The sequence below is a fragment of the Bacillus sp. IT-79MI2 genome (genome assembly GCF_949768135.1).
GTDB lineage: Bacteria > Bacillota > Bacilli > Bacillales > Bacillaceae_G > Bacillus_A > Bacillus_A pseudomycoides.
On record NZ_CATKPV010000056.1, the window covers coordinates 1 to 57671 of the forward strand.

Annotated in this window: 51 protein-coding genes, 3 pseudogenes and 2 other annotated features (1 of these 56 running past the window's edge); of the genes and pseudogenes, 12 read left to right on the forward strand and 42 right to left on the reverse strand. The window is 36.1% G+C overall.

The features are described 5' to 3' along the window. Positions 1 to 20 precede the first annotated feature (20 nt). The 11 genes from greA to ACM6HU_RS11785 all read right to left on the reverse strand — a co-directional run bounded on the left by greA (position 21) and on the right by ACM6HU_RS11785 (position 10911). A complete protein-coding gene (gene greA / locus ACM6HU_RS11735) occupies positions 21 to 497 on the reverse strand; it encodes a transcription elongation factor GreA (protein WP_016116423.1) in 477 nt (158 codons plus the stop codon). Positions 498 to 777: 280 nt separating this feature from the next. Beyond that, positions 778 to 1416 (reverse strand): uridine kinase, encoded by a 639-nt coding sequence (gene udk / locus ACM6HU_RS11740; RefSeq protein WP_003200515.1) that lies wholly within the window; start codon positions 1414 to 1416, stop codon positions 778 to 780. Between the two features lie 17 nt (positions 1417 to 1433). After that, the gene (locus ACM6HU_RS11745; RefSeq protein ID WP_016116425.1) at positions 1434 to 2714 is read right to left on the reverse strand and encodes a peptidase U32 family protein; all 1281 of its coding nucleotides are present in this window, start codon (positions 2712 to 2714) and stop codon (positions 1434 to 1436) included. A gap of 18 nt (positions 2715 to 2732) precedes the next feature. Then, a complete protein-coding gene (locus tag ACM6HU_RS11750; RefSeq protein ID WP_088094348.1) occupies positions 2733 to 3662 on the reverse strand; it encodes a peptidase U32 family protein in 930 nt (309 codons plus the stop codon). A gap of 7 nt (positions 3663 to 3669) precedes the next feature. Next, a complete protein-coding gene (locus ACM6HU_RS11755; RefSeq protein ID WP_016116427.1) occupies positions 3670 to 4311 on the reverse strand; it encodes an O-methyltransferase in 642 nt (213 codons plus the stop codon). Positions 4312 to 4526: 215 nt separating this feature from the next. Further along, positions 4527 to 5597 carry an endolytic transglycosylase MltG gene (mltG, locus tag ACM6HU_RS11760; RefSeq protein WP_414848196.1) on the reverse strand — a complete coding sequence of 357 codons (1071 nt, stop codon included), beginning with the start codon at positions 5595 to 5597 and terminating at the stop codon, positions 4527 to 4529. Between the two features lie 222 nt (positions 5598 to 5819). Continuing rightward, a complete protein-coding gene (locus tag ACM6HU_RS11765) occupies positions 5820 to 6101 on the reverse strand; it encodes a DUF1292 domain-containing protein (RefSeq protein ID WP_016116429.1) in 282 nt (93 codons plus the stop codon). A gap of 12 nt (positions 6102 to 6113) precedes the next feature. Next, the gene (gene ruvX, locus ACM6HU_RS11770) at positions 6114 to 6527 is read right to left on the reverse strand and encodes a Holliday junction resolvase RuvX (protein ID WP_016116430.1); all 414 of its coding nucleotides are present in this window, start codon (positions 6525 to 6527) and stop codon (positions 6114 to 6116) included. Between the two features lie 3 nt (positions 6528 to 6530). Next, positions 6531 to 6797, reverse strand: a complete 267-nt coding sequence (locus tag ACM6HU_RS11775; RefSeq protein WP_000348590.1) for an IreB family regulatory phosphoprotein — start codon at positions 6795 to 6797, stop codon at positions 6531 to 6533. A 78-nt stretch (positions 6798 to 6875) separates the two neighbouring features. Continuing rightward, on the reverse strand, positions 6876 to 9518 hold the full coding sequence (gene alaS / locus ACM6HU_RS11780) for an alanine--tRNA ligase (RefSeq protein WP_016132063.1): 2643 nt from the start codon (positions 9516 to 9518) through the stop codon (positions 6876 to 6878). A gap of 53 nt (positions 9519 to 9571) precedes the next feature. Then, positions 9572 to 9789: a binding site (T-box leader), on the reverse strand. Positions 9790 to 9834: 45 nt separating this feature from the next. Continuing rightward, a complete protein-coding gene (locus ACM6HU_RS11785) occupies positions 9835 to 10911 on the reverse strand; it encodes an AI-2E family transporter (protein ID WP_170927957.1) in 1077 nt (358 codons plus the stop codon). Positions 10912 to 11076: 165 nt separating this feature from the next. On the opposite strand from ACM6HU_RS11785, the gene ACM6HU_RS11790 reads away from it, so the two are divergent. Next, positions 11077 to 11289 (forward strand): hypothetical protein, encoded by a 213-nt coding sequence (locus tag ACM6HU_RS11790; protein ID WP_016116433.1) that lies wholly within the window; start codon positions 11077 to 11079, stop codon positions 11287 to 11289. Between the two features lie 46 nt (positions 11290 to 11335). Here ACM6HU_RS11790 and ACM6HU_RS11795 read toward each other — a convergent pair whose 3' ends face one another. The 7 genes from ACM6HU_RS11795 to cymR all read right to left on the reverse strand — a co-directional run bounded on the left by ACM6HU_RS11795 (position 11336) and on the right by cymR (position 17755). Then, positions 11336 to 11464: a YrzQ family protein gene (locus ACM6HU_RS11795; protein ID WP_001102898.1), complete on the reverse strand. Its 129-nt coding sequence runs from the start codon at positions 11462 to 11464 to the stop codon at positions 11336 to 11338. A 19-nt stretch (positions 11465 to 11483) separates the two neighbouring features. After that, a complete protein-coding gene (locus ACM6HU_RS11800; RefSeq protein WP_000490499.1) occupies positions 11484 to 11672 on the reverse strand; it encodes a hypothetical protein in 189 nt (62 codons plus the stop codon). Between the two features lie 141 nt (positions 11673 to 11813). After that, entirely contained in the window at positions 11814 to 14150 is a 2337-nt protein-coding gene (locus ACM6HU_RS11805) for an ATP-dependent RecD-like DNA helicase (RefSeq protein WP_016116435.1), read from the reverse strand. 102 nt (positions 14151 to 14252) lie between these two features. Continuing rightward, positions 14253 to 14912, reverse strand: a complete 660-nt coding sequence (locus tag ACM6HU_RS11810) for a tetratricopeptide repeat protein (RefSeq protein ID WP_016116436.1) — start codon at positions 14910 to 14912, stop codon at positions 14253 to 14255. A gap of 113 nt (positions 14913 to 15025) precedes the next feature. Then, a complete protein-coding gene (gene mnmA / locus ACM6HU_RS11815; RefSeq protein ID WP_016116437.1) occupies positions 15026 to 16141 on the reverse strand; it encodes a tRNA 2-thiouridine(34) synthase MnmA in 1116 nt (371 codons plus the stop codon). Between the two features lie 16 nt (positions 16142 to 16157). Next, complete coding sequence (locus ACM6HU_RS11820; protein WP_016116438.1) at positions 16158 to 17303, reverse strand: cysteine desulfurase family protein; 1146 nt, start codon at positions 17301 to 17303, stop codon at positions 16158 to 16160. A 35-nt stretch (positions 17304 to 17338) separates the two neighbouring features. Further along, positions 17339 to 17755 carry a cysteine metabolism transcriptional regulator CymR gene (cymR, locus tag ACM6HU_RS11825; RefSeq protein WP_000704116.1) on the reverse strand — a complete coding sequence of 139 codons (417 nt, stop codon included), beginning with the start codon at positions 17753 to 17755 and terminating at the stop codon, positions 17339 to 17341. Between the two features lie 300 nt (positions 17756 to 18055). On the opposite strand from cymR, the pseudogene ACM6HU_RS11830 reads away from it, so the two are divergent. The 5 genes and pseudogenes from ACM6HU_RS11830 to ACM6HU_RS11850 all read left to right on the forward strand — a co-directional run. Continuing rightward, positions 18056 to 18355: pseudogene (locus tag ACM6HU_RS11830) on the forward strand (AAA family ATPase); the annotation flags it as partial. 184 nt (positions 18356 to 18539) lie between these two features. Further along, positions 18540 to 19841, forward strand: a complete 1302-nt coding sequence (locus ACM6HU_RS11835) for a hypothetical protein (RefSeq protein ID WP_414848197.1) — start codon at positions 18540 to 18542, stop codon at positions 19839 to 19841. A gap of 4 nt (positions 19842 to 19845) precedes the next feature. After that, positions 19846 to 22644, forward strand: coding sequence for a hypothetical protein (locus ACM6HU_RS11840; RefSeq protein WP_414848198.1), 2799 nt, complete (start codon positions 19846 to 19848; stop codon positions 22642 to 22644). Positions 22645 to 22658: 14 nt separating this feature from the next. Continuing rightward, positions 22659 to 24350 carry a site-specific integrase gene (locus tag ACM6HU_RS11845; RefSeq protein ID WP_414848199.1) on the forward strand — a complete coding sequence of 564 codons (1692 nt, stop codon included), beginning with the start codon at positions 22659 to 22661 and terminating at the stop codon, positions 24348 to 24350. Between the two features lie 3 nt (positions 24351 to 24353). Then, complete coding sequence (locus ACM6HU_RS11850) at positions 24354 to 25100, forward strand: hypothetical protein (RefSeq protein WP_414848200.1); 747 nt, start codon at positions 24354 to 24356, stop codon at positions 25098 to 25100. Positions 25101 to 25209: 109 nt separating this feature from the next. On the opposite strand, the gene ACM6HU_RS11855 is transcribed toward ACM6HU_RS11850, so the two are convergent. The 6 genes from ACM6HU_RS11855 to ACM6HU_RS11880 form a co-directional block, all read right to left on the reverse strand. Then, a complete protein-coding gene (locus tag ACM6HU_RS11855) occupies positions 25210 to 26103 on the reverse strand; it encodes a DUF2268 domain-containing protein (protein ID WP_414848201.1) in 894 nt (297 codons plus the stop codon). Between the two features lie 5 nt (positions 26104 to 26108). Further along, a complete protein-coding gene (locus tag ACM6HU_RS11860) occupies positions 26109 to 26483 on the reverse strand; it encodes a MerR family transcriptional regulator (RefSeq protein ID WP_414848207.1) in 375 nt (124 codons plus the stop codon). 185 nt (positions 26484 to 26668) lie between these two features. Then, positions 26669 to 27949: a replication-associated recombination protein A gene (locus tag ACM6HU_RS11865; RefSeq protein WP_414848202.1), complete on the reverse strand. Its 1281-nt coding sequence runs from the start codon at positions 27947 to 27949 to the stop codon at positions 26669 to 26671. A gap of 170 nt (positions 27950 to 28119) precedes the next feature. After that, positions 28120 to 30009 (reverse strand): AAA family ATPase, encoded by a 1890-nt coding sequence (locus tag ACM6HU_RS11870; protein ID WP_414848203.1) that lies wholly within the window; start codon positions 30007 to 30009, stop codon positions 28120 to 28122. 2 nt (positions 30010 to 30011) lie between these two features. After that, positions 30012 to 30473: a hypothetical protein gene (locus ACM6HU_RS11875; protein ID WP_414848204.1), complete on the reverse strand. Its 462-nt coding sequence runs from the start codon at positions 30471 to 30473 to the stop codon at positions 30012 to 30014. Between the two features lie 5 nt (positions 30474 to 30478). After that, positions 30479 to 31762 (reverse strand): SIR2 family NAD-dependent protein deacylase, encoded by a 1284-nt coding sequence (locus tag ACM6HU_RS11880; RefSeq protein ID WP_414848205.1) that lies wholly within the window; start codon positions 31760 to 31762, stop codon positions 30479 to 30481. Positions 31763 to 32187: 425 nt separating this feature from the next. Between ACM6HU_RS11880 and ACM6HU_RS11885 the strand changes: the two genes are divergently transcribed. Beyond that, the gene (locus tag ACM6HU_RS11885; RefSeq protein WP_077295433.1) at positions 32188 to 32397 is read left to right on the forward strand and encodes a hypothetical protein; all 210 of its coding nucleotides are present in this window, start codon (positions 32188 to 32190) and stop codon (positions 32395 to 32397) included. Positions 32398 to 32454: 57 nt separating this feature from the next. Here ACM6HU_RS11885 and ACM6HU_RS11890 read toward each other — a convergent pair whose 3' ends face one another. After that, positions 32455 to 33375 carry a Nif3-like dinuclear metal center hexameric protein gene (locus tag ACM6HU_RS11890; protein WP_414848206.1) on the reverse strand — a complete coding sequence of 307 codons (921 nt, stop codon included), beginning with the start codon at positions 33373 to 33375 and terminating at the stop codon, positions 32455 to 32457. A 231-nt stretch (positions 33376 to 33606) separates the two neighbouring features. Here ACM6HU_RS11890 and ACM6HU_RS11895 point away from each other — a divergent pair. From ACM6HU_RS11895 to ACM6HU_RS11905, 3 genes and pseudogenes are all read left to right on the forward strand, one after another. Further along, positions 33607 to 34047 (forward strand): annotated as a pseudogene (locus ACM6HU_RS11895) (arsenic resistance protein); the annotation flags it as partial. A gap of 234 nt (positions 34048 to 34281) precedes the next feature. Next, positions 34282 to 35268, forward strand: a pseudogene (locus ACM6HU_RS11900) (replication-associated recombination protein A); the annotation flags it as partial. Positions 35269 to 35305: 37 nt separating this feature from the next. Further along, positions 35306 to 35956, forward strand: coding sequence for an RsfA family transcriptional regulator (locus ACM6HU_RS11905; protein WP_016116440.1), 651 nt, complete (start codon positions 35306 to 35308; stop codon positions 35954 to 35956). 399 nt (positions 35957 to 36355) lie between these two features. Here the strand turns inward: ACM6HU_RS11905 and ACM6HU_RS11910 are convergent, their stop codons facing one another. The 11 genes from ACM6HU_RS11910 to ACM6HU_RS11960 form a co-directional block, all read right to left on the reverse strand. Next, positions 36356 to 37123: a ThiF family adenylyltransferase gene (locus ACM6HU_RS11910; protein ID WP_000903174.1), complete on the reverse strand. Its 768-nt coding sequence runs from the start codon at positions 37121 to 37123 to the stop codon at positions 36356 to 36358. A gap of 411 nt (positions 37124 to 37534) precedes the next feature. Then, complete coding sequence (gene aspS, locus ACM6HU_RS11915; protein WP_016133264.1) at positions 37535 to 39310, reverse strand: aspartate--tRNA ligase; 1776 nt, start codon at positions 39308 to 39310, stop codon at positions 37535 to 37537. A 12-nt stretch (positions 39311 to 39322) separates the two neighbouring features. Beyond that, the gene (hisS, locus tag ACM6HU_RS11920; RefSeq protein ID WP_016116443.1) at positions 39323 to 40594 is read right to left on the reverse strand and encodes a histidine--tRNA ligase; all 1272 of its coding nucleotides are present in this window, start codon (positions 40592 to 40594) and stop codon (positions 39323 to 39325) included. 69 nt (positions 40595 to 40663) lie between these two features. Beyond that, positions 40664 to 40895, reverse strand: a binding site (T-box leader). Positions 40896 to 40949: 54 nt separating this feature from the next. Then, positions 40950 to 41126 (reverse strand): hypothetical protein, encoded by a 177-nt coding sequence (locus tag ACM6HU_RS11925; RefSeq protein ID WP_003200475.1) that lies wholly within the window; start codon positions 41124 to 41126, stop codon positions 40950 to 40952. A 191-nt stretch (positions 41127 to 41317) separates the two neighbouring features. Next, positions 41318 to 41758 (reverse strand): D-aminoacyl-tRNA deacylase, encoded by a 441-nt coding sequence (gene dtd / locus ACM6HU_RS11930; protein WP_016116444.1) that lies wholly within the window; start codon positions 41756 to 41758, stop codon positions 41318 to 41320. A 17-nt stretch (positions 41759 to 41775) separates the two neighbouring features. Beyond that, positions 41776 to 43962 (reverse strand): GTP diphosphokinase, encoded by a 2187-nt coding sequence (gene relA / locus ACM6HU_RS11935; RefSeq protein WP_016116445.1) that lies wholly within the window; start codon positions 43960 to 43962, stop codon positions 41776 to 41778. A 213-nt stretch (positions 43963 to 44175) separates the two neighbouring features. Further along, positions 44176 to 44688 carry an adenine phosphoribosyltransferase gene (locus tag ACM6HU_RS11940; protein ID WP_016116446.1) on the reverse strand — a complete coding sequence of 171 codons (513 nt, stop codon included), beginning with the start codon at positions 44686 to 44688 and terminating at the stop codon, positions 44176 to 44178. Positions 44689 to 44735: 47 nt separating this feature from the next. Further along, complete coding sequence (gene recJ / locus ACM6HU_RS11945) at positions 44736 to 47075, reverse strand: single-stranded-DNA-specific exonuclease RecJ (RefSeq protein ID WP_033671517.1); 2340 nt, start codon at positions 47073 to 47075, stop codon at positions 44736 to 44738. A gap of 119 nt (positions 47076 to 47194) precedes the next feature. Beyond that, positions 47195 to 48088 carry a cation diffusion facilitator family transporter gene (locus ACM6HU_RS11950; RefSeq protein WP_016116448.1) on the reverse strand — a complete coding sequence of 298 codons (894 nt, stop codon included), beginning with the start codon at positions 48086 to 48088 and terminating at the stop codon, positions 47195 to 47197. 206 nt (positions 48089 to 48294) lie between these two features. Continuing rightward, positions 48295 to 50559 carry a protein translocase subunit SecDF gene (gene secDF, locus ACM6HU_RS11955; RefSeq protein ID WP_016116449.1) on the reverse strand — a complete coding sequence of 755 codons (2265 nt, stop codon included), beginning with the start codon at positions 50557 to 50559 and terminating at the stop codon, positions 48295 to 48297. Between the two features lie 346 nt (positions 50560 to 50905). Then, the gene (locus ACM6HU_RS11960; RefSeq protein WP_016116450.1) at positions 50906 to 51190 is read right to left on the reverse strand and encodes a post-transcriptional regulator; all 285 of its coding nucleotides are present in this window, start codon (positions 51188 to 51190) and stop codon (positions 50906 to 50908) included. Between the two features lie 218 nt (positions 51191 to 51408). Between ACM6HU_RS11960 and spoVB the strand changes: the two genes are divergently transcribed. Further along, the gene (gene spoVB / locus ACM6HU_RS11965) at positions 51409 to 52968 is read left to right on the forward strand and encodes a stage V sporulation protein B (protein WP_016116451.1); all 1560 of its coding nucleotides are present in this window, start codon (positions 51409 to 51411) and stop codon (positions 52966 to 52968) included. An 87-nt stretch (positions 52969 to 53055) separates the two neighbouring features. Here spoVB and ACM6HU_RS11970 read toward each other — a convergent pair whose 3' ends face one another. After that, entirely contained in the window at positions 53056 to 53712 is a 657-nt protein-coding gene (locus ACM6HU_RS11970) for a DUF421 domain-containing protein (protein WP_016116452.1), read from the reverse strand. A gap of 114 nt (positions 53713 to 53826) precedes the next feature. On the opposite strand from ACM6HU_RS11970, the gene ACM6HU_RS11975 reads away from it, so the two are divergent. Continuing rightward, positions 53827 to 54210 carry a TIGR04086 family membrane protein gene (locus ACM6HU_RS11975; protein ID WP_016116453.1) on the forward strand — a complete coding sequence of 128 codons (384 nt, stop codon included), beginning with the start codon at positions 53827 to 53829 and terminating at the stop codon, positions 54208 to 54210. A 31-nt stretch (positions 54211 to 54241) separates the two neighbouring features. On the opposite strand, the gene yajC is transcribed toward ACM6HU_RS11975, so the two are convergent. The 5 genes in view from yajC to ruvB are tightly spaced (at most 28 nt apart) and all read right to left on the reverse strand, a layout consistent with a single transcriptional unit that may run on beyond the window. Then, entirely contained in the window at positions 54242 to 54502 is a 261-nt protein-coding gene (yajC, locus tag ACM6HU_RS11980) for a preprotein translocase subunit YajC (protein WP_016116454.1), read from the reverse strand. Positions 54503 to 54530: 28 nt separating this feature from the next. Beyond that, positions 54531 to 55670 carry a tRNA guanosine(34) transglycosylase Tgt gene (tgt, locus tag ACM6HU_RS11985; protein WP_016116455.1) on the reverse strand — a complete coding sequence of 380 codons (1140 nt, stop codon included), beginning with the start codon at positions 55668 to 55670 and terminating at the stop codon, positions 54531 to 54533. A gap of 14 nt (positions 55671 to 55684) precedes the next feature. Continuing rightward, positions 55685 to 56737 carry a tRNA preQ1(34) S-adenosylmethionine ribosyltransferase-isomerase QueA gene (gene queA, locus ACM6HU_RS11990; protein ID WP_016116456.1) on the reverse strand — a complete coding sequence of 351 codons (1053 nt, stop codon included), beginning with the start codon at positions 56735 to 56737 and terminating at the stop codon, positions 55685 to 55687. A gap of 18 nt (positions 56738 to 56755) precedes the next feature. Beyond that, the gene (locus tag ACM6HU_RS11995) at positions 56756 to 56956 is read right to left on the reverse strand and encodes a DUF2905 domain-containing protein (RefSeq protein ID WP_016116457.1); all 201 of its coding nucleotides are present in this window, start codon (positions 56954 to 56956) and stop codon (positions 56756 to 56758) included. Beyond that, positions 56953 to 57671: the 3' portion of a Holliday junction branch migration DNA helicase RuvB gene (gene ruvB, locus ACM6HU_RS12000; protein WP_016116458.1), read on the reverse strand. It continues 283 nt past the right edge of the window; only the last 719 of its 1002 coding nucleotides appear in the window; its start codon lies off the right edge, out of view; it ends in the stop codon at positions 56953 to 56955. Before ruvB ends, ACM6HU_RS11995 begins: the two co-directional genes overlap by 4 nt.

The following is a 57671-nucleotide window of genomic DNA, read 5'->3' on the forward strand; positions in this document are numbered from 1 at the left end:
CATGAGTGAACCTTTTTTTATTATTTTACAGAGATGATCTCAACTTGCATTTCTCCACCTGGCGTTTGAATTGCTACTTTTTCACCAATTTGCTTACCTAGTAAGCTTTTTGCGATTGGAGAATCGTTAGAAATTCTTCCTTCAAATGGATCTGCTTCTGCACTACCAACGATTGTGTAAGCTTCTTCATCTCCATCTGGTAATTCTTTGAATGTTACAGTTTTACCTAATGTTACAACTGTAGACTCTTCGCCATTATCTTCAATGATAACTGCGTTACGAATCATATTTTCTAGTTGTGTAATACGTCCTTCTACGAATGCTTGCTCATCTTTCGCTGCATCGTACTCCGAGTTCTCAGAAAGATCACCGAAACTACGTGCGATTTTAATACGCTCTACAACTTCTTTACGTCTTACTGTTTTTAATTGCTCAAGCTCGTTTTCTAATTTTTGTTTACCCTCTTGCGTCATAGGGTATGTTTTTTCTATTGCCATGTTTTCCACTCCTTTTATATATCAATCCCCCGAAAAAAAGAGGAGTTCAATATGAAAACTCCTCCGCTTTATCCTATAGCGGAGGTTTCTAGTACACATGCACTAGCGGAGTTGTCACATACAACCCCGTATTTTCCAATTCTTCCTCATATAAAGAAGATATGTATGGAAAGTTCATATAAATATGCCCTCACCTATAGATAGATGAGGTTGGCATGTTTCATTGTATTCGATAAGAAGGGAAAAAATCCCTTCCTATCGTATATCTTTTACTATGCTATTACAAATTCACTTTTTGTTCAAGAATTGTTGCAATTTTTGTGACCATAATATCAATTGCAACATGATTTTGTCCGCCTTCTGGAATAATTATATCCGCAAATTTCTTAGAAGGCTCAATAAATTGGTTGTGCATTGGACGTACAACATTTACATACTGCTCAACAACAGAGTCCATTGTACGACCGCGCTCTTTAATATCGCGCTGCATACGACGTAAAATACGAAGGTCAGCATCCGTATCAACAAACACCTTAATATCCATTAAATCACAAAGACGCGGGTCTTCTAAGATGAGAATCCCTTCTAAAATAATTACATCTTTCGGTTCTACTGGAATAATTTCTTCTGAGCGTGTATGCAATGTATAATCATATACGGGTTTCTCAACCGGCTTATATGCAAGCAACTGATGTAAGTGCTCAATTAATAAGTCATTATCAAACGCTAATGGATGATCGTAATTTGTTTTTAAACGCTCTTCCATTGGCAGATGACTTTGGTCTTTGTAATAATAATCTTGCTCCAAAATTAAAATGGAATGACCTTGAAATTGATCAAAAATTGCTTTTGTTACACTTGTTTTACCTGATCCTGAACCACCAGCAATTCCAATTACAACCGGCTTATTCGTCCCCATTCAACTACCACTCTTTCTTATTGATGTATGCTTTTTCGCATCATATTATTCACATACACTGGTTGATCCACTTTGAATTTCACGATTTGCAACGGATGTCTCGCTGCATCTAATTCGTTTCCATCCTCATCCCAAATTTTCTCCACCGTTTGTGTAAAGTTTTCTATTTCTGGCCCAAAGAACTCAACCTCATACCCTGGTTTGAAGTAGTTACGTTGTTCGATTGTGACAATGCCTGTTTCTTCATTATAATCTAACACTAAACCAGCAAAATCATACGTTGTTTTCTTACTATGATTTCCATACATTTGTTCTTGGTATCCTGGAACTCCTTCAAAGAATGCAGGCGCTGTATCACGATTTGCACATTTATCGAGCTCATCTAACCATTCTTGTTTAAACTCAAAGTTATCAGGATCCGCGCAATATGCATCAATTACTTTGCGGTACACAGTTGCTACTGTTGCTACGTAGTGAATAGATTTCATACGTCCTTCAATCTTCAAGCTGTCAATTCCAATTTCAATCATTTTCGGAATTGAAAGGATCAAGTTTAAGTCTTTTGGACTCATTGCAAAGTGTGCATCGCCTTCTTGGAATAAAGGAAGTTCTTCTGCTTCTTTATGTTGTGATACTGCTTGAACTAGGTCATAATCCCAACGACATGACTGACAACAACCGCCACGGTTCGAGTCACGTGCTGTCATATGGTTACTTAATGTACATCTTCCAGAGTATGCAATGCACATTGCCCCATGGACGAACGCTTCAATTTCAATATCAACGTTTTCTTTAATTTCCTTCATTTCTTCATAGCCGACTTCACGAGCTAATACAAGACGATGCAAGCCTTCTTCTTTCCAATACTGCGCTGCTTTCCAGTTGGATAGAGACTGTTGTGTACTTAAATGCACTTCAACAGAAGGAGCTACACGTTTACACGTCTCAATAATAAGCGGATCTGCAACAATAATTCCTGTTACACCAGCTTTTTCAATCCCTCTTAAATAATCTTCCAATCCATCCATATTTTCATTATGTGCAAAGATATTTGTTGTTACATATATTTTTGCGCCATATTTCTTTGCAAACTCTACGCCTTCTGCCATTTCTTCTAGCGTAAAGTTCCCTGCATTTGAACGAAGACCAAATTCTTGTCCACCTAAATATACAGCATCTGCACCGTAATGAATAGCTACTTTTAATTTCTCTAAATTACCTGCAGGGATTAACAATTCAGGTTTTTTCACAATAACGCGTTTTCCATCGACTACTCGTGAAATTTCTTGTACAGTCATTTCCTACACCCTCCTCGTTTAGTAAACCGTTTCTTTAAAGAAGAATCCTGTATCTAACGGACGATTTACTGGTTGAATTTCTTCTATCTCTTTATATAAATCGTCTTTCATGTCATAATACGCATCGCGATCTTCTACACATAAATCAATAGCTTTACGATATTTCTTTGTCACTTCGATAATGTATTCAGAGCTTTTTAACACCCCATCAATTTTCAAGCTATCGATTTCAGCATCGATGAGTTCATCTAACTCATCAATGAAACAAATATCATTCGGACTCATAATATGAGTACCATTTTCGTCCTCATAAATCGGATACTTGTTATTACGCTCTGGATCATGTAAAAACATATTCTCTTCATACTTTTTCTTTTCAATCTCTAGATTACGATCTTGATATTCAAAATAGTTTCCAACTAATGAACGCTTTGATTGGAACATGCATGTCATACCGTGAATTTGCACTTCTACTTCAACTTCAGCGTTTTCTTTTAATTCAACAATTTCATCTAAGCTCAATTCACGTGCAAGCACAGCACGTTTTGCACCTTTACGGCCCCAATAGTTACATGTGAACCAGTTCGTTGCTGTCGTTTCTGTATTCCAGTGCATTTGCATGTTTGGTGCTACTTCACGCACAGTCATTAATACTGCAGGATCTCCAAAGACGATTGCATCTACCTGTACTTCTTGCAGGAATGCAACGTAGTCTTTTAATTCTTCTACTTTGTCGTTATGGAACATAGCGTTCATCGCTACGTATACTTTCATACCATTTTCATGTGCAATGCTGACAGCTTGTTTCACATCATCACGCGTGAACTCCCCTGCTAAACGTAAGCCAAACTTTTGCTCACCAATCATTACTGCACTTGCCCCTGCTTTTGCAAGAGGTTCAATGTCCGCCACCGCTCTTGGCGTTACTAACAATTCAGGTTTTTTCATACTGTTGTCACCCTCTCTTTTTACTCACGGCTACTCCATCACCAATCGGAAAAATAGTTGTATCATATCCTTCATGGTTCATTAGCCATTCATTATACGTCTTAATACGACGAATCAAACCACGCGTACGTCTATTTTCAATTTTTTCTTTTGTCGTTACAAGTCCATGGTACATAACATTATCTGAAATAATGACACCCCCCGGATTTAATAACGGTTCATATAAGTCAAAAAAGCGACGATATTGTCCTTTTGCGGCATCAATAAAAATAACATCAAATGTTCCATGTTCTTTCACTTGTTCACCTGTTTCTAATGCATCACCATAAATAACGGAAATACGCTCTTTTACAGAAGAACACTCTATATATTCAAGTGCTTTTTCATATCGATCGCTATTTCGTTCTACTGTCACAATGCGAGAATTGGGGATAGCTTGCATCATACGAATACTGGAGTAACCAATTGCTGTTCCGAGCTCTAATATGCTTGTCGGTCCAATTAAACGTAAAAATTGCAACATAAACTCCATTCCAAGACGATCCATAATTGGCACATGATGTTCACTTGCGTACTGTTCCATTTCAAGAATAAGCTTATCTTTTGGATCAATAAATGATAATAGGTACTCGTTAACTGCATCCTCCATAAATAGTCCTCCTTATTTACATGGAGAAGTGCCTCTATGACGTGTCAGTTTCTATCTTTTCACACATAGAATGCAATAAAAATACAAGCCAGCTTCACCCTTAGCTTGTACGTCCCGTTTTGATATTAAAAACGATTCTTCTGCCAGTTTTTAACCCGATATATTTTACCACAAAAAAGAGGGATATGCGACCCTTTTCGCTCTCCCTCCTATTTTCATTTCTTTTGTGTAATATATTTTTGTTTTAATGCATTATGTTCTTCTAACGTTTTTGCATAATACACTTCACCACTTGGTGCTGCTAAGAAGTAATAATAATCTGTTTGCGCAGGTTCTAACGCTGCTTGTACTGAATGCTTGCCAGAATTCGCAATTGGTCCAACAGGTAATCCTTTTACAACATACGTATTATACGGTGAATTTACTTTTAAATCCTCATATAATACACGTTCTTTATGCTTTCCAAGCGCATATAATACTGTCGGATCTGTTTGTAACGGCATCCCTTTTGCTAAACGATTATAAAAGACGCTAGAGATCTTTTGACGATCTGTAACCCCTGTCGCCTCTTCCTCAATTAAAGAAGATAATGTTAAAAGCTGGTGAACGTCCAGCTGCTTTCCTTTCATTTTCGCCTCATTTTGAACAATTAATGCATTCGTTTTTTCAAGCATCGACGTCACAATTTCTTCCAATGTTGTATCTTTTTTATAGAAAGAATATGTCGCTGGGTATAAGTAGCCTTCTAACGGATATTTAATATTGGCATCAAAAATTTTATTTGTTAATAATATCGGATATTTTTGCTGCATTTTTTGGATAAAAGCCTTATCGTTTAATTGGCGCACAACATCATCTTTATTCCATTTCAGTTCCTTCGCAATTATATCTGCAATTTCAACAACTTGTGCACCTTCTTTAATCGTCAATTTATAAGCAACTGGACGATGGACATTACCCGATGACATTTGTTCCATTACATCATCTACATTCATTGATGAATTTAACAAATATGTACCTGCCTGCAAATTTTTAGATTTAGCTTTTGCATAGAAGCTAAATACTGTACCGTTTTTAATAGCGCCTTTTTCTTCTAAAATCTCTCCGATTTTACTTGTAGATGAACCTTTTGGAATCTCTACTTCAATTTCTTTTTTATTCCCGCTATCAACTGGTTTTAACGCAGATGAAATATACGCATAGACTGACACGCAGACCACAAGTAGTGTAATAACCACTATTAAAAGTGTGCGCCTATGCTTCTTCTTCACTTGATTCTCTATCAAAATTCTTCCTCCTTATTCCATTGTAGACCATATGTACATCCTCTATACAATGCCCTACAAACCCAAAGCAAAACTCATTCATTTGCAGATAGTTTTTTTATTTTATACAATCCGTCTCATTATACTATAAACAATTATGTAGTTTCGACAAAAAATCTGTCATTTTGCACGAGAATACAAAAAAAGATGGACTGCATGTACAGCCCATCTTCTTCACCTGAATTACGCTTCGCCCTCTTCTTCTTCAGCAAGAGTGTTAAACATTTCTTGTACCATTTCCCACTCTTCTTCAGATTCGATTGAAAGTAATGTTCCACCCTCTTCTTCATTTTGCTCGTATGCCATTGCATCGAAGATTTGGTCTCCATCTTCGTCTACTTCACCGATCGGAGAGAAGACTACGTATGATTTTTTACCGAATTTTTCAGCATCAAAAGTGAAAATAATTTCACATAAATGTTCGTTTCCTTTTTCGTCTACAATTGTAATTTGATTTTCTTCCATTTTGGTCACCTCTTATTTACTATCTAAAAATCCTTGTAAGATCACGACTGCAGCCATCTTATCGATTACCTGTTTTCGCTTCTTACGGCTCACATCAGCTGAAATGAGCAGACGTTCCGCTGCCATCGTCGACAAACGCTCGTCCCACATTACAACTTCTAATTGTAACAGATTCCGTAGGTTTTCTGCAAATTGCTGGCAAGCTTCACCACGTGGGCCAATTGTACCATTCATATTCTTTGGTAAACCTACTACTATCTTGTCCACATTGTACTGTTTTACTAACTCAGAAATACGATCAAAACCAAATTGGCCTCGTTCTTCGTTAATCCTGATTGTTTCCAGTCCTTGTGCTGTCCAGCCCATTTCATCGCTCATTGCAACACCGACTGTTTTGGTACCAACATCTAAACCTAATATCCGCATAAACTACTCCTCACGATGATGTTTCAAGTAAGACTTCACAAGCTCTTCAATTAATTCATCACGTTCAAGCTTGCGAATGATGCTTCGTGCATCTTTATGGCGAGGTATGTATGCTGGGTCTCCACTTAATAAATAACCGACGATTTGGTTAATCGGATTATAACCTTTTTCTTGAAGTGCATCATACACAGTTAAAAGTACATCATTTACATGGACACTCTGTTTTTCATCTTGAATGCTAAACTTCATTGTTTTATCAAAACCGTCCATTTCAAGCACCTCACTTGTAAGTAGTAAGTATAGGGAGAAGAACTTCTCCTCTCCCTACCATTGTACACTACTATCTCTTTATTTTGAAACAGATTTAACGTACTCTTGTACAAATGCTAAAGCTTCCTCTACTTGTGCTGGGTTTTTACCGCCTGCTTGAGCCATGTCAGGACGGCCACCACCGCCACCGCCACAACGAGAAGCTACTTCTTTCACAAGTTTACCTGCATGGTAACCTTGACTAATTAAATCTTTCGTTACACCCGCTAAAATATTTACTTTATCGTCATTTACAGACACTAATACAACAACTGCAGACTCTAATTTATTTTTAAGGTCATCCATCATTGTACGTAAGTTGTTCATATCTGCAACATTTACTTTCGCCGCTAATACGTTCACGCCATCAACTGTCATTACTGAATCAGTTAGGTTTCCAGCTTCGATATTGCTTAATTTCGCAGCAAGAGATTCGTTTTCTTTTTGAAGTTGTTTTACTTCAGCAAATAAACCATCAACTCTTGTTAAAATATCTTTCGGATTTGTTTTCATTTTTCCTGCTGCTTCTTTTAATAAACCTACTTGATCGTTCATTAATTCGTATGCAGATTTACCAGTTACCGCCTCAATACGACGTGTTCCTGCACCGATACCAGACTCAGCAACGATTTTGAAAATACCGATAGAAGCTGTGTTATCAACGTGACAACCACCGCAAAGCTCTAAGCTGTAATCGCCTACTTGTACAACACGTACAACATCGCCGTATTTTTCACCGAATAATGCCATTGCGCCCATTTCTTTTGCTTCTTCGATTGCTTTTTGAGAAATCGCAACATCAATACTTTCCCAAATTTTTTCGTTTACAATACGCTCAATTTTTTCTAATTCGTCAGCTTGTACTTGACCGAAGTGAGAGAAGTCAAAGCGTAGGCGTTCTGATGTTACAAGAGAACCGGCTTGGTTAACATGTGTTCCAAGTACATCTTTTAATGCTTGGTGTAAAATATGCGTTGCTGTATGGTTTTTCACAACACTGCTACGGTTCTTCGTATCAATAATAGCTTTTACAGCTGCTTCTTTTGTTAACGTTCCTTCTTCCACCACTATTTTGTGTAAGTTTTGACCATTTGGTGCTTTTTGTACGTCTTTTACAAGAACTTTTACGCCGTCAGCAAGAAGATAACCACGGTCTGCAATTTGCCCACCACTCTCAGCGTAGAATGGCGTTACATCAAGCATTAATTGTCCTTCTTCACCTGCTTGTAGGCTATCTGTGTACTCACCATTTTTCACAAGTGCAACAACGTTACTTTCTGTTGCAACTGTACCGTAACCAACGAATTCGCTCGCTACTTTAACTTCACCAAGTACACCGCCTTGAACTTGCATAGAATCAACGTCTTGACGAGCAGCACGTGCACGCTCACGTTGTTTTTCCATTTCATTTTCAAAGCCTGCTTGATCAACTGTCATACCAGCTTCTTCTGCATATTCTTCTGTTAATTCAATTGGGAAACCGTACGTGTCGTATAGACGGAACGCATCTACGCCAGAAATAACAGTTGTTTTTTCTTCTTTCGCTTTTGCAATTACTTCAGCTAAAATTGCTTCGCCATCATGAAGTGTTTCATGGAAACGCTCTTCTTCATTCTTCACAACTTTTGCAATAAAGTCTTTCTTTTCAAGAACTTCTGGATAGAAGTCTTTCATTACTTCGCCAACAACCGGTACTAATTCAAACATGAATGGACGGTTAATGTTTAATTTCTTCGCATAACGTACAGCACGGCGTAATAAACGACGTAATACATAACCACGGCCTTCGTTAGAAGGAAGAGCTCCATCACCTACAGCGAATGTTACTGTACGAATATGGTCAGCAATTACTTTAAACGCCATATCTTTTTCTACATCGCCACCGCGATACTTCTCACCAGAAATTGATTCTGTTGCACCAATCATTGGCATAAATAGGTCTGTATCAAAGTTTGTAGGTACATCTTGAACGATAGATGTCATACGCTCTAGACCCATCCCTGTATCGATGTTTTTCTTTGGAAGTGGCGTATATGAGCCATCCGGATTATGGTTAAATTGAGAGAATACAAGGTTCCATACTTCTAAGTAACGTTCGTTTTCTCCACCTGGATACAACTCAGGATCGCTAAAATCGTTACCGTAAGCTTCACCGCGGTCATAGAAAATCTCTGTGTTCGGTCCACTTGGTCCTTCACCAATATCCCAGAAGTTTTCTTCTAAACGAATGATGCGCTCTTTCGGAACACCCATTTTCTCATTCCAAATTATAAATGCTTCTTCATCTTCTGGATGGATTGTTACAGATAGTAACTCTTTATCGAATCCAATCCATTTGTCGCTCGTTAAAAATTCCCAAGCCCATGTAATTGCTTCTTCTTTAAAGTAGTCACCAATTGAGAAGTTTCCTAACATTTCAAAGAATGTATGGTGACGAGCTGTTTTCCCAACGTTTTCAATATCGTTTGTACGAATTGATTTTTGTGCATTTGTAATACGTGGATTTTGCGGAATTACACGGCCATCAAAGTATTTCTTTAATGTCGCTACACCACTGTTAATCCATAAAAGAGATGGATCCTCATGTGGAACTAATGATGCACTCGGTTCAATTGCATGCCCTTTTTCCTCGAAAAAGTCTAAAAACATTTGACGAATTTGTGCTCCTGTTAACTGTTTCATCTATATTTCCTCCCTTAAGAAATTTCATAAAAACAAAAAACTCCCGTCCCTATAAAAGGGACGAGAGTTAACTCGCGATACCACCCTAATTATGAACCGATTTATACATTCTCGATTCATCACCTCATGGTGCCGTAACGTGGCAAGACGGCAGGGATTAGCTGCTCTCAGGATTAGCGTTCTGTCACCCTTCATTTAAAACTTCTTTCAGCCAATGGAAGTTTCTCTCTAAAAATGGACTGTGACATACTCGTTCCGTCATCAATTTAAAATCATATGCTATATGCCAAAATTGTAGCGAATCCGTTTCCATTTGTCAATGTTTCCAGAGTGGCTTTATATGAACAATAACGGTTCGAATCACCGCTAAAATAGGAACCGATATTAAAAGACCTACAATTCCACCTATTTCTCCCCCAATTAGAAGAGCAAGCATAATAATAACAGGATGCATACGTAACGATTTCCCAACAATATACGGAGATAAAATGTTACTTTCAACAAATTGTAAAATGGCAAGTGCGATACCTGCTTTAATAAAAAGATTTGTGGATATCGTTGCGGCAATCATTAATGTCGGAATCGCTCCTAAAATAGGACCAAAGTACGGGATTATATCAGTAACTCCAACAATGATACCTAGTAATAGTGGATACTTCATACCAATAAACCAAAACGAAAGAGCAGACACGCCTCCTAAAACTAAACACACAAATAATTGCCCTCGAATATAACTTCCAAGTGACTTATCGATCTCCTTCGCTAACACTTGTCCTGTACTACGCCATTTACTCGGAACCATCTTCCAAAAAACATGATAAAATTCTCCATAATCTTTTAATATGTAGAATACAATGAATGGAATTAAAAAGATGATAAGCAATGAATCCAATACACCATGTGCTGTACTCATCACTTTATTTAATAACGCTTGTATCTTCATTTCAATTCCAATAAAAACTTGCGTTACTTTCTCATGAATAAACGATGGGAAATTGTCTGTCTGTTCTGTCACACCGTCCATCCAAGAATCATACATTTTCATAAACTGCGGGAATTGCTTATTGATTTCTTGTAGCTGCGCAATCACAACCGGTGTCCCTTTATAAATTCCATAACCGAGACCACCAAAAAAGAGAATATAAATAAGCAAAATCGCAAGTGTACGTGGCATTCCCTCTTTATATAATTTTTCAATTAAAGGATGCAGTAAATACGCGATGAAACAAGCAATTAAAAATGGTGTAATTGCTACTTTAAACACGAATATGATTGGCGCCCATAGTGGTTTAATTTTTAAAAAGACGAGCAAACATAAAAACACTAATAACAATAACCCTAATCGATAGATCCAAATAATTTTAAGATTCTTCAAGCGAAAAACCTCCTCCATCCTTATTTTGAAAAGAAATAGAGAAGGTTATGTGTAAAACTTTTAAAAAATTACTGGACTAAAATATTTCCATACAGACCATACTGTTTTAAAAAAACTTACATATATTTAACATCATACGGACAAGCACTTAGGTCAGCTCGCAAATATGTGAGGAGGAATAAAATGGTTTGGCTTATGTTAATTCTTTCAACACTTTTCATGATACTAGAATGGATCTGTATTGGCTTTGGTATTTGGAAGGGACTCTTCACGCGTTCAACACGAAAAGAACGTGCGAAACAGCTGTGGTATTACGGAGTTCTTGGTATTGGATGTTACGGACTTTCTTATCTTTTTTCTGAAATTGGACTTTTTTATTTCTATACGAGCACATGAAAAAACTCCCTGAGAATTAAGGGAGTTTTTCACTTTATAGAAATGATTATAAATAAGACTTAATCATTTTGCGTGCTCTTTTCATATTACGTTTGGAAAACACATCTTGTTTACGTGCATATTGATATGCCGCAGCTCCAATACCTAATGCGATTAATGAATTGCGTACGTTCAAAGTAAATCCCCCTTTTTGACTATCCGATGGTTCGTTCATTCTCATCAAATAAATCATCAAGAGAACTAAGCGATCCATCTTCTTCTACTTGATGCGTATGGATTTTCCCCTTTGAAACCGATAATTCAATATAACAATTCCAGCAATAAAATTGGTTGACACCTATTTTTCCAATGTCTTTCCCTTTGCAATTTGGACAACTGAACATATGGCTTTCATCTCCTTACAGTCTCCCAGATTCTATTCGCCATTATGTCCAAACTGCACTCATTTATACATACTAGAACTGCCTTACACTTTCAAAATAACGTTCTCTATATTGAAAGTTTCACTATATAATTTCACCTTGCTACATAAAATCATACGGTGAAATGTTTTCCACATCCATCTCCTGGCCATCAATCGTAACCATTTGCACTTCCCCTTTTGATTCCTGCAAGCGACCAGCTAACGTTGTTTGCCGCAGTGAATCATCAAGACGATTCACACCAGATTGAAAGGCTGATTCTTCTCCGCAAATAATTAGAAACTTTTTACTTCTCGTAATACCTGTATAAATTAAATTACGGCGTAACATGCGGTAATAGCTCTTTACAATCGGCATAATTACAATTGGAAATTCACTTCCTTGTGACTTATGAATTGAACAACAATACGCATGTGTAATTTGATTTAAATCTGGCTTTATATACGTTACTTCAATCCCATCGAACGAAACAACAACCATATCTTGTTTCTCCACATTTTCCTTTGCATAAAATACAGAAACAATTTCTCCAATGTCACCATTAAACACTTGGCTTTCTGGTTGATTTACGAGCTGCAATACTTTATCACCCGTTCGATACACAACATCACCGTAGGCAATTTCTCTACTCTTTTCTTTCTTCGGATTAAATACTTCTTGGAGTGCTTCATTTAGCACATTAATACCTGCCGGACCGCGATACATAGGCGCTAACACTTGGACATCTCTTGCATTAAACCCTTTCGTCTTCGCGTTTTCACATACTTGTTTTACAACCTCAACAATTTGAGCACCTGAGCAACCAATAAACGAACGATCTTTTTTATTTTGTGCTAAGTCTGGTGGCAGCGTACCATTTTTTATCGCATGGGCAAGCCGAATAACGGATGACCCTTCTGCTTGACGGTAAATCTCTGTTAACTTCACTGTCGGAATTGCACCAGCATCTAATAAATCTTTCAAAACTTGTCCAGGCCCTACAGAAGGTAATTGATCTTCATCACCTACAACAATTACTTGAATGCTTGTTGGTAATGATTTAAACAATTGATTTGCGAGCCAAATATCAACCATTGAAAACTCATCAATAATAAGTAACTTTCCTTGTACAGGGTCCGTTTCATTACGCTGGAAAGATCCTTCTGGCGTCCAACCAAGTAAACGATGAATCGTACAAGCAGGAAGCCCTGTTGACTCACTCATCCGCTTCGCAGCGCGGCCTGTCGGAGCTGTTAACAGAATCGGAAACGGATTATCATCACTGTAATCTTTCGGGCTTAATGATAAACCATGCAAGGAAGCATACATTTCGACAATTCCTTTAATAACGGTCGTCTTCCCTGTACCAGGTCCGCCGGTTAATAACATCATCGGCTTATGAAGCGCAGTTTGAATTGCCTCTTGTTGAAGCGGCGCATACTGTACTTTTAGCTGCTCTTCAATTTTCCCTAACGTTAATAATACTTCCGCTTCAGGAAATGAAGGCGTCTCTTCTTGGTTCATGAGACGGCGGATTGATTTGACAACGCCTTTTTCGGAATAGAATAACGAAGCTAAATAAATGCGGTCTTCTTCTATAATGATTTTCCCTTCACCTTGCATCATTTCAACGCATTGCAAAATATCTTCTTCCGTCACATTACCCTCTTGATTATTTAAAAGCGATACGGTTTCTCGAACTAGTTGACCTTTTTCCATAAACACATGACCTTCTTGGAGCGAAACATTTTCTAACGTATAGAAACATCCTGCTCTCACACGATCATTATGGTTACCAGATATCCCTAGCGCTCGTCCTATATCGTCAGCTCTTCCAAAACCGATGCCATCGACTTCTTCAATCAACTGATATGGATTATTTCGAATCACTTCAAGCGTCATTTCTTTATACTGCTGATAAATCTTAATCGAGAGCTTCGTCCCAAAACCATAACCATTTAAAAAGCTCATGACCTTTTCAAGCCCTTGGTGTTCAATAATTGTGTCATAAATTTCTTGCGCTTTCTGCTTGTTTACAACACCTTCTAATGCAGCAGGGTCGTCCATAATTTTAGAAATCGCATGTTCTCCGAGATGATCAACAATTTTTTCTGCTGTTCGCTTCCCAATTCCTTTAAATAAATCACTCGCTAAATATTGCACCATACCTGTTTTTGTTTGAGGTAATTCTTTTTTAAATGTTTCAACTAAGTATTGCTTTCCGTACTTTGGGTGGTCTTTAAAGTGACCCGTCAATGTAAATACTTCATCTTCATGCATACGGGGAAAGTGACCGTTGATCATCACTTTTTTTTCGTCGTATGTTTCATTTGTTTCAATGATTTTCATACTGACAACGGAATAGAGGTTTTCTTCGTTGTGGAAAATGGTATGAAGAACTTGTGCTTTTATAAATTTTTGCTCTTCCTCAAACAAATCCATTGCATGTTGATTTCCCATGTTTCCTCTCCTTTCCGATTTCTCTCAATCTAACGAGCAGTAAAGCCCCCACCTCTCTACTTATCATTAGATGAGGGGTAACTGCGCGTTAAGGTACGATTTCTATTCGGCTTCTTGCTCTAATAAACGAATGCCATTCCCTGCTAAAAAGTGATCTGGTTGAATTTCAGTCGCCTTCTTAAATAAAGCAAGTGCTTTCTCATTATTTTCCTCAAACACGTACGCAACACCTAAATTATAGTACGCATCTGCATGTTCTGCATCCATTTGTAAAACCTTTTCAAAATAAGGTTTCGCTTCCTGAATATGTTCTAGTCGTGCAAAGCATAATCCGCATTGGAATACCGCTTCTACATCCGCCCTATCTAATTCAGTTGCTCTTTGTAAAAATGGCAGTGCAAGACGATCATTTCCAAGCTGTACATACGTAATCCCTAGCATAAATGTCACATCAGCTGATTGTAATCCAGCTTGCATCGCTTGCTCAAATGCAGCTTTTGCTTCTGTAAATTGCTCTTGTCCATAATATATGCTTCCAATCCCATAATAGGCAGTAGCTGATTTTTCATCTAATTCTAATGCGCGTTTATAAAATAAAATCGCACGTTCGCTATCTCCTAACACATCTAATAAATTCGCAAAGTTAATGTATCCAAGTGCATCTTTCGGATTTTCTTCAATTGCCTCTGTAAAATTTTTAGCTGCTTCTTCCCAGTTTCCTTCTTGCATATATTGAATGCCTGCTTCAAGCTTATTTGACATGTTCTTCACCTCTACAACAAATTATAACAAATAATCTATTTTCCAAGCGAACAAAAATTCGCTGTTATGAAAAAGAAACCTCTAACCGCTAATCGGCAGAGGCTTCTCTTTTTTCATCCTAAATAGTCTAGTTTCTTACCACTACGGTATACTTCATCAATTGTAGCACCGCCTAAGCATTCATCTCCATCATAGAAAACAACTGCTTGTCCTGGCGTAATCGCACGAATTGGTTCATCGCAAAGAATACGAACTGTATTATCATCAACGATTTGAACCGTTACCTTGTTATCCTCTTGACGATAACGGAATTTCGCTGTGCACTTAAATTCCTTTTCTTTCGCTCTGTTGCTTACCCAACCTATATTCGTAGCAATGACTTCATCACCATATAAAAGCTCATTGTGGAATCCTTGATCAACATATAAAATATTTTCTTTCAAGTTTTTCCCAACAGCGAACCAAGGATCACCATTACCACCAATACCAAGACCATGACGTTGTCCAATTGTATAGTACATCAAACCGTCATGTTTCCCTTTCACTTCGCCAGATAATGTTTGCATTACACCTGGCTGAGCTGGTAAGTAGTTACTTAAGAAATCTTTAAAGTTACGCTCACCAATAAAGCAGATACCTGTGCTATCTTTTTTCGTCGCTGTTGCTAAACCAGCTTCTTTTGCCATTTCACGAATTTGCGGTTTCTTTAACTCACCAAGTGGGAACATCGTTTTTGATAATTGCTCTTGGCTTAATTGATTTAAGAAGTATGTTTGATCCTTATTATCATCAACGCCGCGTAGCATTTTATATTCGCCATCGATATAAGCAACACGTGCATAATGACCTGTCGCTACATAATCGGCACCAAGCGCAATCGCATGCTCTAAAAAGGCTTTAAATTTAATTTCTTTGTTACACATTACATCTGGGTTTGGCGTACGACCAGCTCGGTACTCATCTAAAAAGTACGTAAATACTTTATCCCAATATTGTTTTTCAAAGTTTACTGCATAATAGGGGATACCGATTTGATTGCACACTTCGATTACATCATTGTAATCTTCCGTTGCTGTACAGACACCATTCTCGTCTGTATCATCCCAGTTTTTCATAAAAATCCCGATTACATCATAACCTTGCTCTTTTAATAAAAGAGCTGCTACAGATGAATCGACACCACCAGACATCCCAATGACAACGCGCGTTTCGTGAGGTAGTTTGTTCATCATGTCACCTCCCATGCTATTTTTGTGTTAACCGCTTCACGATTTTCACTGTTTCGTACGCTGCTTTTTCCACTTGTTCTTTCGTATTACCAAGACCAAAGCTAAAACGTACGGATGAACGTATTTGATCGGAATCTTTTCCAAACATCGCCACTAACACATGCGATGGATCAATAGAACCAGCTGTACATGCAGAACCACTTGATACTGCAATACCTGCTAAGTCTAAGTTTACAAGAAACGGCTCAATATCCATTCCTGTGAAACTTACATTAAACACATGTGGTAAGCGATATTCTAAGTTTCCGTTTACCTCGAAAGTAATGTCTTCTTTTTGAAAGACAGATACCATTATATCTTTAAATCCTTCATATTGGGCAATTTTTTGCTCACGCGTTGATTCTGCCAACTTAACAGCTTGCTCTAGCCCAACGATGCTAGGTACATTCTCAGTACCTGCACGACGTTTTCGCTCTTGCTCCCCGCCCGTTAATAACGGTTCAAACTTCACTTGCGCGCTAGCATATAAAAAACCTACACCTTTTGGACCATTAATTTTATGAGCTGAGATTGATAATAAATCAATGCCTAACTCTTTCACATCAATTGCTGTTAAACCGTAGGCTTGTACAGCATCCGTGTGAAAATAAGCGTGATGTTCTTTTAACAGTTCTCCAATTTCTGCAATCGGTTGAACCGTTCCAACTTCATTATTTCCAAACATAACAGATACGAGAATCGTTTCATCTGTTAACGCCTCTTTTACATCAGAAACTTGAACACGACCTGTTTCATCAACCGGTAAATACGTCACCTCAAAGCCTTCTCGCTCTAACGCTTCACATGTATGCAAAATAGCGTGATGTTCAATCTGCGTCGTAATAATATGATTTCCTTTATTGCGGTTTGCACGTGCCACACCTAAAAGTGCTAAATTATCAGCCTCCGTACCACCGCCTGTAAAAATAATTTCATTTGGATTTGCATGAATGCTACGTGCACAAACGCGTCTTGCTTCATCTACCGCATGGCGCGTTTGGCGTCCATAGAAATGAATACTAGACGGATTACCAAATATTTCTGTCATATATGGAATCATCTTTTCGACTACTTCTGGGTGAGCCGGAGATGTCGCAGCATGATCTAAGTAAATGCGTTCCATCAGATCTCCTTCTTTCCAAATCGTTTCACAAGGAATTAAATGTAAAACATATAACCCCCATGATTCTCTTCCTCATAACGTACTAAATCTTCTAGAGTTGTACTATCTAATACTTCTTGTACTGCATCACGAACACGCATCCACAACTGGCGCTGCGCTGGTTCTTCCTCTTCTATCATTTCAACAACGCTAATTGGGCCTTCTAAAACACGAATTACATCGCCAGCCGTAATATTAGCTGGTTGGTCAGATAATACATAACCACCATATGCACCACGCGTACTTTTTACAAGACGAGCGTTACGAAGTGGAGAGATTAATTGTTCTAAGTAATGTTCAGATAGGTCATGCGCTTGCGCAATTGATTTTAAAGAAATTGGACCCTCACCAAACTTCTTCGCAAGATCAATCATAATTGTTAAGCCGTAACGGCCTTTCGTTGAAATTTTCATCTATTTCGCACCTCTTTTCAAAATTTCACTTCTATTAATTAAATCTTTATTCGTAAGAAGAACACAATTTTAAAATCAAAATCCTATGAAATTATAGCATAATATAGTATTATAAGAAATTTCAACTTATGTATCAAAATGATAACATAAAATCACATTGAAAAACTCGGCAATTATTACAACAAAGAGAAGAATGAAAAAATTAAGCAGAATTACTTATAAATACAGTAGCATATTTCAATTTTCCATAAAAAAGATGATACCATAGAATGAGATTACATATTAAGGGAGACGGTCATAATGAAACAACCACTCGCACACCGAATGCGTCCGACAAATATTAAAGAAATAATTGGTCAAGAGCATTTAGTTGGTGAAGGGAAAATTTTATGGCGAATGGTTCAGGCAAACCATTTCCAATCGATGATTTTATACGGGCCACCCGGAACTGGAAAAACATCGATTGCTAGTGCAATTGCCGGCAGTACAGGGACGCCCTTTCGCCTATTAAATGCTGTTACTCATAATAAAAAAGACATGGAAGTTGTCGTGCAAGAAGCAAAGATGCACCGCCACCTTGTTTTAATTTTAGATGAAGTTCTTGTATAACGATATCTGGTATTAAATAAAAAAATCATAGAATACATACAATAAATCCTTATAATAGAAGGATTTATTTTTTTATCCACGAATATATTAAATTGGTAAAAATAAACACTAAGTATTATCTGCTAAACATAGGATTAAGTAGATATTCTTTGGTTTATGTGGGGGGCAGAGTGAAGTGAAGTTTGAATATGATTATACATTTGTAGTAAAGGAATACGATAACTTTCACTATATCAATGGAAGAGTAATAGGGGAAAGAGCTATAGGTATAGGAATAAAGGATGAAAAAACAAATAGAATATACCCTTCTCCTTTAACAAATTATATACGGACATATTATCGAGGAGCATCTAAGTCTTTGAGTTCACAAAGAAATGCAGCATATGAACTAATAAAATTTTTAAATTATACAAACAAACAGATAAGAGATAAAGCAACGGAATTTATTAATTTAAAAGAGGAAGGTTTATTTGGGTTAAAGCTAATTCATGGTTCTCAATATATATCCTACTTATCTCTTAAAGCAAGGAATGAAGAGTTATCTTCTGATTATATATATAGGATAGAAAGCTACTTAATTAAATTCTACCAATGGTTATCCACTAACCAGATTATTCATGAAAAGATCAATGCAGAAAAATGTTCACCTTTTAACAGCCTAGAGCTAGGTACAATTTACCCTGGCCGAAACGAAAGAGTGTCAGAAAAACTAGTGGATTTTGGTGAAAACAGATATGAACTAGTTCAAAGATTTATTAAGATTACGCAAGACGTTGCCCCTGATATAGCACTTGGGATTTGTTTTCAGTTCTTTGGGGGATTACGAACAGGTGAAGTTGTAAATTTAACTAAAGAGGCTATCGAATCACCTTACTTTTGGAACGATACAAATTTAGGGGAGAATAAATTCATTTTAAAAATAAGAGAAAGACATCAAGAATTATTCCAAAACAAATCAAACTTACAGCATGAAGGTGTAAAACGTCCTCGCAATCAAGCTTTATTAACAAACCCATTACTTTCCCAAGTATACAAAGAACACAAACAACTTTTAGAAAGATTGAATAATCAAAAAAGAATAAGAAATCCAAATGCATTGTTTATTGCAAAAAGAACTGGGGAAGCTATGTCGGGAAAAACTTATACAGAGTTATTCAACAAAGTTAAAAAGGCATTTTTAAAGAGCCTTAGCGAGGAAGGTCGTATGGACGATTATTTATTTCTCACTGATAAAAAATGGTCTACTCATATTGGTCGGGGTATTTTTACAAACTTTCTTCTTCAAATTAACGCTACTATTCCTGAAGTTGCTATTGCCAGAGGAGACAAAAATTTAAGTTCAGTAATGAGCTATGTAGAAGAAAAAAATGCCTTGCAATTAACTAAGAAAGCTATCGATAACATACGCATAGCGGCCGAAACGCAGAATGCAGATATTAATAGAAAAACTATAGACAATTTTAATTTAGGGAAGTGAGACAATGAAACTAGAGGCTATTTCTATTGAAGAAGCTGTACAACATCTTGAAGAGTATCAAAAAGGGGTGCAATCGTTACAACACTATAAAAACCAATACAAAACACTTCCAGCTATTAAAAAGGAAAACCGTGAATTAACATCCGTTATGGGGATTGGATTAATTAACCGTTTAAAAAATGAAGGCATAATCTCTTTCAAAAGGGACAAGAGAATGTTTTTATATTCTCTCTATTCATTAGCTAAATACCAATTAGCATTCCAACTATTAAATAAACATTTTTATAAAATTGCAGAAGTCATAGCAGAATTGTGTTACGACGACAAAAAATACGCGATCCCATTAGAAACATTTGAAAAACGTTTTTGTGGTTTTCACAACAGTGGTCATATGAAAGTTATATTACTTAATCACAAGATACATTACAACCGAGTTTTCATTCCCAAACAGGAAGTTATAAGGTTTAAAAAAGAATACATGTCAGTCGCTTCCGCTGCCAAAGAACACAGTTCTTCTTTGAAATCATTTCAACAACATTGGCTAAATCAGTATCCAATAGAGGTTGTTAAATTGTACCAAAATGATTGCAATTATATGTACCTTAACAAAAAAGATTGGCAGTCAATTTTGAAAGAAAAAGAACAAAAAAAAATTCAATATACAGCAAAAGAAAGCTTGGCAAAAACACTTGCTATTACTCCAATCTCTGTTGAAAAAGTAGCAAAAGAATACAACCTTATAACCATAAAAAATGAAAATTCCCCCATTACTTATTTTAAAAAAGAAGATGTTACAATGCTCATTGATAAACAGAATGAATTGTGGCAACAAATACGCAATGAATACTTAACATTAGAAGAGGCAACAAAAATACTAAACCTCTCTCCTAATTCAATGAGCCAAAAATTTATTAGAAATAACATACATTCAATCTATGTTCCTCCCCTGGTATGTACAATTCGTGATGGAATCAACTTTCGTAGGGGGCTAACTTTAATATACTCAAAAAAAGATGTATTATCTCTCAATGAAAAAAGACAAAAAGAACAGAATATAGAAAATATCATTTATCACTCCGAATCTGACCCATACGAGGTATTGCAAACAGCATTACGCGAAGCTGATATCACTTTCAGCAATACAGGAAGGGAAACTGAGAAATATTGGTTTACCTTTTTGAAAATGAAATTGTCAAAAAGTACAGCAACCCGTAGAACCATACAGAGTTTGACACGCATCTTATTTAACACCACAGTTTTATTAACTAAAATAACACATTTAAAAGAAATTTTTACTTATACAGATACTGAACTAAATTTAGCAATATTTAATTCCAATATCAACAACACTGTACAAATAGAATTGTACAAATTTTTGAGACAACTATCTGAGGCAAGAGAAACTTCAAATTTACCTATTAATTATAAATTCAGTAGACTCAAAAAAATATATAAAAAAACACCACTTATTCGAAAAGAAAAAACTATTTATTCTATTGATGAATACATTGCTTTAATAGATTATGCAAAAAACATTCCAGAACATAAAAAACAAGCAATTGTAGATATCCGATCACAGATTAACTGTGAAAAACACCTGCATAGAGATTCTTCCTGGCTATATGTACTACTCCATTTGAACAATGCATGGCGACATTATGATGTAACCTCTTTTCCAAGACTAGACTTACAACAAACACAAATTGGAAGTATGGAAGCACTAGATGCATTAGCATGGATTGAAAGAAACAATTTAAGCGAACAAGATATCATAACAGTTGTTAATCAAGTTAAGGCAATGACTTTTACACATTCAAAAACTAAGAAAAAACGTCATTTCTTTTGCTCACAAGAGTTATTAGCAGCATTTGCACATTCTGCAGTATTATGTGAACTTCGCTGCCAAATTTGTCAACCTTTATCAGAGGTATTAATTGATTTTAATAATCGTCAAAGAAGTTTTAAAGAAGGACAAAGAGAGGCTTTCTTTAAAAAACATAATGATCATTTTATCTTTAAATCTACAAAAATGAACCGCACATTAATTAGCTATGTTTATAGCGTAATTCAAAAAACGACTAATCGAAATCCTTTAGAAATTACTAAATTCATACGAAGTCATAGCGACAAAGAAACAACGAATATTTATATTGACATCCCTCAAGAAAAAATGGATTTTATAACCAAACAACTATTTGATCTCGGTCACTTTGACTATGCATATGATGCTTTAAGTGAATTGATACTACAAGAACCTATTGATAACAGAGAAGAGCAAAATCAAACTTCTCTAACACTAAAAGAAGTATTTGGTGATGTCTATCATATTGAACAAATGGCCCGTTATTTAAATAGATTAAATAACGAACAAAACATTGTTTACAAAGTTATCAAAGGACTTTCACTTGAAGAAAGAAAAGACATATACGACTCTATAAAACTAGGGCAACAGCCCTCCAAAAAGGAATATTTCCAGTGCCTTTACCAAACTTGTAAATTTCCGAATCGAGATTGTGAAAAATGCCAGTTTGCAATTCCAAACTTCTATGCATTGTCGCAGTTAGAAGAAGAACTTCAATTAACTGTTAATGACTTTAAAGAACAATTTAATACAACTACTAAAAAAGGTGAAAAAATTCGCCTTTCTAATCTTTTATATAATTACCTGTATTTAATAGAAGCTGCTGTAAAAAAATTCGGCAAAGATGAAGTATCTTCTTTCTTTAAAAATGGCTTAGAAGGTTTTAAAAACGATTTAAGTTCAATCCCTAATATTAAAGAGTATGTAACTATTCAACGTTAAGGTAGGTGATAATCATGTCTGTAATAGAAGAAAAAAGGATTGAAGAATTACTTGAAGAATTCAATGACTTCCAGTTCGATGTAGATAGTATGATTCAACAATCAGTTGAAATTTTAGAGGAACAAAAAGCAAAAGGTTTACTGATTGAAGGCACTATTGAAGATGACGAATGGCGTTTTATATGTGACACTCGTCATTCACATGTTTACTTTAATTTTGCAACTATGAGAGAAAAAACGACATTCTGGAATGTAGATTCTACTCTTATCATTCAAGCTTTAAAGTGCTGGATCGCTACTTTAATTCCTTATCGTTCCTTAGAATCACTTAGCAAATACTATAAATATGTAGAAAATTTCCTCACATTATCTCATATATGTAACGAAGATTTATTAGAGCAATCTAACAATTATCTTCTTTATGAATGTGACGATAGAACACGGTGGAATCTATGTATCCCTATCCTCAATTTCATTGATTTTTATGAAGGAATTGACGTTACGCAGACTTATAAAAAAATGCTTGTAGATATAAAAAAAGATATCGATATTCAAAAAGTTGGCGGAATGGTTCGAAAGCTCCCTCCCTCAAACGATGTATTAACATTTTCGTGGGTAATTGAAAGTTTTTTTAAAGAAACATCGAAAGAAGAGAATCACTTTTTAAAATACTATCCAATTTATTTGTGGTGGACACTAAGTAATTTGATTCCTATGCGCCCTGCAGAATTTTGTGATATAAATAGAAATGCATTAAGCGAAGAAAATGGAAAGTATTATATACAATTACCTCGTTTAAAACAGAAAAAAAATCATTATAAAATTCAAATCGTTGATAAAATATCTATACCTCAAAAATTGTATCAAGAAATAGAAAATTACATCATAATGACAAATACTTTCGGCCCATCAATAACATTAATTTCTGATGCATCAATTCAATTTAAAAAAACATATAATCATCGTGAATATTTTAAACGTAGATTTAGATATAACCGTCTTCAACTACTTTTAAATGACTTCTATGAGGAAATCGTAGAAAAGATGTACCAAGTAACATATACACATAGAATTCGCCTTGGGGATACACGGCATTTCGCTTTTTTAAACTTAATGCGACAAGGCTATCATCCTATTGAAATCGCCAGACTCGGAGGACACACCTCTGTAAGTTCACAATATCATTATCAACAGCATATGGAATATTGGGTAGACGTTGAAATTATACAATTGATGCAAAAATTCAAGTTCCAACAAGAAATAAATAAAGACGATTCTTCTACCTCTAGTTCACATCATAACTATTTAGATGATGATTTTGTAAGAGAAAAAGTCCTAAAAACTAATGATACAGGTTTCGAAATGGAACTTGAAACAGGTTATTGTACAGATCAAAATGTATTTTGCCAAGTAGATAAATGCTATTTTTGTGCTTATTGGAAAATAAGCCCTGAAGAGTTCTTATCTAAAAAAGAACAAATAGAACATGAACTAAAACAGTGTAAAAGCGAAGTAAGTGCACTTGTAAAAACATTAAACAACCTTTACAAAATGGCTATAAATGAAGCCTTTGAAGATGATTTCTCAGAATTCAACCAAGAGTTTAATAGAGATTTACTCGTTACTAAAAATCAATTAGATACAAGTGTACATAAAATGTTGAATTTCTCACTCAAATTAGCAAATGCTACGAAGGGAACGAAGTAAATAATGATACAAAGACGAGGCAGACCAAAAAAAACATTTCCCGCAGAACTCATACAAGATATTATCTATCGTTACACTAAAGAACGAAAAGTTACTGGAAAAATAGCGTATATGGATGTATATCGATATTCCAAAGAATTGTTTAAAAACGGTGAGATTGAACACAACATCGGAGAATTTTTTTGGCGAAAAGGTGAAGGACGAGCCATAATTGACAAAACAAATCAAGTCATGCAACACCACATTCCTAATGAAGTTCAAGAAGATGAGTCAATTATTAACACAAACGATATCGTAAATAAGTTTTTCACAGGAAAAACTTCCGATAAAAATAAAATAATTGGAGCTTTAAAAATGAATGAATTAAAGCTCCAACAATATATTAAAAAGTGCAAGAAGCTAGAAAAAGAATTACTTGAAACAAAATTAGCTTTGGTACAAGCAAAAGAACAAAATAAAGACCTTAAAGATAATGTAGAATCCTATCAAGACACCTTATTCCAATGGATGGAATTAAGTATGAACAAAGATATTCCACTAACAAATTTATTAACGGTAGGTAAAACAAGAACCCCCATCGCTGAAGAATTGTTAAAAAGTATGCTATCAGATAACCCTGTTGAAATTTTTAATAAAATGAACGAACTCAAGAAAAATACTTCATTACGAGAAGTAACACAAAGTGAAGTAGTACCTTTAAATCCGCCAAAACAAAAAGAAGAAAGCATTTTGGATGATTTTGATTTTTAAAATATTGAAGATATAAATCCCCTTCTCTAAAGAAAGGGGTATTTATATTTATTCACTAATTAAGCAAACAATTAATCCTTTTAATAGTTATAGAATAATTGCTATCTTCTTAAAAAACACCACTTCCTGCAATAATTTCTTCTGTACTTAACAAGGTAGCTTCTTGAATTGTGACATTATTCTTTTTCATAAAAGATTGTACAGTATGATAACCTACAGCGTAACCTGCTCCAGAGGATAAACCTACTGGTGAGTAACCTTCCTGATTAGCGATTTCATCTCCAAACATGTAACTACTAACTTCGGCAAATCCTTTAATATTTAAACCCTCTCGTATAACTTCAATTGAATATTCCAGTTCTTCTTCATCAATAGATGTGACCCAAGGTCCTAAATGTTCCTCACCGTACAAGGCAGTAGCAAATGAATCTGCAAGTCCTTCAATGACTAAATATTCCCCCAAGGTCACATCTCCATGACTCCAATCAAAATAAGAAAAACGGAGGTTATGATGAAATTCATGAGCAATAAGTGCGGGTATTCTCGGAACATTATAATCGTTTGGATGAATGACTATAGTGACATATCCAGGTATTCCTCCGAAACCACAGTAACCCTTTTGTTTTTTTAATTTTTCAGGATCAGCAATATATATTCCAAACTTTAATTCTTCTGCGGCTACTTCTAAGTTAGCTACTTTTGAAAACTCTATACATCTTGTTAATGCTTTTTGAGCGATATCTGAAGCTTCTATTGTTTTTAAATCATCCAATGCTTTCCTTGCTATATCACTTTCTTTTATATCCAAATATCCTAACATTTGAGTTGCCATCATAACATCATAACCATTTTTTTGTTTAGCTTTAAGTGGCACATTAATTGTGTTCCACATACCTTCAAAAGGCTTCATCATCGTATACCTAAAAAATTCCCCTCTCTTTTCCAGAGGTAACGAAAGTAACGTTTCATATTGAACTAAGGTATCTTCCATATTAATCTTCATTTTTATCACCTCTTGTTTATATAGTTTTCATTAAATTCATGACACAGTTTAAGCATATTTAATACAGTATCTTCATTTTCAACATCCTCTAATTGGTTTAACGATAAAAGTAAGTACTCTATATGAGTGTACATTCCATTAAGCTGAAGTCTTATTTCTCTAATACCAAGATCATGTAATTGAAAAGATGCTATAGATTTTAATCTTTTACCCAATATTTTTAGGATAAGAATTTTAATTAAATCTAGTAAGTCCTCATTTGATAAATCTATTTGCCCTATTTTGTTTTTCTTTGGAGTAATCAAGTTTAAATCACAATAATACCTTATTGTCCTTTCACTCAATCCTGTAGTTTTTTTGACATACCCCGTCGTTATCAGTTGAGTTCACCTCCTAAAATTAACTTAGTCTATAACGTTGCGTTAGGGTCAAGCTGATTCTCAATTTTTAGTATAAAAAATAGCCCCTTCAATAATGAAAGGAGCTATTGCACACTTTATTTGATAAAACTTCAAAAAATTTTATTGTCATTAAACAACATACTTTATCAGACTGTTATATATTATTAATTTTGTTTCTTTAAATCCGTCAATCTCTGATAAATATGACCGAACTTTTTTTCTTCTCCCGCCGCTTTCGGTTCATAATATATCGTATTTTTTAATTCATTAGGCAAATACTCTTGCTTCACCCATCCATTTGGATAATTATGAGGATATAAATACCCTTGACCATGCCCTAGTTTTTCTGCACCTTGATAATGAGCATCTTTTAGATGTGCAGGTATGTCACCTGTACGCCCTTTTTTCACATCATCAATTGCTTTGTCCAAAGCTTTATAAGCTGAATTTGATTTAGGAGATAAACACAATTCAATTGTTACAACGGATAAAGGTATTCTTCCCTCAGGCAACCCTATTCGCTCTACTGATTCTATTGCAGGTAAAACCCTCGCACAGAGTTCGGGATTAGCTAACCCAATATCCTCATACGCCATAACAAGTAATCTCCTACAAATAGAAACTAAATCACCACCTTCTAATAATCTTGCTAAATAATGAAGAGCTGCATTTACATCACTACCTCTGACGCTTTTTTGATAGCTGGATAGCAGATTATAAAAAATATCACCCTTTTTATCATGAGAAAAACCTTTGTTTTGGATACATTGTTTTACGGTATCCTCTGTCACAATAATTTTGTTATTTTCATCTTTTTCAGAACCGAATACAATATCTTCTAACAAATTAAGTGCAGAACGCGCATCTCCTGTTGTTTGAGCAATTAATGTTAATAGCTCATCAGATACAGTAATATTCATTTTCCCTAAACCGTTTTCTTGATCCTCTAATGCCCTTCTTAATAGTTTTAGAATAGAAGACGGAGACAAAGTTTTTAATTGCTTTACTTGCCCAATTCTTGATAAAATCGCACCTCTCACACTATGATAAGGATTTTCTGTTGTTGCCCCAATTAGAGTAAATACTCCCTCCTCCAATGCCTTGAGCAGTGAGTCTTGCTGTGTACGATTTAACAAATGAATCTCGTCTATAAAACAAATCGCATTACGAGTTAATCTTGCTTCTTCGATAACGGCTTCTATTTCTTTTTTCCCAGCACTAATGGCATTTAGTGCATAAAATTCTTTCTTTGCTGTATTTGCAATTGCAAAAGCAAGAGACGTTTTCCCTGTACCTGGTGGCCCATAGAAAAGAAGGGATGGAATATGTCCATTTTGAAGCATACGGTATAAGGCTGTTTTGGTACCTATTACATCGTCTTGTCCAACTACTTCATCGATTGTTCGTGGTCTCATTCTATGTGATAAAGGTTCATTGTAAAACATTATATATATCTCCCCTTTAGTTTAAAGAACACTATTAAATAAATTATGTCTTTAATAAATTTATCATAAAGTAGGATGAGTGAAAAATTTATTAAATTCTTGTTTAGATTAGTAAAAGAAAAACGAACTTGAAATAATCAAGTTCGTCATAATTTTTCAAATTGGTTACTCTACTCTATATTCTTCTCATTACATTTTGGATTGATTAATCCTTCTCTGTTATGTCTATAGAAAGTAAATTTTGGTTTAATAAATTCAGGAGGTGTATTGTCTACAACAAAAATTTGAAAATCTTTTGCTAATGACAGTAGCAGTTTGTATATCGCTTCATAACTTTCGGGGTCTAGATTATCAACTTTCTTCGCATCTTTATTTGTCCCCAAATTATTACTGATACTATCCAACATAAGAAATCCAGGATGTTTATTGTCCTCATTTACAAGTTTGTTTTCCAATATACTTCCTATATACGCTAATTGTATACATAATAATAGGCCCCCACTTTCATGTTTAAAGACCTCTACATCTTGATAATGCGGCATAAAAGTTAGAGAACTGATATAATCTGTGCTTTCATCTACATGATAGTGGAATTTTTTTAGCAACTTAATATATTTTTGATTTAAATCTTTTAAAATTTGATCCTTATATTCAATTTCCACTTTAATATTTGACTTTTGTTCTTCCAGTTTTTCTAAGTCACCTTCTAATTTAGCAATATCTCTTTCTTTTTCATCAATTTTCTTATGTACTCTTTCTAATTCTTTATAAAAGCTCAATCGATTTTCATGTTCCAATATCATTTTATTTAGAGCTTCAATTTCTTCTAAAAGAGGTATATTGATATTTTGCGAGTAGCTACTCTTTACTCTTTTAAAGTAACGCACCCTTTCATCCAATTCTACAACCTGATTTTCAAGAATGGATAATTGTTCATCAATACGTTCTATTATTTCGCTAGCTGTTTTTTCTTTAGATTCAATCTCTTTAATTAAAGTACTAATATCTTGCGGATGAATCTCTTCTACATCATCGCATTGAACATGTGAATTACATAGAGGACATACTTTTTCATGACTTGAAATTTCTAATTTATATAATACTTCTTGCGTCGCACAATACGACTCTTTTTCTTTTTTATATCGTTCTAACAAAATTGCATGACTACTTTTCGAAAATAAAAGTTCTTTCTTTTTTTGATTCAGTTGAGATTTTTCATCCTCTAGCATCATCAACTGTTGATTTATCTCTCCATAAGTATTACTAACTTCTTTTTGCTTATATTTTGAAGTTAACAATTCCTTTTTCTGAGTATTTACTTGTTCAATAATACCTTTTATTTCTTCAATTTGATCTGTAACTTCAACCCTCAATATAGCATCTCTTTCTTGAAGATACTGTTCTAATCCACTACGTTCTCGTTTTTTTTGTTCAATTTCATTTGTCTTTTTTGCAATTTGTTCATTTATCTGCACTAAATCAGCATCTAAAAAATTAAATAACAATTCAAATGTCGGTGAATTTTTATATCGTTTATCTTTATCATTGTTTTCTAAGAAATTTGATGTTCCTATATGCTCTTGTCTCATATAAACAAATCGCATAACATCTCTTATAGAGAATTTTTCTACAGTCTTATCATTAGAACGAGGCTTATTTTTAACTCGATTGATCATCGGAATATTCAAAGACTCGAATAAAAATTCTGTTAAATCTTTTACTAATACTACTTTTGGAATATAGTTATCTAAATCATTTACACTAGAGTAATATATCTCAATTTTAGTATGGTTGGATTTCAGATTTCTTTTCAAGGTCAATACTTGCTCATCTATATATATTTCTAAAAATACACTCTCACAGTATTGTCCTAATTCTTTTTGCACACTAAAATCAAACTTACTTGATTTACCTAAACAATAATCTATTAATTTTAATACTAACGATTTCCCCGATGTTGCTTCTCCAGAAATAACATTTAGTCCTTTATCAAAAGCTAAAGTTCTACGATATTCGGGTCCATCTAACATTAATTTACTTACAAATAATTTTTTTCCCATCATTAAAAATCACCCATTAAAGTTTTTTCATTCTTTTTTGTATATGGAATAGTCTTCGCTTCCCTCGTTCTTTGTTGCAATAGTTCGAAATAGTCCTTCTCTAAACCACTTACAAAATCAATACCTTTTTTAGTAATTTTCACATAAACATCTGACTTCTCTGAGGCGGACAATTCGATATAGTCAGCACTCTCTAAATTTATTAATATACTTTTCATCTTAGATTCATATCTTTGAAATTGTGTTTTGATTTTCTTCCCAGACTCTGGTTCACGAAGTTGCTCAGTGACTGCCTCATAATCCTTTGCCGAAACAATTACATAATAAAAGAGCAATTCGGATAATCGTATACCTTTTTTCTTAGACTTAAATTCAGTTAACACACATAACATATTCGCTGTCTCTAAATAAACATTATTAAAAAGCAGTTTAATCGATAGTGGTAAAACATTTGTGTTCCCCATAGTAATCACCCTATCTCTCTCTTATGTCCCCACCAAATATCAACTTCGGGGTCATTAGCAAGGACATGAATAAAACCTTTATTTTCAGATGGCATAGGTTTATTTAAGCCTAATACACCTTCTATGCGTCCATAATTCATTTCATTTAAAATTGAGTGCATTTCATCCACAAAACTTTGGCTATTTTCGTGAACTTTAAAAGATTCTTTATAAGTCTCCTTATGTCTAATTCGACATAAATTTAGCATAGAACCAACTATCTCCTCATCAAAGCCATCATATTCTGTTAATTCACGAATATATTTCTCTGCAAATAAAAAATATTCTTGACTTAAATCTCTTGTATCTTCATCAATATTTTCAACTAATAATTTTTGGTGAAATAAATCATCATTAAGATTTTCTTTTTCCTCTTTAGAAGGAAGATCAGTTGGAATTATGATTTTTTTTTTTGGTGATGGTGGTTGAGTTCCTTTTGAAATTTCTCCAAGAAATTCTCTAATACTTTCAACATGTCCCTTTTTAGAAGAATCATATGAAATTACTCTAATCCGATATTTATCATTCAATTCTTGAATCTCTGTTTCAGTTGGATTATCTAACAATACATAATGTTTTCCTTGATAAAATTTTTGATAATGATCAAGCAACCCTTTAAAATATTCATCACTTAATGAGAACCCTAAGAAGAGCATCGTATACTGACCGCAAAACAGGGAAAATAAGGTTTTAAATTTCTCATTACTATATAATTCATCATATTGTTTTTCTGTTAATACAATGGAGCCTGTCTCATCCACATTCCCATGGATATGCCAAATTCGTTTATCTTTCTCTAAACTTGTTATTTCATGAGAGCTTAGTGTTGTATCTTTTAAATAATGCACTTTAAATCTTTTTGAATGTAGGTATTCAAATAATAAGTTGTCATAATTCGTTGTTAAGAAAACAGGAAAATTCAAAGATGCTAAATCATTATAATTATGCAAAGCGTTGTCTTCCACCTCAACAAATTCTTCTTCAATTATTTGTTTTACACACTCTTGAATATCTCTATCAGATAAATTCCCACGTTTACTAATTAATCTTAAAGCAAAATCATACTCATACTCATCTATAAGCTCTTGTATAACTTCATAATATTTCTCATTGACTGTTTTTTTCATTAAAAGTTCAATTAACTTCCCCCATGAAGGTAGCTTAAATGGTAAAGATAATCCAGCCCCAATAAGAGGGACAATCTTTTGTTGCTGATATAATTTATTTAATTCGGTGATATCAAAACTCATTTTTTTCACTCCATTTAAATATCCTTTATATTTGATATTACCAAATATTACTTACATAATGTACAAAAATCATACATTTATATCGATTAAACCACACAAAGTCTTTTCCATTACCTAGAATTTATAGCTACGTTTTTCCTCGGTCACTTTTAATTTCCCTTTGTGCTGTATAAGTAATTTACATTCCGTCCAACCCTCTTGGTCGAAATGATTTATTAACTCCTTCTAAAACCTCTATTTTTAACACACTTTTAAGTACAAATACACATATACTATTATCGGGCTCGGCAGCCTGCATTTCGTTAGGATACCCCGCATATACTATTATGGGGTCGCATCCAGCATTAACACTGGGACACCACCAACCCAGTAACATATATACTGTTACTGGGTTGGTAGTCCTGTATGACTAGGAGGGACTTTTTATGTCTCTTAATGACGAGGACAATTTTCTAGAAGAAGAAACAACAGAAGAAGACGATGATGAAGGAATTGAACTAAAAACAATCACGATTGCAGAATATGTAAAACAACAACGAGAAAGAAGAAAACAAGAACAACAAGTATTTGAAGACAAATTAAAGGTCCTCAAAGAAAGAACAGAAAGATTAAAAAAAGAGTTGGGATATAAATAATAACTCCACAAAAAAGAGCTTGGATTCCCAAGCTCTTTTCATTATCAGTTAATAACTTTATAACCACCATTTTTCCTGTGGAATTAAAACTGTTTCAATATTAAAGTTATTCTCAAACCATTCCTTCATCAATGTTTTATGGACAAGATATTCCGATGCAGAATGGGAAACTCCGATTAAAGACATCGAAGTATTAGAAGCATAATCCATCATTTGTTTATATCTTTGTTTACCATATTCATTATCAATATGACAATGAATTTCGCCAGTGATATAAGCTTGAACTCCCTTTTTTTCAGCTTCTTCCATCCAACTTACTTTATCGCCACAACCTGCAACGATAGCTATTTTCTTTACGTTATTTATGTTCTTACCTTCAAAGTCAACATATGGAATATCGAATATTTCTTTTAAGTGAGAAGTTAGTTCACTTGTACTCTTTTCTTCAATGTTACAAATTAGAACTAGGTCTTCATTATTTATAGAATTTGTTAAAAGCCCATCAACAACTTCTGCATTTAATTGTTTAGCGATAGCTACACTTGTACCTAATTTGGCATGATAATCCATTGGTACATGGCATGTATAGACTGATAATTCCTTTTCTTTTATTTGTTTAATGTATTTTTCTTTTATAGGAACAAAACCTTTGCCCCATGCTCCTTTTGGGTCTCCACATTCCATCAATAAGGGATGGTGCATAAAAAGTAAGTCTCCGCTATTACTTTCTTCTATAAAACGTTCCAACACTTCATCTGTAGGGAAAACGGCAAGAAAAATTTTCTTTACATTTGCATCCCCTTTTAACATTAGACCATTAAATAATTCCACAAAGTCTTTTTCAAAAACTGATTTCCAGTCAAACTTTAAAGGTTCATAGACCATTGGTATGAATTGACTGAAAGCAGAATCCTTTCCAAATGATTGTATATCAAGTTCATCGTCCAGTTTAGACACTATTTCACTTAGTTTAGCCATAAAACTATTCCTCCAAAATGTTTATTATTATAATTCATTACACATGGTTAGAAAAATAATATTTATTTGATTTTTTTAAATATTTTAACATAAAACCTTATTTTTCGTCATAAAAAATGTAATTTAGTGTAAATTATTTGTCTGTTAAACCAAGCTATTGATCAGGGGGCAACTTTCCTCTTCCCATTATTTTTATTATCGAACAAAAGTTGTAATAAGTACGCAAAATAGTTAACACGACTTATCTTTGTAAAAACAAAAGGACGCGAATGGTATGAATCGACAGTCATCCCTCGTATTAGTCCATTAACTTTAATCGCTTTACTATTCACGATTGTTGTGATGTTCTCTATTAAAGGTGAAATGATTGTTCAGCTACCAATGGATATTGTAAGAATTGCAATTCCATTACTTATTTACTTTATCTTAATGTTCTTTGTCTCATTTTTCTTATCTAAGAAAATGGGAACAAGTTATCCTGTTGCAACTTCTTTATCATTCACAGCAGCAAGTAATAACTTTGAATTAGCTATTGCAGTTGCGGTCGGAGTATTTGGCATTCACTCAGGTACAGCTTTTGCAGCTGTAATCGGCCCATTAGTAGAAGTTCCTGTATTAATTGCACTGGTTAATGTTGCTTTAAAATTAAAAAGAAAATTTCTACAAGGTTAATAAACTAATTCCTCTAATAAAAAAGGTGTCTCGATTATTGAGATACCTTTTTATATTGACAATATAATTATTCGGATATCACAAATATCCAATATTCTACTTTAGTACCCAAAAAATACAGTCTAATTTTATCGGTCCATAATTTTATCCGTCGAAATTTGGATAAAATTCATACAACCCTTTTAAAACAACATTTAATAATTTCATCCACATAAAATAAGTTATACAAAGAATCACCGCTTAGATAAAGCAAAACAAGACTTCTTATTACCTCACTTAGAAAGCGGGCTTCTGACCTTAATTGGCGCAACAACAAGTAATCCATTCCATGCGATTAACTCTGCCATTCGTAGCCGATGTCAAATCTTTGAACTGCACGCACTAACAGAAAATGATATTTTAATCGGCTTAAAACGAGCGCTTGAAGATAAAGAAAAAGGTTTAGGTGAATATCATGTAACTGTTACAGATGAAGCAATGCGTCACTTTGCAAATGCCTCTGGCGGAGATATGCGCTCGGCTTATAACGCACTTGAACTTGCTGTTTTATCTAGCTTTACAACAGACGATCAATCAACCGAAATCACATTAGAAATTGCTGAAGAATGTTTGCAGAAAAAGAGTTTTGTTCACGACAAAGGCGGAGATGCTCATTATGATGTCCTATCTGCCTTTCAAAAATCAGTTCGCGGAAGCGATGTGAATGCTGCACTTCATTATTTAGCGCGCCTTATTGAAGCTGGTGACTTACAAAGTATCGGGAGACGTCTTCTTATTATGGCATATGAAGACATTGGACTGGCTAGCCCGCAAGCAGGTCCCCGTACACTTGCTGCGATTGAGTCGGCAGAACGTGTTGGTTTTCCAGAAGCTCGCATTCCGCTTGCCAATGCAGTTATCGAACTTTGTCTTTCTCCAAAATCAAATTCAGCATACAAGGCACTTGATGCAGCACTTCACGACTTGCGAAACGGACAAACTGGCGATATCCCAAGTCATTTAAAAGATAGTCACTATAAAGGTGCTGAATCATTAGGTAGAGGTATTGGATACTTATATCCACATGATTATCCAAATGGATGGGTACAGCAGCAATACTTACCAGATAAAATAAAAAACAAGCAATATTATAAGCCGAAAACAACGGGAAAATTCGAACAAGCACTTTCAGGCGTATATGAAAGATTGCAAAATCCGCATAAAAGCAAACCAAAAGGGTAATCTAAGCGAAAACGACATGATAATGGAGGTTTCGCTTATGAAAACGCGCCAAGATGCATGGACAAGAGAAGACGATCTCCTTTTAGCAGAAACCGTTTTACGACATATTCGCAGTGGAAGTACTCAGCTGAAAGCGTTCGATGAAGTTGGAGACAAATTAAACCGTACTTCAGCTGCTTGTGGTTTTCGCTGGAATGCTGAAGTCAGACAAAATTATGAGGATGCTGTACAGCTCGCTAAGAAGCAAAGAAAAGAGTTAAAGCGTTCGGAAGCAAATGTAGAAAAAGAGCAACTATTAAAGCTAAAACCAAAACAAAAAGTCGTAATTGATGCTGAATTTCCCGAAGCAATCGTTTCTAATAAACATTCTCTTACAATGCAAGATGTAATCTCATTCTTGCAAAACCTAGGGCATAATAATCTTCACTTAGAAAAGATACAAATTGAAAATGAAGACTTGCATACAAAGCTTGCCTCCTTACAAAAAACAAACGATGAACTAGAAGTCAAACTAGCATCTTTAACGAAAAAACAACAAGCAATCGAAGAAGATTATGCGATGCTTGTTAGAATTATGGACCGTGCCCGGAAGCTTGTGTTAGTAGATGAACAGCAAGATCAAATTGCACCTATTTTTAAAACGGATCAAAACGGGAATTTAGATATTATTTATACGGCTGAGAATTGAAATAGAGACGAGAGTAAAAACCTGCTCTCGTCTCCATTTTTATTTTTTGACTACTTAGACAAGCCTAGTAGATATTGATACTGCCAAGTTCTTTCATCCTCATAGCCATCCTTTTCTATAATTCTACCAAAACATGCCGCTTTTGCACTTTAAAAAACGAATGATGCTAGCTCAAATAAAAATAAATTTAATTTTTTACAAAAAAAATTGTACATTTCAATATATCACCTTTTGTTCTTCATAGCGGCGACTTATGTTAGAAAATCAAAATGGATATATACAATCAATATGATAGTTATTTTATGATATTTAGTTGCACTTGAGTTAATTGTATTACCTATTGAGAGATTTTACTAAAAAAGTGTATACCTCATTAGAGGTATACACTTTTTCTATCCCTTATTCTTGTCCTACACGCTTTACTTCTACATTCTTTATACGTTCACGCACCACATGACTCGCCATAATTAAACCGGCAACAGATGGTACGAATGCGTTTGAGGAAGGTGGTAATTTCGCTTTACGAATTTTTGCGTTTTCGTCTGGAACGATTTCTTTACGAACCTCTTCACGAATCACGATTGGGTTTTCATCAGAGAATACAACTTTTACACCTTTTTTAATCCCTTCTTTACGAAGCTTCGTACGAATTACTTTCGCAATTGGATCTGTATGTGTTTTTGAAATATCCGCAATACGGAAACGAGTTGGGTCCATTTTATTTGCTGCACCCATACTTGAGATGATTTTAATTTTGCGTCGCAAGCATTGTTTAATTAAATGAATTTTGAACGTAATTGTATCAGATGCATCCACTACGAAATCTAAACCATGTTTAAAGAACTCTTCGTATGTTTCATCTGTATAGAACATTTCTAATCCAATTACTTCACAGTCTGGATTAATATCAGCAATACGCTCTTTCATTAATTCTACTTTTGAACGACCTACAGTAGAAAGTAATGCATGGATTTGGCGGTTAACGTTTGTAATATCAACAACGTCTTTATCAACTAATACAAGACGTCCTACACCAGAACGTGCTAACGCTTCTGCTGCAAAGGAACCTACGCCGCCAATTCCTAAAATTCCAACTGTACTATTTTTTAATATTTCAAGACCTTCTTTTCCGAAGGCTAATTCATTACGCGAAAATTGATGTAACATTCAGCTCTACACTCCTATTACAAAAATGGTCTACCATGATGTATTCTAGCGTTTTTCCGACTATTTGTATAGAAAAAGTTATAGAATTCCTAAAAATACATATTCAAAAAAAATTACAGGAAATTGAATTGTTCCAGTCCTAAACAAATCTAGGGAATATAAAAAATGTGCCAGCTATCTGAACCGGAATTTTTTAACTTCCTCTTCCCATCCACGTTTTAAAAAGGAGGATCCAGAGAGCCGAGCAATTCGAGGCGCTGACGCCAGGAGGAGCGGAGTGTAGGATTACTTACACGAGCACCGGACTGGCGACGCAACGAAGAAATGCGACCGCTATCTGAACCGGAATTTTTTAACTTCCTGTCTAAAAAAAGCCTAGATAGGTTTAGTATAACCATCTAGGCTCCGCTCTTACTTCTCTTCTTTTACGTTTAATTGTAAGTATAGCTCTTCAAGCTGCGCTTCTGCAACTGGGCTTGGCGCATCCGTTAATAAGCAGCTTGCACTTGCTGTTTTCGGGAATGCGATTGTATCGCGAAGGTTTGTACGACCTGCAAGTAACATAACAAGACGGTCTAAACCTAATGCGATTCCGCCATGTGGTGGTGTACCATATTCGAACGCTTCTAATAAGAATCCGAATTGTTCTTGCGCTTCTTCTTGAGAGAATCCAAGAGCTTTGAACATTTTTTCTTGTACATCACGCTCATAAATACGAAGTGACCCACCACCAAGCTCATAACCGTTTAATACAAGGTCATATGCTTGTGCACGCGCTTTTTCTGGTGCTGTTTCTAATAACTCAACATCTTCACGGAATGGCATTGTGAATGGATGATGCGCTGCGAAGTAGCGATCAGCATCTTCATCATACTCAAGAAGCGGCCAATCTGTTACCCATAGGAAGTTAAATTTGCTTTCGTCAATTAACTCAAGTTCTTTACCTAAGCGTAAACGAAGTGCACCTAAGCTATCTGCAACAACGCTCTTCTTATCAGCAACGAATAATAATAAGTCACCAGCAGCCCCATCTAATGTGCTCATTAGTACGTTCGCATCTTCTTCACCGAAGAATTTCGCAATTGGTCCTTTTAAGCCATCCTCTTCAACTTTTAACCAAGCTAAACCTTTTGCTCCATATACTTTTACGAATTCAGTTAATGCATCAATGTCTTTACGAGAATATTTACCTGCTGCACCTTTTGCATTAATTGCTTTTACTTGCCCGCCGCTTTCTACAGCACTTGTGAACACTTTGAAGCCGCAATCTGCTGCAAACTCAGATAAATCAGTAAGTTCCATTGCAAAGCGTGTATCTGGTTTATCAGAACCGTAGCGAGCCATTGCATCAGCGTATGTCATACGAGGGAATGGTGTGTTAATTTCTACACCTTTCGCATCTTTCATAACTTTCGTCATCATGCGTTCCATCATTTCTAGAATTTCATCTTGTGTTAAGAATGATGCCTCGATGTCAATTTGTGTGAATTCTGGTTGACGATCCGCACGTAAATCTTCATCACGGAAACAACGTGCTACTTGGTAATAACGTTCAAATCCGCCGACCATAAGAAGCTGTTTAAATAGCTGCGGAGATTGAGGTAATGCATAAAATTCACCTTCATGCACACGGCTTGGTACTAAATAGTCACGCGCTCCTTCTGGCGTACTCTTTGTTAAGATTGGTGTTTCAACTTCTAAAAACTCTTCTGAATCTAAGAAGTTACGAATTGTTTTTGTCACGTCGTGACGCATTTTGAATGTGTTGTACATAACAGGGCGACGTAAATCTAAATAACGATATTTTAAACGAACATCTTCTGATGCATCTGTATCATCTGCGATAATAATTGGCGTCGTTTTCGCTGCATTTAATACATTTACTTTCGTTGCTTGTACTTCAATGCGTCCAGTTGCCATATTTTCATTAATCGCACCTTGACCACGTTCAACAACTGTTCCTTCTACGTGTAATACGTATTCGCTACGAATTGTTTCTGCTACTTCTAGTGCTTCTTTTGACGTTTCTGGATTAAATACAACTTGTACGATACCTGTACGGTCACGTAAGTCGATGAAAATGAGTCCGCCTAAGTCACGGCGTTTTTGTACCCAACCTTTTAATTGAACGGTTTGTCCAACTGCTTCTACTGTTACTTTTCCACATGCATGTGTTCTTTCAGCCATTGTTCGTTCCCCCTATATTAATTTTTCTGCTACATATGAAGCAAATACATCTAAAGCTACTTCTTCTTGTCCACCTGTTGCCATATCTTTTAAGTTGATGATGCCTTTATCTAGCTCATCTTCTCCTAATACAGCTACATATTTCGCATTTAGACGATCTGCTGATTTAAATTGCGCTTTCATTTTACGATCTAAATAATCTTTTTCAACTGATAATCCAGCTTTACGAAGATCAAATGCAATTTTTGCAGCATGATCTTTCGCTTTATCTCCAAGTGCTACAACGTAGCAATCAATGTTATGTTCAATTGGTAATTCAATATTTTCAGCTTTCAGTGCCATAATTAAACGCTCGATACTCATCGCAAAACCGATACCAGGCATTTCTGGGCCACCAATTTCTTGTACAAGCCCGTTATAGCGACCACCGCCACTTAATGTTGTAATCGCACCGAAACCTTCTGCTTCACTCATAATTTCGAAGACAGTGTGCTGATAGTAATCTAAACCGCGCACTAGGTTTGGATCTTTTTCAAATGGAACACCCATCATTGTTAATAACTCTTGTACTTTTTCATAGTACGTTGTTGATTCTTCGTTTAAGTATTCTGTAATAGACGGTGCTGTGCTCATTAATTCATGATCACGGTCCTTTTTACAGTCTAAAATACGAAGTGGATTTTTCTCTAAACGAGATTGGCAATCTGAACAGAATTCGCCGATGCGAGGCTCAAAGTGAGCGATTAACGCCTCACGGTGCGCTTGACGGCTCGCTGCATCACCTAAGCTATTTAGGACAACTTTAATGTTTTTTAATCCCATGCCGCGATAGAATTCTACAGCAAGTGCAATCACTTCCGCATCAATTGCTGGATCATTACTACCGATTGCCTCGATACCAAATTGTACGAATTGACGATAGCGACCCGCTTGTGGTCTTTCATAACGGAACATTTGACCGATGTAATATAATTTCGTTGGCTGTGTTGCATCACCATACATTTTATTTTCAACATAAGAACGTACAACAGGTGCAGTTCCTTCTGGACGTAATGTTAAGCTACGTTCGCCACGATCTTGGAATGAGTACATTTCTTTTTGTACGATATCTGTTGTATCACCAACACCGCGTAAAAATAATTCTGTATGCTCGAAAATTGGTGTACGAATCTCTTTATAGTTGTAACGACGGCAAATTTCGCGTGCTTGCCCTTCGATATACTGCCATAACTCAACTGTTCCTGGAAGAATATCTTGCGTTCCGCGTGGGATTTGAATAGACATATTCAGTTCCTCCTCAAATTGTTTTAATCTTATTAAAAATAAAAAAACTCCCGCCTCTACTGATTATCCAGTAGGGACGAGAGTATTATACCCGTGGTGCCACCCTAATTGAAGCACGTATGCTTCCACTTTTTTAATAACGCTTAAACTTGCGTTCAACCCCTACTAAGCATTTGTGCCGTTCAAGTTGAAACCTACAGAGTGTCATTCGATTAGTCATCATGTAGAAATGTTTTCAGCCTAAGACATTTCCTCTCTTTTCATGTGTATCTCATCTACTCTTCTCTATCATTGGTTCTCTTCATATGTAAATATAAAATTACTATACGTTTGTTCAGGGCGATTGTCAAGTGCACTAGGAGCGTTCAATCTGCTTCTTTAACCGTTTTACATCTTGCAATGAAATACCAAATTCAGATGCAAGCTCCATAGAGGTATTATTTTGTTCTCTTGCAATAAACTCATGAAAATTCACGTTAAATAATTGGTTTGCACCGTTTGTAACAGAGTGCCCTTTTTCGTTCATACGCATACATGTATCCCTCACAATCAATATGGATGTTTTTACTTCTATTGTTCCATATTGATTGTCCGGTTATACTCATAAATGACTAACGCTTATTTCATCAACAGGCTTTTATTATAAATTAGAAAAACATAACACGAACTATAAAGCTTATACATAAAAAAGAGAGGATTACAAAACCCTCTCTTCCACCACCATTATTTACTTTCTAAAATTAAGGTCACCGGACCATCATTAATTAAAGAAACATCCATCATTGCTCCGAACCTGCCCGTTTCCACGCGCAGTCCTCGTTTGCGCAGTTCTTCATTGAAGAAATCATACAAGTTCTCTGCGTAGTCTGGTTTCGCAGCATCCATAAAATTTGGGCGTCTTCCTTTACGGCAATCTCCGTACAATGTAAATTGTGAAATGGATAGAACTTGTCCCTCCATATCAAGGACAGAATGGTTCATCTTCCCATTCTCATCCTCAAAAATACGTAAATTCGCAACCTTCTCGGCAATATATGTTGCATCTTTTTCTGTATCTTCATGTGTAATGCCAACTAGCAATGTTAAACCGAACGGAATTTGCCCTACAATCTCACCATCTACTGTAACAGACGCTTCTTTTGATCGTTGCAAGACAACTCTCATATTTTATACACTCCCTATTAATGCATCATGCGGCGTACTGCATAAATTTCTGGAACTCTTTTAATACGCTCTACTACCTTTTTCAAATGATGTAAATTACGAATAGAAATGGACATATTGATCGTTGCCATTTTATTGCGGTCGCTTCTACCTGAAACAGCTGAAATATATGTTTTCGTCTCTGTTACAGCTTGCAGAACTTCATTTAGTAAGCCGCGGCGATCATAACCAGAAATTTCAATATCAACGTTATACTCAATCTCTTTTTCTGGACTACCTTCCCACTCTACTTCTAGTAAACGCTCCTTAGCTTCTTCTGTATGCACATTGACGCAATCACGACGGTGAATAGAGACACCTCGTCCTTTCGTAATGTATCCGACAATATCGTCACCTGGAACTGGGTTACAGCATTTCGATAAGCGAATTAATAAATTGTCAGCTCCACTTACTTTTACACCTGAATCCCATTTTCTGATTTTCATCGGTTTACGAACTTCTTTTACTTCCACAATATCTTGTTCTTCGTCACGCTGTTTGCGGAACTTGTCCGTTAGACGCGTTGCAATTTGTGCAGCCGTAATGCCGTTATACCCAACTGCCGCAAACATATCTTCTTCATTTGCAAAGTTGTATTTCTCAGCCACTCGCTTTAAATTGTCAGGTGCTAATATTTCTTTCATTTCATACTCTAAGCTACGCACTTCTTTTTCAACAAGCTCGCGACCTTTTTCGATGTTCTCATCTCGGCGCTGCTTTTTGAAGAATTGGCGGATTTTATTTTTCGCATGAGATGTTTGCGCAAGTTTTACCCAGTCCTGACTTGGTCCATATGAATGTTTAGATGTTAAAATTTCAATGATATCACCTGTTTTTAATTTATAATCAAGTGTTACCATTTTTCCGTTTACTTTTGCACCAATTGTTTTATTCCCTATTTCTGAATGGACACGGTAAGCAAAATCAATTGGAACAGAACCTAGTGGTAATTCCATGACGTCTCCTTTTGGTGTAAAGACGAATACCATATCAGAAAATAAATCAATTTTTAATGACTCCATAAACTCTTCTGCATTAGAAGCTTCATTTTGCCATTCTAATATTTGACGGAACCACGTTAATTTCTTCTCTAATGTGCCTGTTGTTTCTGCTGCTTTTCCTTCTTTATAAGCCCAGTGCGCTGCAATCCCGAATTCTGCGATTTCGTGCATTTCTTTCGTACGAATCTGCACTTCAAGTGGGTCACCTTTTGGTCCGATTACAGTCGTATGCAGCGATTGATATAGATTTGCTTTTGGCATTGCAATATAATCTTTAAAACGACCTGGCATCGGTTTCCAGCACGTATGAATAATCCCTAACACTGCATAGCAATCTTTAATACTATTTACAACAACGCGCACAGCTAGCAAATCATAAATTTCATTAAATTGTTTATTTTGAAGTGCCATTTTACGATAAATACTATAAATATGCTTTGGACGACCTGAAATATCAGGTTGAATCGCTACTTCTTTCAGTTTGTCACGAATACCCGTCATGACTTCATCTAAATATTCTTCACGCTCTGCACGTTTCCGCTTCATTAAGTTAACAATGCGATAGTATTGCTGCGGATTCAAATAGCGAAGCGATGTATCCTCTAGCTCCCATTTAATTGTATTAATTCCGAGTCTATGGGCTAAAGGTGCAAAAATTTCTAACGTTTCATTTGCGATGCGACGCTGCTTTTCTTGAGGCAAATGCTTAAGCGTACGCATGTTATGAAGACGGTCAGCTAATTTGATTAAAATAACACGAATATCTTGGGCCATCGCAATAAACATTTTGCGATGGTTCTCTGCTTGCTGTTGTTCATGAGATTTGTATTTAATTTTCCCAAGCTTTGTAACACCATCAACAAGCATGGCAATTTCTTTATTAAATTCCCGTTCAATATCTTCTAGTGTAACCTCGGTATCTTCTACTACATCATGCAAAAAACCTGCCGACACTGTAGATGGATCCATGTGTAAATCGACTAAAATACCTGCAACTTGAATCGGGTGAATAATATATGGTTCGCCCGACTTTCTATACTGTTCGCTATGTGCATTACGTGCATATTCATAGGCACGTGCCACCAGCTCAATATCATCGTCCGCTAAATATTGACTTGCCTTCTCGAGTACCTGTTCAGCTGTTAGTACTTGCTCATTTGCCATCGAATCACCTTTTATTGAAAATTGACTTTTCACTTACTCATTAGAATAAATTTTATTCTATCATTATAACCTAATGATTGTGAATTGTGAAAAGGAAAAGATTTTACTGATATTTCACCATACTTTTTTGTACAATTATACAAAAGTACCCGCTCCTCTCCAAGAGATTCACGGGTACTTTTTTCTATCGCCGTAGTTTTATCTATATAATAATTAGTATTTTTCTAACACTAATACATCATAACCGTCTAACATTTTACGGCCATCTAAGTAAGTAAGTTCTACTAAGAATGCAATCCCTGCTACAATTCCGCCAAGCTCTTCAACTAGCTTAATTGTCGCTTCGATTGTTCCACCTGTAGCTAATAGGTCATCTGTAATTAATACGCGTTGACCTGGTTTAATTGCATCTTTATGGATTGTTAAAACATCTTTTCCATACTCTTTACCGTAGTCAACTGTAATTACTTCACGAGGTAATTTCCCTAATTTACGAACTGGTGCAAACCCTACTTCTAGCGCGTAAGAAACTGGGCAACCGATAATAAAGCCACGTGCTTCTGGCCCTACTACAAGGTCGATGTCTCTTTTTTCCGCATAAGCAACGATTTCATCTGTTGCTGCTTTGTATGCTTTCCCATCGTTCATTAAAGGTGTGATGTCTTTAAATACGATTCCTTCTTTTGGATAATCCGGTACAATTGCGATATGTTGCTTGAAATCCATATTTCTGAATCCTCCTCAGATATAAAAGGTCTGTAAATACAAGGCCTTTACCCTAACTGTTCTACTTCTTTATGATTACGAATCGCTTCAAACCATGTATATAGTTGTTGATATGTGCTATAAACCAACTCTTTTTCTAATTGAAGGTGGTTCATTTTCTCACGATATGTGTTCGATTCAATTAAATCACGCTTTTTCATTTCTTCTGCCATAAAAATGACACCGTCTTTTATTGTAACAAATTCTAACTCAAAAAACACCTGTGTCATGAAATTTACTGTGTCTTTTGACCAACCTTTATGACGACATAGTTGTTCCCCATATTGTCTTAAAGAAAATGGCGCTTTTTGATGTAAAAAAGAATAGTACCATTTAAAGTGCTCCCTTGTTGGAACTGTACTAAATAAATGATTATTCTCCTGATAAAACAGCGTATAAATTCGCGCTGGGAAGCCTGCCTTAAATAAACCACGCAATTCATCTGTTGACTTTGGTAAATCTAGCAAAACAATATAACGACTATCTAGCTCAGTCACTTCTGAAGCATGCATAAGTTGTTCTTTATATTCTTCTAAAGAAAATTTATTTAATACCTCTTCAGAAAAATACACCATTGTTATTTTTTCTCGCGAAAGTTCCGCTAAATTCGATTCCACATTACGCATGCTACGCCAATCAAATAATTGCCACGCATCTACCGCAATATCTTGAATCATAAGTTGTGGTTTTTTGAAATTATTCCATTCATTAATAGATGCCTCACCAACGACAGAAACGTGAGCAACTGGAGAAATTTCTTTCGCATAAGCTCCAAAACCAAATCCAATCGTGTCTAACGTCGCCTGTCCCCCGCGAAGTGCCATTTTCAAATGAGAACCATCAGATCCAATCGCACGAATACTTTCTAACTCCGCATCTCTAATTGCAATACGCGGCTTCGGATTTCCAACACCAAACGGTGCTAGCTTTTGCATTTCTTCAATTGCCGAAAGCGTCACATCCTCCACTTTGCAAATCGCATCAACTGTTGTAATCGGAGTAAAATCTTCAGACGTTAAAATCGCATCTGCTTGTTCATTTAAGCGGCGGCGCAGTTCATCCACATCATTCATATGAAGCGTCATTCCCGCTGCCATTGGATGGCCACCAAAGTGAGGTAACAATTCCCTACAATCTGATAAGTTTGCAAATAAATCAAATCCTGCAATACTACGAGCAGACCCTTTCGCTGTTTGCTTTTCAGGATCAATACATAACACGATTGTCGGACGATAAAAGCGTTCTACTAATTTAGAAGCAACAATCCCTATTACTCCTGGATTCCATCCTTCTTTCGCGAGCACTAACACTTTATTGTCCTCTGGCGGATAATTGTTTTCTACCTCTGCAATCGCCTCTTCTGTAATTTGCTTTACAATATCTTTTCGAAGCTTGTTCAGTTCATCAATTTCTTCAGCAAGCTCTTTCGCTTCTTCTGGATGTTCTGATAAAAGGAGGTGAACTGCCGGAGCCGCATCTTCTAAACGACCAATTGCATTAATACGCGGTGCAATTGAGAAACCAATGCTCTCTTCCGTAATCTCACTTTGTGAAACATTTGCTACTTTAAATAATGCTTTTAAACCAATATTTTTTGTCATTCGCATTTGTTTCAATCCACGCTGCACAAGCAATCTATTTTCACCATGAAGTGATACTAAATCGGCTACCGTACCAATCACTGCAATTTCTAATAAATGCTCCGGTACACGCCCAAGTAGTGCATGCGCTACTTTAAACGCAACACCAACGCCCGCTAAATAATGAAACGGGTACACACCACCCTTTAGCTTCGGATGAATAATCGCAAGTGCTTCTGGCAGTTCTGGCGGCGGCTCATGATGATCTGTAATAATAAGATCTATACCAAGCTCTTTTGCGATCTTAGCCTCATGGACTGCTGCGATACCTGTATCAACAGTAATGATAAGAGAAAATCCCGCACGGTGTGCCCAGCGAAATGCCTCTTCATTCGGTCCATACCCTTCAGTAAATCGGTTTGGAATATAGAACTCAACATCCGCACCTAGTTCTTGAAGAGCAAGGAACAACACAGTCGTACTACTTACACCATCTGCATCATAATCGCCAAATATTAAAATCTGCTCTCCATTTTGAATAGCTTTCCCTACACGTTCTACTGTACGATCCATTCCTTCAAGTAAAAATGGATCGTGAAACTCTTGCTGTCCTGTATTTAAAAAATCCATAATCTTATCTTCTGTATCTAAACCTCTACTGAGGAATAACGAAGTAACAAGCGGTGATAATTGCAATTTACTTGCTAATTCATTCACCAGCTCCTCATTAAATGACTTTTCTTTCCAACGCGTCTTCGGTTGTAACACGAAATCACCCCTTAACCTGTCCATTATACAAGACAGATTAAGGGGTGACAATATAATACAAGCTCTATTAGCTACGATTGAATATCTCCATAAACAGATAAATATTTACTTGTTTCGTATCAATCAAGAGAATACGGATTAATATGCACAAAAACATTTTGTACATTATCTTGTTTCATCAATACCTCTTTTACATGTTTCCCGATGCGATGCCCCTCTTCCACTGTGATATAGGGATCTACAGACACTTTAATATCAACAATGACATAATGACCGTGCTCTCTTGCATACAGAGAACCAATTTTTTTCACACCTTCCACTTGAAGGACTGCTTCTCTGAGTGGAATAACATCTTCTTCGTGAAGAACATGATCAAGTGTTGTATGGATTGCCTCTCCGCCAATACTCCACGCCATCTTCACAACAAGAAGAGAGACAAATAATCCTGCAACAGGATCAGCATATACAAGCCAATCTAAACCTATTTTATTCCCAATGATAGCTGCACAAATCCCGATTAAAGCTGCAATTGAGGAAAACACATCCGAACGGTGCTCATATGCATTTGCAATAATTGCATCACTGTTAACTCGTTTCCCTAATCGATACTTATACTGAAACATTCCTTCTTTCACCACGATAGAAAGGATAACCGCAAAAATTGTAATTCCCTTTGGTGGTTCCAGTTCCTGCGAGAAAGCCTTTACAGAAGAGATAGCAATCTCAATCCCTACAATAAATAATAAAACCGCAACAATAATAGCTGAAATCGATTCCGCTTTTCCATGACCGTAAGGATGATCTTCATCAGGTGGTTGCTTTGCCGCACGTAAACCGAAAAATACAGCCAGCGAGCCAACTACATCAGACGCTGAATGAACCGCGTCCGCTAAAAGCGCCTTACTATTCCCAATATAACCAATTACTGCTTTTACAATCGCTAAGACAATATTACCAACGATTCCAACAATGGCACCAAACTCGGCCTGTTTAAAACGTTCATCTTTTTCCATAACTGAAATCCCTTCTTTTCTCAAACTACCTTTTTTATTGTTACAAAAAATAAAGGAAGTGTCACTGTCCCTAACACCCCGATTGGTTCCACTAACCTTTCGCAAAAACCGCTAAAGGAAGTGTCACTTTAGTGTATCCGCAAACGAAAAAAGAGATGCCTCTAATGTAAAGAGGCATCATCTTTTTATATGTTCTGTTCTAACCTTTATACTTGTGGTTCAGATACTTCAGTTTCTACTTTTTTCTTGCCTTTTCCTTTTTTCAATCGGCGATTTTCAAGCATTAGCCAGATTTGAGAAGCTACGAAAACAGAAGAGTACGTACCTACAACTAGTCCAATCATTAATGCAAGTGAGAAGTTTCGCAGTGATTCACTACCGAAGATCAGCAGTGCAATAACAGGAAGAAGTACCGTTAAAACTGTATTAATGGAACGACCAATTGTTTGACGAATACTTGAGTTTACGATTTCTTCTAAATCTTTCACGTCGCGAATTCGTTTTTTCTGTTTGTATAACTCACGGTTTCGGTCAAATGTAACAATCGAGTCATTGATGGAATAACCAATGATTGTTAATACCGCAGCGATAAACGTTAAATCTACTTCCAACCTAAAGATACTGAACACAGTAATCATAACAAAAGCATCATGTAACAATGCAATTACAGCAGATACCGCATATGTGAAACGGAAACGAATACTCACATATAAAATGATAACCGCTGAGGCAATTATAACTGCAATAAATGCGCTTCGCGCGATTTCTTTCCCGATTGTTGGAGAAACCGTACTTATATTCGGCTCTATACCATATTTATCGTGGAAGAATGTTTTTGCTTTTGCAATTTCATCTTTCGATAAAACACCAATTGTACGAACAGCAAATCCTTTATTGTCATCGCCTGTTGGTACAATATCTTCTTTTTTCACATCAATCTTCAGTTCATGCAAGTCTTTTTGTACTTGAGACACACTAATCACTTGTTTTGATTGCAAGTCCATACGTGTACCACTTGCAAAGTCAATACCAAGGTTCATTTTGAAAATTGGTAGTATAATTGCTCCAGCAATCACAACGACAATTGAGAATAAGAAGAATTTGTGACCAATATTTACAAAGTTAATGCGATCAAATTTCGTTGGTGCATGTTCTACCCCTTTTGACAACGGAATAATTTCTTTCTGTTTCACACCAAAATAAGAGATTTTCTTATCGAAGTAACGGCTTTTCACAAGCAATCCAAGTAGGAAACGAGTACCGAATACGTTCGTAATGAAACCAACTAAAATACTTACAATTAAACTTGTTGCGAACCCTTGTACAGAGCTTGTACCACATACAAATAATACACCAGCTGCAGCAAGTGTTGTAATGTTCGCATCTAAAATTGTTGCTAACGAACGATGGTTACCAGCACGATATGCTGACATCATTGACTTACCAATTCGTAATTCTTCCTTCAGTCGTTCGTATGTAATGATATTCGCGTCAACCGCTATACCAACCCCGAGCACCAATGCCGCAATGCCTGGTAAGGTAAGAACTGCATGCATCCAGTTAAAGACGAGCAATGTAACGAAAATGTATAAACCTAACATAATGACCGCTACAAGCCCTGGTAAACGATAGAATACAAGCATGAATAAGAAGATAAGAGCAATCCCGATTGCACTAGCAAAAATCGTTTCTTGCAATGCTTGTTGACCAAATTTTGCTCCAACAGATGTTGAATACATTTCTTTTAAATCAACAGGAAGTGCACCCGCATTTAATAAAGATGAAAGTTGTTTTGCACTTTCAACTGTAAAGTTTCCACCTACGATTGAAACTTCAGCTTGATTAAACACTTGGCTTACTGTTGCTGCTGATAAGAATTTCGGATTTGGTTTTGCAGCTTCTGCTTTATACGAATCTTTACCTTCTTCAAAATCAAGCCAAATCACCATTAAGTTTGTTGGTGGAGGCATTTTAGATATTTTTTCAGTCACTTCGCGGAATTTATCAGCGCTTTTCAATGTAAGCCCTACACTTGGTCGACCTTGTTCATCAAACGTTTGCTTCGCTCCGCCGCCCTTTAAATCCGTTCCGTCCATGAGAAGGTTATCATTCACATCACGGAATGTTAATTTTGCTTGTGTAGATAAAATTTCACGTGCTTTTTGCTGATCTTTCACGCCAGCAAGCTGAACACGAATTCGATCTTTTCCTTCGATTTGAATGTTCGGTTCACTTACACCAAGAACATTGACACGATTATTAAGGGCACCCACTGTACTTACAAGTGCATCATGATCGATTTTATCTCCCTTTTTCGCTGGCTTTACTTCATACAAGATTTCAAAGCCACCACGAAGGTCTAGTCCAAGACTAATTCCTTTTGTTATGTTTTTTCCTGTCGCGCCAATAATTCCACCGATTAATAAAACGATGAGAAAAAAGGCGACGATTCTAGTACCGCGCTTTGCCATATGTACCTTCTTTCTGCTACTAAAACCATAAACAAATCATATCATTCATTTACGCTAGACAATTTCCTGTAACAACCATTTCTGTTTATTCACAGGCATCCCTTTACACTTCTGCATTTGTCTACTTAGTAGGCTTCCTTTCTGTGAATTTTCAACTTTCATACTAGCCATATAGGCAAAACCTCAGTTCTACATTTTAGACGCTGGGCTGCAACCTATATCTTACTACAAATTTTTATGACTTCTGCTTCCTACCTCCTTTACTTAAAATCTCTGACATATACATTCCTATTTATCAATACCTATCATTATACTGCAAAAGGAAGAACAAACCAATTACAGTCGGTTATTTATTTTCATATTTTTCAAATGACCAAAGTGGCGCTTGATACGCTTCTACTGTTAAATATGTCATGTACTCATTTGCTGTTAATGTTAGCACATCATTCACAAGCCCATACAATCTAACTTCACTATCTACTTTTTTCCACTTTTTACTTTTTAAACATTTCCAAATATCATTAACAGTTACTCGATCATAGCCAAACATTTGGAATTCTTCTACTTTGCTCTCTAAAACGACTTGTAACTGTCCGCGGTAAGCTTCTACCAAATCTTCTTTTTCAATCATACCATCACATCTCCTTTTGATTTCAGCACGAAAAGTCGCTTTTCATCCCGCTCTAATGGACAGCAATAACTGTCTTTAAGGGTTTCATCGCTCTGCTCTTTCCCATGAAAGTCTTACTTTATAAGCGCATCCTCTTAAATGCTTGTCATTCTTGTCTCATACGTGCATATAAATTATTGTAAATCATTCCATTGATTTTGAGAAGGTAGGAGAAGATCATGACGAGACAAAGCTTTTTACGAGGTGCATTTATTTTAATGCTAGCTGGTTTTATTACAAAAATTCTCGGGTTCATAAACCGAATTGTAATGGCGCGTATTTTAGGAGAAGAAGGCGTCGGTCTTTACATGATGGCTGTCCCCACCTTTATTTTAGCAATTACATTAACACAAATCGGACTTCCTGTTGCCATTGCAAAATTCGTTGCAGAGGCGGAAGCAGTAAATGACAAACAAAAAGTAAAGAGAATATTAACAGTATCATTAGCTGTTACATCCGTTATTAGTATTATCTTAACAATCGGCATCATGCTTCTAACGCCCATCTTAGCTGAAACTTTATTAACGGATAAAAGAACGTACTATCCACTAATGGCAATTTTACCTGTCGTTCCTGTTATTGCGGTTTCCTCTGTTTTGCGCGGCTATTTCCAAGGAAAACAAAATATGAAACCAAGCGCATATGCACAAGTGTTAGAACAGGTTGTCCGTATTACCATTATTGCCGTATGTATTCGGTTATTTTTACCTTACGGTGTTGAATACGCCGCTGCAGGTGCAATGTTATCAGCTGTTCTTGGGGAAGTTGCTTCTTTATTATTCTTACTCACTTTATTTCAGCGTGAAAAACATCTTTCTATACGAACTGGTTTTCTAAACACTGTCAAAGAAAGTAAACATACTTTTCATTCACTTATGGAAATTGCACTTCCAACTACAGGAAGTCGCTTAATTGGATCGGTCTCTTATTTTTTCGAACCAATTATCGTTATGCAAAGCTTAGCGCTAGCTGGTGTTGCGGCTTCAGTTGCTACACAGCAATACGGCATATTAAACGGCTATGCATTTCCTCTCTTATCATTGCCAGCCTTTATTACATATGCGCTTTCTACAGCACTCGTACCATCCATTAGTGAAGCAATGGCAAAAAAACAACATCGATTAGTAGAACACCGTCTGCAACAAGCGCTCCGTATTTCTTTAATTACTGGAGGGTGGTCAGTCGTTATTCTTTATGTATTTGCTTCACCTGTTTTAACTCTCATGTACGGTTCAGATAGCGCAACTGCATTCATTCAATTACTTGCACCATGCTTTTTATTTCACTATTTTCAAAGCCCCCTTACATCTGTTTTGCAAGCTTTAAACTTAGCACGCGCCGCGATGATGAACACGTTTATCGGAGCCATTGTAAAACTGCTCGTTATTTTCTTACTCGCTTCACGTCCAGAATTTCAAATGATGGGGGTCGCACTTGCAATTGCCGCTAACATTGTGACGGTAACATTCCTTCACTACGCTACCGTCTTAAAGAAAATTACATTTACAATTCACATGAGAGATTATATTTTCGGGGGAATTACGATTGCCATTGCAGGAGCTTTCGGATTCTATCTTCATAAATATATTGTTTTTTCACATTCACTTGGCATACAAACATTATGGGAAATTACACTAACCACTATCCTTTATATTCTGCTTCTTCTTATTTTCAAACTGATTCGTAAAGAAGAATTACGACGTATTCCTATTGTTCGTAAACTTTTGATTTCAAAATAAAGTGAAACTTTACTCAGTAGAGGGTTCTCCATCCCCACTATCCGCAAATAGCTGGGTAAATAGGCTTGCCTCTAGTCTGGCAAGCCTTTACTTCTCTTTCACATCGACAAAAAACTGTCCATTTTGAAAACTACAATACAAAATTTTTTTCACATCGTTATGCCCTAAGTTTTTTAATTTCTCTACTAGCCAGCCATCCGAATGCTCAATCATCTGTAAATGTTTATATTGAATTTCCCCATCAATAATTAAAGGAAGCGAAAACAGCGGTGTATCATTTTTACTCTTCTTACTTTTTTGTTTTTGAAAGACAGACAATTTTCCAGATGGCTCTAAAATAGCATACTCTACATCTCTTATATCTCCAACTCCCAGCTCACGTAATTGCATCATTAAGTCGTCTATATTATAGCGTTGCTTCCGCATCTGTTTCTCATCAATTTTTCCTGCATTCACAATAATAGCTGGCTCACCTTCTATTAAATGACGAATACGCTGGTTTTTTAAAGAAACAATCGATAAAGTTATTTGCACAGCCATGAGCAATACCATAGGAACAAGTTGATGCCAAAGAGACTTATCTGTATTTTCAATTGCGACCACAGCCATCTCACCAAGCATAATAAAAACCACTAAATCTAATACACTAAGTTCTCCAATTTCGCGTTTTCCCATAAGGCGAAAGATAATTAAAATCACAACATATAAAAGCATCGTCCGTCCAATTATCGATAGCCATTCCATTACTTTTTTCTCCTTTTTTAAACATTTTCTACTCATAGGTTTCCCTATAAAAAAGAAACTAGTCTAACTTATCAAAAATGAAAATATGCTTGTATTAAAAAGGGGGAATGCATAATGGATGGAACGAAAAAATTATCTACAGCAATCGGATTTGGGATTATCACTTTATTAATACTGGCCTCTATTACAAGTATGTTGATTGCTCTTTTATTAAAGTTTACAGATATAAGTGAAGGAACATTGGCTATAACCATTTTTATACTCGCTTTTCTTTCCATGCTCATATCCGGGTTTATCGCTGGCAAAAAAGCGCAAGGAAAAGGATGGTTCGTCGGATTCACAACCGGACTTATCTTTGCTATTCTTGTTTTTCTCGTTAACTACTTAGGTTTCTCTCACGCTTTATCTAATTCACAGCTTCTCTATCAACTTGGTTTAATGGGGGCAAGTACACTCGGAGGCATATTTGGCGTTAACATGTCAAAACGTACAGATTGAAAAAGCCCTGCATTCGCAGGGCTTTTTACTATTACTTCTTCACAACTTCACGAATCGCATTGCGATCGAATGTTAAGTGTGCACCACCAGATTTAACAACAATTGTAGTCTCATCTACTGATTCAATTGTGCCGTGTAAGCCACCGATTGTTACGATAGGATCACCTTTTTGGATTTCGCTTTGCATTTGAGCTACTGCCTTTTGACGCTTTTGCTGCGGGCGAATTAATAAGAAATAGAAAATCGCAAACATCGCAACGATCATGACAATATTCATCATACCTGGATTCATTTTTTGTTCCTCCTTTAATTATTATGTATTAGAAGTTTTTAGCATTCGGTTTATTAAAGCCATATTGTTCAAAGAACTCTTCACGGAAATCGCCAAGACGGTCTTCACGAATGGCTTGTCTCACCTGCTCCATTAAGTTTAACAGAAAATGAAGGTTGTGATAAGACGTTAAACGAATTCCAAACGTTTCATCACATTTCATTAAGTGACGAATGTACGCACGAGAATAATTTTTACATGTGTAGCAATCACAATTTGGATCAAGTGGGCCAAAGTCTCTTGCAAACTTCGCATTTTTCACAACAAGACGTCCTTGACTTGTCATACATGTACCGTTTCGAGCAATACGAGTTGGAAGTACGCAGTCAAACATATCAATACCACGAATTGCACCATCAATTAATGAGTCAGGAGAACCTACCCCCATTAAATAACGTGGTTTATTGTCTGGAAGAAGCGGTGTTGTAAATTCCAGTACGCGGTTCATAATATCCTTTGGTTCCCCAACTGATAATCCACCTACTGCATAACCAGGGAAGTCCATTGAAACAAGGTCTTTCGCACTTTGGCGACGAAGTTCTTCAAACTCTCCGCCCTGTACAATCCCAAATAACCCTTGATCTTGTGGACGTTCGTGAGCTTTTAAACAACGCTCTGCCCAGCGGCTCGTACGTTCTACAGATTTTTTCATATATTCAAAAGTAGCAGGAAACGGTGGGCATTCATCAAATGCCATCATAATATCTGAACCTAATGCATTCTGAATCTCCATCGCTTTTTCTGGTGATAAGAATAACTTGTCTCCATTTAAGTGATTACGGAAGTGAACCCCCTCTTCTTCAATACGACGGAAATCACTTAAACTAAACACTTGGAAACCACCGGAATCTGTTAAGATTGCACGGTCCCAGTTCATAAATTTATGTAAACCACCTGCTTCACGTATAATTTCATGACCTGGACGAAGCCATAAATGATACGTATTACTTAAAATAATGCCAGAATCCATCGCCTTTAACTCTTCTGGTGACATTGTTTTAACTGTTGCAAGTGTACCAACTGGCATAAATGTTGGTGTATCAAATGAGCCGTGCGGTGTATGAACGCGACCTAAACGGGCACCCGTTTGTTTACATGTTTTAATAAATTCATAACGAATTGCTGTCATAGATTTACTCCTTTTTATTTACTTCTTTCTTTAGCATGAGATGCAACGAACATCGCATCACCGAAGCTAAAGAAACGGTATTTTTCTTTTACTGCTTCATTATAAGCATGAAGGACATTTTCTCTACTTGCAAATGCACTTACAAGCATAATTAATGTTGATTTTGGCAAATGGAAGTTTGTAATTAAACCGTCAATTGCTTTAAATTCATATCCTGGATACATAAAAATATCCGTCCATCCCGATGCCGCACAAAGCTTACCATCGTGATCTGTAGCAATCGTTTCTAGTGTACGTGTTGACGTTGTACCAACAGTAATAATACGACCGCCGTTCTCTTTCACACGATTTAACAAATCTGCCGTTTCTTCTGACATATGATAATACTCAGCATGCATATGGTGTTCTTCAATTGTATCCGCAGACACTGGTCTAAATGTACCAAGGCCAACATGAAGCGTAATGAATGCTAAATGAACGCCTTTTTTCTTCAATTTCTCTAATAATTCTTCTGTAAAATGAAGCCCAGCTGTCGGCGCTGCTGCAGAACCAATTTCCTTCGCATATACCGTTTGATAACGATCACGGTCTTCCAGTGTCTCTTTAATATATGGAGGAAGCGGCATTTCTCCAAGTTCATCTAAAATTTCATAAAAGATACCGTCATATGAAAACTCAAGCTGGCGGCCACCTTGATCAGCTGTTCCAATGCAAGTTGCTTTTAACTTTCCTTCACCAAAAGAAATGATAGTTCCTTCTTTTACACGTTTAGCTGGCTTTACAAGCGTTTCCCATTTATCTCCATCTTCTTGCTTTAAAAGAAGCACTTCAATATGTGCGCCTGTATCTTCTTTCACACCATGCAAACGAGCAGGCATAACTTTCGTTTCATTTAAAACTAAACAATCACCCTCATGTAAATAAGAAAGAATGTCAGTAAAATGCTTATGCTCTATATCACCTGTTTCACGGTCTAACACCATTAATCTTGATGTTTCGCGCTGTTCAAGCGGCGTTTGAGCAATGAGTTCTTCTGGTAAATGAAAATCAAACAGATTAATATCCATAACTATATCCACCTATTTCTATTTAAATCGATTTATTATAAACATAATAAAAGATAATACAATACTTAACACAATACATGTAATGATCGGAAAATAAAAGGTAACGTTTCCTTTTTTCACAAAAATATCGCCTGGAAGCCTTCCGATGAACTTCCAAGCTACTCCAACGACAATGAGAAGAATACCAGCTGTAATAAGCAGCTTTGGCATATCCGTCATACCCCTGGCATCTCCATTCCGAAATGTTCATAAGCGAGTGGCGTTACAATTCGTCCTCTTGGCGTTCGTTGTAAAAACCCAATTTGTAGTAAATATGGTTCATACACATCTTCAATCGTCGTAGACTCTTCCCCAATTGTCGCTGAGACCGTTTCTAATCCAACTGGACCACCACGGAACTTTTCAATAATACCAAGCAATAATTTATGATCGATATGATCAAGCCCTAGTTTATCGACTTGCAATAGTTCTAATGCCATTTGTGTAATTTCCATCGCAATCGTTCCATCGCTTCGAACTTGTGCAAAGTCACGAACACGTCTTAGTAACCGGTTTGCGATACGCGGCGTACCTCGTGCACGCCTTGCAATTTCTAAAGCAGCTAATGAGTCAATTTCAACTTCAAACACTTCTGCTGTACGCTCTACAATAGCTGATAGTTGATCTACTGTATAATACTCTAACCGTGATAACACACCAAAGCGGTCACGAAGCGGTGCTGATAATGCACCAGCGCGCGTTGTTGCGCCAACCAGCGTAAACGGCGGTAAATCAAGCCTTACTGAGCGTGCTGATGGGCCTTTCCCAATCACAATATCAAGACAAAAGTCCTCCATTGCTGGGTATAGTACCTCTTCAATTGACCTATGCAAACGATGAATTTCATCAATAAATAATACATCACCAGGTTGAAGCGCCGTTAATACTGCCGCTA

Bases quoted from the DNA above. Each gene is read 5' to 3' on its own strand.
- greA (WP_016116423.1), bottom strand. From the start codon at position 497: ATGGCAATAGAAAAAACATACCCTATGACGCAAGAGGGTAAACAAAAA.
- udk (WP_003200515.1), bottom strand. From the start codon at position 1,416: ATGGGGACGAATAAGCCGGTTGTAATTGGAATTGCTGGTGGTTCAGGA.
- ACM6HU_RS11745 (WP_016116425.1), bottom strand. From the start codon at position 2,714: ATGACTGTACAAGAAATTTCACGAGTAGTCGATGGAAAACGCGTTATT.
- ACM6HU_RS11750 (WP_088094348.1), bottom strand. From the start codon at position 3,662: ATGAAAAAACCTGAATTGTTAGTAACGCCAAGAGCGGTGGCGGACATT.
- ACM6HU_RS11755 (WP_016116427.1), bottom strand. From the start codon at position 4,311: ATGGAGGATGCAGTTAACGAGTACCTATTATCATTTATTGATCCAAAA.
- ACM6HU_RS11765 (WP_016116429.1), bottom strand. From the start codon at position 6,101: ATGGAAGAAAATCAAATTACAATTGTAGACGAAAAAGGAAACGAACAT.
- ruvX (WP_016116430.1), bottom strand. From the start codon at position 6,527: ATGCGGATATTAGGTTTAGATGTTGGTACCAAAACAGTCGGTGTTGCA.
- ACM6HU_RS11775 (WP_000348590.1), bottom strand. From the start codon at position 6,797: ATGGACGGTTTTGATAAAACAATGAAGTTTAGCATTCAAGATGAAAAA.
- alaS (WP_016132063.1), bottom strand. From the start codon at position 9,518: ATGAAACAGTTAACAGGAGCACAAATTCGTCAAATGTTTTTAGACTTT.
- ACM6HU_RS11785 (WP_170927957.1), bottom strand. From the start codon at position 10,911: ATGGAGGAGGTTTTTCGCTTGAAGAATCTTAAAATTATTTGGATCTAT.
- ACM6HU_RS11790 (WP_016116433.1), top strand. From the start codon at position 11,077: ATGGTTTGGCTTATGTTAATTCTTTCAACACTTTTCATGATACTAGAA.
- ACM6HU_RS11800 (WP_000490499.1), bottom strand. From the start codon at position 11,672: ATGTTCAGTTGTCCAAATTGCAAAGGGAAAGACATTGGAAAAATAGGT.
- ACM6HU_RS11805 (WP_016116435.1), bottom strand. From the start codon at position 14,150: ATGGGAAATCAACATGCAATGGATTTGTTTGAGGAAGAGCAAAAATTT.
- ACM6HU_RS11810 (WP_016116436.1), bottom strand. From the start codon at position 14,912: ATGTCAAATAAGCTTGAAGCAGGCATTCAATATATGCAAGAAGGAAAC.
- mnmA (WP_016116437.1), bottom strand. From the start codon at position 16,141: ATGAACAAACTACCTCACGAAACGCGCGTTGTCATTGGGATGTCTGGT.
- ACM6HU_RS11820 (WP_016116438.1), bottom strand. From the start codon at position 17,303: ATGGAACGCATTTACTTAGATCATGCTGCGACATCTCCGGCTCACCCA.
- cymR (WP_000704116.1), bottom strand. From the start codon at position 17,755: ATGAAAATTTCAACGAAAGGCCGTTACGGCTTAACAATTATGATTGAT.
- ACM6HU_RS11840 (WP_414848198.1), top strand. From the start codon at position 19,846: ATGAAACTAGAGGCTATTTCTATTGAAGAAGCTGTACAACATCTTGAA.
- ACM6HU_RS11845 (WP_414848199.1), top strand. From the start codon at position 22,659: ATGTCTGTAATAGAAGAAAAAAGGATTGAAGAATTACTTGAAGAATTC.
- ACM6HU_RS11850 (WP_414848200.1), top strand. From the start codon at position 24,354: ATGATACAAAGACGAGGCAGACCAAAAAAAACATTTCCCGCAGAACTC.
- ACM6HU_RS11855 (WP_414848201.1), bottom strand. From the start codon at position 26,103: ATGAAGATTAATATGGAAGATACCTTAGTTCAATATGAAACGTTACTT.
- ACM6HU_RS11865 (WP_414848202.1), bottom strand. From the start codon at position 27,949: ATGTTTTACAATGAACCTTTATCACATAGAATGAGACCACGAACAATC.
- ACM6HU_RS11870 (WP_414848203.1), bottom strand. From the start codon at position 30,009: ATGGGAAAAAAATTATTTGTAAGTAAATTAATGTTAGATGGACCCGAA.
- ACM6HU_RS11875 (WP_414848204.1), bottom strand. From the start codon at position 30,473: ATGGGGAACACAAATGTTTTACCACTATCGATTAAACTGCTTTTTAAT.
- ACM6HU_RS11880 (WP_414848205.1), bottom strand. From the start codon at position 31,762: ATGAGTTTTGATATCACCGAATTAAATAAATTATATCAGCAACAAAAG.
- ACM6HU_RS11885 (WP_077295433.1), top strand. From the start codon at position 32,188: ATGTCTCTTAATGACGAGGACAATTTTCTAGAAGAAGAAACAACAGAA.
- ACM6HU_RS11890 (WP_414848206.1), bottom strand. From the start codon at position 33,375: ATGGCTAAACTAAGTGAAATAGTGTCTAAACTGGACGATGAACTTGAT.
- ACM6HU_RS11905 (WP_016116440.1), top strand. From the start codon at position 35,306: ATGAAAACGCGCCAAGATGCATGGACAAGAGAAGACGATCTCCTTTTA.
- ACM6HU_RS11910 (WP_000903174.1), bottom strand. From the start codon at position 37,123: ATGTTACATCAATTTTCGCGTAATGAATTAGCCTTCGGAAAAGAAGGT.
- aspS (WP_016133264.1), bottom strand. From the start codon at position 39,310: ATGGCTGAAAGAACACATGCATGTGGAAAAGTAACAGTAGAAGCAGTT.
- hisS (WP_016116443.1), bottom strand. From the start codon at position 40,594: ATGTCTATTCAAATCCCACGCGGAACGCAAGATATTCTTCCAGGAACA.
- ACM6HU_RS11925 (WP_003200475.1), bottom strand. From the start codon at position 41,126: ATGCGTATGAACGAAAAAGGGCACTCTGTTACAAACGGTGCAAACCAA.
- dtd (WP_016116444.1), bottom strand. From the start codon at position 41,758: ATGAGAGTTGTCTTGCAACGATCAAAAGAAGCGTCTGTTACAGTAGAT.
- relA (WP_016116445.1), bottom strand. From the start codon at position 43,962: ATGGCAAATGAGCAAGTACTAACAGCTGAACAGGTACTCGAGAAGGCA.
- ACM6HU_RS11940 (WP_016116446.1), bottom strand. From the start codon at position 44,688: ATGGATTTCAAGCAACATATCGCAATTGTACCGGATTATCCAAAAGAA.
- ACM6HU_RS11950 (WP_016116448.1), bottom strand. From the start codon at position 48,088: ATGGAAAAAGATGAACGTTTTAAACAGGCCGAGTTTGGTGCCATTGTT.
- secDF (WP_016116449.1), bottom strand. From the start codon at position 50,559: ATGGCAAAGCGCGGTACTAGAATCGTCGCCTTTTTTCTCATCGTTTTA.
- ACM6HU_RS11960 (WP_016116450.1), bottom strand. From the start codon at position 51,190: ATGATTGAAAAAGAAGATTTGGTAGAAGCTTACCGCGGACAGTTACAA.
- spoVB (WP_016116451.1), top strand. From the start codon at position 51,409: ATGACGAGACAAAGCTTTTTACGAGGTGCATTTATTTTAATGCTAGCT.
- ACM6HU_RS11970 (WP_016116452.1), bottom strand. From the start codon at position 53,712: ATGGAATGGCTATCGATAATTGGACGGACGATGCTTTTATATGTTGTG.
- ACM6HU_RS11975 (WP_016116453.1), top strand. From the start codon at position 53,827: ATGGATGGAACGAAAAAATTATCTACAGCAATCGGATTTGGGATTATC.
- yajC (WP_016116454.1), bottom strand. From the start codon at position 54,502: ATGAATCCAGGTATGATGAATATTGTCATGATCGTTGCGATGTTTGCG.
- tgt (WP_016116455.1), bottom strand. From the start codon at position 55,670: ATGACAGCAATTCGTTATGAATTTATTAAAACATGTAAACAAACGGGT.
- queA (WP_016116456.1), bottom strand. From the start codon at position 56,737: ATGGATATTAATCTGTTTGATTTTCATTTACCAGAAGAACTCATTGCT.
- ACM6HU_RS11995 (WP_016116457.1), bottom strand. From the start codon at position 56,956: ATGACGGATATGCCAAAGCTGCTTATTACAGCTGGTATTCTTCTCATT.